Consider the following 48693-nt stretch of genomic DNA (forward strand, 5'->3'; position numbering starts at 1 on the left):
GACCGAGTACGAGGCAGCGCACTACGCTGACACAGACCGATGGGCCGAGTGACTACCGGCCCGTAAAACACCGGCAGGAAAGCCGGGGCGGTTCATTTTCCTTCCGGTCCGCTCGTCCGATGACATCGTTTGATAATGGTCTGTGCCACAGTCCTTTCCATATTTCGATCCGGCGTGTTCCCGCGGCGCACCGACAAGCGATCCGCTTGCACTCCTGGTCCGCTGTCCAGGGCTTTTCGTTAGTCGACGGTATAGGTGCCGACGAGCTGACCGTCTCCGATGCTCGCGTCGACGATCGCGGACCTCGCGTCGTCGGCTGACGTTCGGGCGTCTACCTCTACAGGGCGCGAGAGCGCGTAGACGATGAATCGGTAATGGTGGACGCCGGTGCCCGCGGGTGGGCACGGTCCGAAGTATTCGGCGCGGTTCGCGCTGTTGAGGCTGACCACCCCGCCCGCGGGTGTCTCCCCCTCCGCACTGGACGTGGTCGTCGGCGGGATATTGCTGACCACCCAATGTGTGAACAGGCCGCTCGGGGCGTCCGGGTCGTCCACGATCAGCGCCGAGGTGGCGGCTTTCGGGGGAATCGTCCAGTTCAGCGGCGGCGGCTCGTTCCTGCCTTCGCAGGTGTAGACCGCCGGAATCGGGTCGCCATGGTCGAAAGCGGTACTGTGCACGGAGATCTCGTTCGTCGCGGGCATCGCGGCCTCCGCTCGAGTCGAGGGGATGGTGATCGAGTCTGACGGTTCGCCTGTCTCATGGCGGCTGGCGATCGACAGGCGAACCTCGTTAGTTCGTTGTAAGTCCAGCGTAAGACGCCATTGCGGGGACCATCCAGAGTATGGGCAAATCTGCCGTTATCACTGCATGCCGGCGACCGGCAGCCCCCGCGATCATGGCCCGGTTCACCCGGCCGGATATGCGGGCCGTCGCCCGATGCGTCGGTCATTTCGATCTGGACACGGGTGGGGCGGCCCCGGGCTGAACCGGCGGCCGCCATCCCTCAGTCCGACCCTGTCCCCGCCGACTGCTTGTCCCGGGCCAGCGTCGCGATCATCTCGATCCGCTCCACCGCGTCGGTGACGATGCGATCGATCAGTTCCTTGCACGTGGGCAGGTCGTCGATGATCCCCGTGACCTGTCCCGCCGCGAGTACGCCCGCCTGGGTGTTGCCCTCGACCAATCCGGCGCGCAGGAGCATCGGCGTGTTCGCGGCCATGACGACCTGGGACCAGTTGAGATCCTTGGTCTTTCGCATGGCCAGCCCGTCGCGGATCATGGCGGACCACTTCATGCCGGTCATGCTCTTGAACCGGGCCGCGTTGCCCACCGCGGCGGCGAGGCCGCGCCAGCGGCCCGAATGCTCCAGCCGCTGCACCAGTTCGGTGTTCAGGACGCGGTGCGGCATGCCGTCGACTTTGAGCGACACCACCGTGTCCTGGAGCTGTCGCCGCAGGTACTCCTGCTTGACCGCATCGGGGACGGTGCTCTCCTGGGTGAGCAGGAACCGGGTGCCCATCGCGACGCCCGCCGCGCCGTAGGCCAGGGCGGCGGCCAGGCCGCGCCCGTCGAAGAATCCGCCCGCGGCGACCACGGGGATGTCCACCGCGTCCAGCACCGAGGGCAGCAGCAGGGTGGTGGCCACCGGGCCGGTGTGCCCGCCGCCCTCGCCGCCCTGCACGATCACGGCGTCGGCGCCCCACGATGCGACTTTGACCGCGTGCTTCGCCGCGCCGATCGACGGAACGACCACCACTCCGGCGTCTTTCAGTTTCGCGATCAGGTCCTGTTTGGGCGCGAGCGCGAACGACGCGACCGCCACCTGCTCCCGGATCAGCAGATCGATGCGTTCCGGCGCGTCCGCGGCGTCGGCGCGGATGTTCACGCCGAACGGTTTCGCGGTGTGCGCCTTGGTCTTCGCGATGGCCGCCTCGAGTTCGGCGAAGGTCATGGTGGCGGAGGCGAGGATGCCGAGCCCACCGGCTTCGGCGGTGGCCGACACCAGGCTCGGACCCGCGACCCAGCCCATGCCGGTCTGCACGATCGGGTGTTCGATGCCGACCAGATCGGTCAGCGGGGTACGCAAGCGCGGGCTCATGACGGGACCTCGGTTTCGCGAATCTTTCTGGGGTCGAGCACCTCACGGATCAACCGCAGCTCCTCGGCGGTCGGCTGCCGCGTCTCGCCCGCCTCCCCGAGCCCGGCGATCTCGAACGAGGTGTTCTCCGCTACCTCGTCGGCGGTGACGCCGGGATGCAGGCTGCGGGCGCGCATGGTGTGCTCGGGGCCTTCGAAATCGAAGACGCCCAGATTGGTCACCACGCGGTGCAGGTGGTGGAAGCGGTATGCCGGGTCGGCCGCGTCGACCTTGTCGTAGCCCACCCCGGAGACGATGTCGACCTTCTCGGTGAACACGCGCTTGGTGTGCCGCGCGACCCAGTAGCTGGTGGCGTGATTGATCGTGTTGCCCGGCGCGCCGCGCACACCGAACATCTGCCGGGTCGGCTGCTGCAACGAGCCGAACGCCGAAAGGTTCTGGTTGCCGAACCGGTCGATCTGATTGGCGCCCATCACCACGTGCCTGCGCCCGGACGCCACCACGTCGAAGACTCTCCGGAACGGAATCCAACCTTCGATCGGCGCTTTGCCGCCCAGCGGGGGAGTCTCGGCGAACAGCAGCGCCTCGCCGTCGGACAGCAGCAGATCCGGTTCGGTGGTGAGCTTGGCCAGCCGCGCGCCGATGATGGACATCGGCGACATGGGGCTGGCCATGATCTCACCCGCGCCGCTGAAGATCTCCGCGCAGGCGATGGCGCAGATCTCGGCGCGGGTGACGGTTTCGGTGCTGGTCATCACGCCTCCTCGGCGAATCGGCGGACGGCGGCCTGGTATTGCTCCTCGGAGCCGGTCAGATAGGTGTCGACGAACCGCTGCCACGACTCCGGCGTCTTCGCGGACTCGACGTAGTGCTTCTGGAACTTCTCGTCCCGGCCGTAGTCGTCGGCCGCCAGGGTGAAGTGCGCGCCGCCGGGTGCCTCGACCACGCCGTCCACCATCATGCGGTTGAGCAGCAGAGATTGCAGCGGAACGGTTTTCACCAGTTCGTCGGTCTCCACGACGCGCTCGACCGAGACGTAGCGGCGCTGCGCCGCCAGACAGAACAGATCGTCGAAGTAGGGGTCGACGCCGGTGTAGGCGGCGTTGCCGTGCGCGTCGCCGAGGTTCAGGTGCACCAACGCCGCGTCGAGATTCAGCGCGGGCATGGCGGTCAGGGTCTCCGGCGTGCCATCGACGGGATAGGGCGATTCGACCGTCTTCAGCTCGCCCTCCCAGAAGTTCGGGACGTCCGAGCCGAGCCCGGCGCGGATCGGCAGGAACGGCAGTCGCGCCGCCGCGGCCTCCAGCCCGCACTTGAGCATGCCTTCGTCCATCTCGCGGGCGACCAGCGCACCCGAGGTGCGCGCCTTGGCGAACCACGGGTCATAGAACGGCGCGGAATCCAGCGATACGAAGCCGTAGTACGCCTTACGCACCTTCCCCGCCGAACACAACAGCCCGAGATCGGGGCCGCCGTAACCGACCACGGTCAGGTCCGTGAGGTCCGAACGCAGAATGGCTCGCACCAGGGCCATCGGCTTGCGCCGCGACCCCCAGCCGCCGATGCCGATGGTCATCCCGCTGCGCAGCTCGCCGACGACCTCGTCGAGCGACATCCGCTTGTCTCGCATGGGTAATTCCTCTCTCACTGCCCGCTCTTGCGCGCCGCGAGGTCGTCGTCGAACCGGGCGCGGATCTCGTCGGCGACGCCGGCGAGGTTGAGTTCGAAGGTGAATCCCTGCTCGTACCGGTAGCTGCGGTGCACGTCCTGCACGTCGATGCCGTTCAGCGCCCGCTTGGCCGCCCGGATCACCCGGCCGTCCTTGGCCGCGATGTTCTTGGCCAGCTCCAAGGCGGCGGCGTCGAGTTCGGCGCGCGGCACCACCTGGTACACCGAGCCGTAGTGGTGCAGCTGCTGGGCGGTGATCGTGCTCGCGGTGTAGAACAGCGCGCGCATCAAGTGCTGCGGTACCAGCCGGGCGAGGTGGGTGGCCGCGCCGAGCGCTCCGCGGTCGACCTCGGGCAGCCCGAAGGTCGCATCGTCGGAGGCGATCACGACATCCGCGTTGCCCACCAGGCCGATGCCGCCGCCGAGGCAGAAGCCCTGCACCACCGCGATCACCGGCACCTGGCACTCGTACACCGCCGCGAACGCCTCGAAGCAGCCGTGATTGGCGTCGATGAGCGCCTGATGGCCGGGCTTGCTCTGGATCTCCTTGATGTCCACACCCGCGTTGAAACCGCGGTTCTCCGCGCGCAGCACCACCACCTTGGTGTCCGGGTCGCGGCCCGCCGCGCGCACTTCGTCGGCGATGGCGAACCAACCGTCCGTGGGGATGGCGTTGACCGGCGGATAGTCGACCGTGACCACGCTGATTCCGGTCGATTCGGAGTGGCGGTTGATCCCCATGGCAAGTCCCATCCTGTGTGAACGCATTGGCAAAGCAAGCAGTTGCTTGGTAGGTTAGCACGGTGCCACTCGAAATCGATCTGTCCGGCCGCGTCGTTCTGGTGACGGGCGGCGTGCGCGGTGTGGGCGCGGGCGTGAGCAAGGCGTTTCTCGCCGCAGGCGCTACCGTCGTGGCCTGTGCGCGGCGACCGGCTGACGCGCCCGTCGAAGTCGACGGCCGCGCGACCGACTACGTGCCGTGCGATGTGCGGGACGAGGACGCGGTGCGCGCCCTGATCGACACGATCACCGAGCTCCACGGCCGCCTCGACCATCTGGTGAACAACGCGGGCGGCGCGCCGTTCGCACTCGCCGCCGAGGCGAGCAAGAAGTTCCACACCAAGATCGTCGAGCTGAACCTGCTCGCTCCGCTGCTGCTGGCGCAGGCTGCCAACGCGGTGATGCAGCGGCAGGACGAGGGCGGCTCCATCGTGAACATCTCCAGCGTCAGCGGGCACCGTCCGTCGCCGGGCACCGCCGCCTACGGCGCGGCGAAAGCGGGCGTGGACAGTCTCACCGGCTCTCTCGCCGTCGAGTGGGCGCCGAAGGTTCGGGTGAACTCGCTGGTGGTGGGACCGGTCGACACCGAGCTGAGCCGACTGCACTACGGCGATCAGGACGGCGTCGACGCGGTGGGCCGGACCATTCCTCTGGGCCGCATGGCCCGGCCCGACGACGTCGGCCGCTGCGCCGTCTTCCTGGCCTCGCCGCTGGCCGCATACGTCAGCGGCGCGACCCTGCTGGTGCACGGCGGCGGTGAACGGCCCGCCTTCCTCGCCGCTTCCAATGCCGATCAGCAGTCCTGAACAAGACCGCACACGAAGAAGGACACATATGGACACCGAGCAGATCTGCGCCGGGCGCGTCGTCATCGTCACCGGCGCGGGCCGGGGCATCGGCCGCGCGCACGCCCTCGCTTTCGCCGCGGCGGGCGCCAGCGTGGTGGTCAACGACATCGGTTCGACCCTCGACGGCGCGGCCACCGCGGAAACGCCCGCCGCGCAGGTGGTCGCCGAGATCGAGGCGCTGGGCGGCCGGGCGGTGGCCAACGGCGACGACGTCGCCGACTGGGAAGGCGCTCGCAGGCTCGTCCGCCAGGCCGTCGATACCTTCGGCAAGCTGGACGTGCTGGTCAACAACGCCGGTTTCGTGCGCGACCGGATGTTGGTCAACCTGGGCGAGGACGAGTGGGACGCGGTGGTGCGCGTGCACTTGAAAGGCCACTTCGCGACCATGCGGCACGCGATCGAATATTGGCGTGCGGAGGCCAAGGCGGGCCGTCCGGTCGACGGACGGATCATCAACACCAGCTCCGGCGCCGGTCTGCAGGGCAGCGTCGGACAGAGCAATTACGGTGCGGCCAAGGCCGGTATCGCGGGCCTGACGCTGACCGCCGCCGCCGAATTCGCCCGCTACGGCGTGACGGTGAACGCCATCGCCCCGTCCGCGCGCACCAGGATGACCGAGACGGTGTTCGCGGACATGATGGCGGCGCCGGAGAGCGGCTTCGACGCGATGGCGCCGGAGAACGTGTCTCCGCTGGTCGTATGGCTGGGCAGTGCGCAGTCGGCGGCGGTGACGGGGCGGGTCTTCGAGGTGGAAGGCGGCAAGGTGGCGCTGGCCGACGGCTGGCGGCATGGTGAGCCCGCCGACCGCGGCGCCCGCTGGGATCCGGCCGAGCTCGGACCAGTCGTGGCCGACCTGATCGCCAAAGCGACTCCGTCGGAGCCGGTATACGGCGCCTGAGCGGCGTCGGCCCTTCAACGGGCGCGTTGGCGGACCGGGGTTTAGTATGGGCACCCGTCCGTTCGGAAAGTCCCGTGTGAGAGTGGCGACCGGGCACAGAACTGCGCTTCGACTGATGAGGGGAAGGCTCGGCGCATGAGAGTAGGTCGCGCGTTCCGTGTGCAGGCAGCGTCCGGCGCCGTCGCGGGCCCCGCTCTGCGCGGCGGCACGGTTTCCGCCCACGTGCCACTTTGCCGCCCATCGTGCGCGGCGGATCCCGAGCCGCCGCCCTACGACAGCGGCGATCCTTGGCTTCCGCTGGCCGTGCCGTGGCAGCGGTCGGAGGTCGATGCGGCCCCTGCCCGGCCGACCGCTGAAACAGGTTCGGCCGCAGCGGGTTCGGCGGCCGCCGGGTCGTCCGGTCTGGACGTTGTGCTCGGCTGCGGGTCGGCCGTGCCATCGTGCTCTACATGGCGGGCATCGTGGCGCTCGCGGTGCCGGCCGTGGATCGGATCCGCCGCGCGGCCCGGCTCGCGACCAGCAGTCCGGCCTGGGCTCGGCCCGCGTGGAAGGTCGCGAGCCTGCTCGGCGCGGTGACCGGGTGAGTGCGGTGGATTGCTCCGTCCGAAGGCTTTAGTCCGGGCGGCTGGTGCAGGCGCGTCTTGCGCGCCTATCGGATCACCGCGCCCGGCTGCGCTCGGAATTGATCGACCTCGCGCAAATACGATCAATCGGGCGCAATAGCCGAACGATCGGACTATTCGGACAGACCGGTTGGACCGGGAATCCTCTTCGGCATGAACGACTGCCGGCGAACCGCACCGAAAGTGCATATGTAAGCACATCATAGGGAGGGCGGCACTAACCGGCCTGCGGTCGCGCCCCAATTTCTCTGGGCACGACCGCACGCCGGTTGCGTGCTTCGCCCGCTTACGCGCGCGCAAAACACAGCACAGTGCGACCCGATGGGTCGCACTGTGCTGCCGTGCAGAAGAACCTATTCGGTTCCATCCGGAGGAATTTCGGGCAAGCCCTCGCTTGCCCGCAACTTCTCCGCCATGGATGTGAGGAGGTTCTGTGATTCTTCGGACAAGTCGAACGCTCTACTCGACAGCCGTCGCAGTCCATAGCCTTGCAGCTGGGACAGCAGCTCCAGATCGTGATCGATCTTGGCGGCATAGATGTCGTTGAAGAAGTAGTCCGGCTTGACTTTGAAGAACTTCGCCAGGGCGGCCACCGTCTCATCGGACGGGTTCGTCCGTTGTCCCGACCGCAACTGCGACAGGTACGGTTTCGAAATCGGATGTCCGGAGGCCGTCAGCGCCGCCGCAACCTCCGCGTTGGTGTGCGGCTTACGCCCCGGGGGATGCACGGTTTCGAACAGCTTGTTCAGCCGCGCCGCGAAATCAGCCATTGTGAGCCGCCCAATTCCCTTCGCTGTACTAACAGTCGTTATCTCGGATACGTATCATTGATATTAGCGGCTCAGTAACTGAAAACCTACGCCTGATTCCGGATTTCCTTGAAGCTTCTAGGTCGGAAGGCGGCGAAGGCACTGGGACGGTCGCGTTTGCGGGTCACGCCAAGGCCTCTCGAGAAGCCGCGGTACGAACCGGTTCTGGCCCGTCGCTGCGGTCTCTACGCAAGGGGTCTTGATAGCCGCAAGATAGCTGACATCTCATGGACTCGGCGGTACATGGGTTTGTGTGGCGTACGACACGTTTGCGCCCCTAGGGGATGAATGTTCAACCAACGCGCATGAAATAGTTGAACTTACAAACGTTCGATGATCGTTCCTGTCGCGAGTGCGCCACCGGCGCACATGAGAACCATTGCGGTGCTGCGGTCGGAGCGCTCCAGTTCGTGCAAAGCCGTTGTGATGAGGCGGGATCCGGTGGAGCCGACCGGATGTCCGAGAGCGATGGCGCCGCCGTTGACATTAACCCGATCCATGTCCGGCCGGTGTACGGAAGCCCAGGAAAGCGCGACCGACGCGAACGCTTCGTTGATCTCGAAAAGGTCGATGTCGCCGATATTCATGCCGGACCGCTCCAGCAGCCTGGTGCACGCCTGCACCGGGCCGTCGAGGTGGAACTCCGGCTCCGCGCCGACCACCGCCTGCGTGACGATCCGTGCCCGCGGACGCAAACCCGCTCGCTGCGCGGCCTTCTCGTCCATCAGCAGCACCGCGGCGGCGCCGTCGGAGATCTGTGAGGAGGATCCGGCGGTGTGCACGCCGCCCTCCAGGACCGGCTTCAGCTTCGCCAGGCCTTCGACGGTGGTCTCGCGCAAGCCCTGATCCCTTGACACATCGAGCTTTTCGCCGGTGAGGTTGCCCTCTTTGTCGGCCGCGGGTGCGGTGACGGTGAGCACCTCGCGATCGAACCGGCCCTCTGCCCACGCCTGCGCGGCCAAGCGCTGCGAGCGCGCGCCGAACGCGTCCACGTCCGCGCGGGTGATGCCGCGCCGCTTGGCGATTCGCTCGGCCGCCTCGAACTGGTTGGGCAGGTCGATGTTCCACGACGCGGGCCTGCGCGGCCCCGCGTTCTCGCCGACGTTGGCGCCCAGCGGAACCCGGCTCATCGCCTCCACGCCGCAGGCCATGCCGATGTCGATGGCGCCGGCCGCGATCAGGCCCGCGATCAGATGATTGGCCTGCTGGGCGGAGCCGCACTGGGTGTCGATCGTGGTGGCGCCGACCTGCCACGGCAGGCCCGCGTGCAGCCACGCGACCCGGGTGACGTTGTTGGACTGCTCGCCCGCCTGGGTGACGCAGCCGCCGATGACCTGTTCGACCTGCGCGGGGTCCAGGTGTGCGCGCTCGAGCAGCCCGCGCTGGGCCGCGCCGAGCAGTTCGGCCGCGTGCAGGCCCGACAGCCAGCCGCCGCGCTTGCCGATCGGGGTCCGTGCGGCCTCGACTATCACGGGTGTGCCCATGTCCAACCTTTCATTATGGGACAGAAAACTGAAACGCGTTCATAGCACTTGTCAGGGGCGGATCTGTCCGGTTTCTTTCCTCGTTCTCGCGCCTGTGCTTCAATGATTATAGAACGTGTTTCAGTTTGTCGAAGGAGACATCTGGTGGTAGACACTGGGAATGCCCGGCCGAATCTTCCGGACGGGTTCGACGTCACGGACCCGGCCATCTACGCCGAGCGTGTTCCGGTCGAGGAGTTCGCCGAACTGCGCCGGACGGCGCCGATCTGGTGGAACCCGCAGTCCCCTGACGTCAGCGGCTTCCACGACGACGGCTTCTGGGTGGTGAGCAAGCACGCCGACGTCAAAGAGGTCTCGCGGCGCAGCGACGTGTTCTCCAGTTACGAGAACACCGCTATCCCGCGGTTCAACGACGACATCGCCCGGGAGCAGATCGAGCTGCAGCGGATCGTTCTACTGAACATGGACGCGCCGGAGCACACCAAGCTGCGCAAGATCATCTCGCGCGGCTTCACCCCGCGCGCCATCAACGGCCTGCGCGCGGAGCTGTCGGCCCGTGCTGAGTCCATCGTGAAGGCGGCGGCCGAGTCGGGTTCCGGCGACTTCGTCACTCAGATCGCGTGCGAGCTGCCGCTACAGGCCATCGCCGAGCTGATCGGTGTCCCGCAGGAGGACCGGATGAAGGTCTTCTCCTGGTCCAACGACATGACCGGCTACGACGACCCGGAGAGCACCGCCGACCCGGTCGCGGCTACCGCGGAGATCCTGGGCTACGCCTACCAGATGGCGGCCGCGCGCAAGCAGTGCCCGGCCGGCGACATCGTCACGACGCTGATCGAAGCCGATGTCGACGGTGACAAGCTCACCGAAGAGGAGTTCGGCTTCTTCGTGATCATGCTCGCCGTCGCGGGCAACGAGACCACGCGCAACGCCATCTCGCACGGCATGATCGCGTTCCTGGAGAACCCGGACCAGTGGGAGCTGTTCAAGAAGGAACGTCCCGCCACGGCCGCCGACGAGATCATCCGGTGGGCCACTCCGGTCACCTCGTTTCAGCGGACCGCGCTGGAGGACACCGAGCTCGGCGGCGTGCAGATCAAGAAGGGCCAGCGGGTGGTCATGCTGTACCGCGCGGCCAACTTCGACGAAGAGGTCTTCGACCAGCCGGAGAAGTTCGACATCATGCGCGCGGACAACCCGCACCTGGCCTTCGGCGGCACCGGGGCGCACTTCTGCATCGGGGCGAACCTGGCCCGGCTGGAGATCGACCTCATCTTCAACGCCATCGCCGACCACCTGCCCGACATCACCAAGGTCGCCGACCCCAAGCGGCTGCGTTCGGGCTGGCTCAACGGGATCAAGGAGTTCCCGGTCGACTACAAGACCTGCCCCGTCGCGCACTGAGACACAGAAAGGGGTCCTCGCACTTCGGTGCGGGGACCCCTTTCGTAGGCCGTGGCGTCAGTCGGCCGGCCGCGCGGTCTTCATGGCGCGATCGACCTCCCAGAACGCGCGCAGGGCGGCGATCTTGCCGTCCTGGTTCACCCGGTAGGTGAACACGCCGTCGGCGTCGATCCGGTGCCCGCCGAGGGTGCTGCGGATCGTGCCGGTGAAGGCGACCTCGTTGCCGCAGGCGAACGAGTCGCCGAACAGGAACTCGATCAGATCGGTCTTCGCGATCGCCTTGTCCCAGAACGCGGCGATGGCCTCCGTGCCGCGGTGGCCCTTGCCCTCCGGGTCGAAGCCCGACGGGCCGATGGGGTCCTCCACGATGCCGTCCTCGGCGAACAGCGCGACCCAGGCACGCTTGTCCCGTGCTCGCACGGCGGCCTGCGACGCAAGGCCCGCGGCCCGGGCCGGATGCTCGGTGGTGGTCATACGGCCTCCTTCGACCGTTTGATGGGTCTCACCGCGCGGCGAGCACGGGTTCGGCTATGTACTGTCGCGCGAACTTGCGCAGCGAGTCCTGCTTGGCGGCGAGTTCACCGTCGAATCCGATGCCGTCGGCCAGCCAGGGCACCACGATCGCGTCGGTGACGCCCGCGTCCGCGAGGTCCTGATAGCCCGACCGTCCGAAGCGATCGACGCACACCGCCTGGATCTCGAACGGCTCGTCGGCCCGGCCGTACTCGGCGCGCAGCGTGCCGAGCTTGCCGATGGTGCTCCGGAGTTGGTCGTAGGTCATCATGGCCGAGGTCCAGCCGTCGCCGACCCGCGCGGCGCGGCGCAATGCCGCGTCGGTGTGCCCGCCGATATAGAACGGCACCGGCTCACTCGGGGCCGGGCTGATCTGCAGCGGATCGAAGTCGAAGAACTCGCCGTGGTACTCGACCATGCCACCGGCGAGCACCAGCTTGATCACCTCGATCATCTCGTCCACCCGCGCGCCGCGGCGTGCGAAGGGCACGCCGCACCACTCGAACTCTTCCGGCGCCCAGCCGATTCCGACGCCGAAACCGAACCGGTTGCCCGACAGGTTGGCCACCGAGCCGACCTGCCGGGCCAGCAGCAGCGGATTGCGCGAACCCAGCTTCAGCACGTTCGTGTAGAAGCGGATGCGGCTGGTGACGGCCGCCATGGCGGTCGCGCCGATGAGCGGGTCGACCCACGGGGTGTCCGGCCCCCAGAACCGGCTGCCGTCGGCGGTGTAGGGGTACTTCGCCGCCGCCGACTTCATGTAGAACAACGAATCCGGCAGGGCGATGGACGAGAAACCGCACTCTTCGGCGGTTTTCGCGAGCTCCGGCAGCTGGTCCAGCGGACTCAGCGCGATGCCGACGGTGAACTTCAGCGCAGTCACCGCCGCTCCGCTCCGACCACCCACATCGAGAAGTACTGCGAACCGCCGCCGTACGCGTGGCCCAGCGCCTTGCGCGCGCCCTCGACCTGATAGTCCCCGGCCCGCTGCATGATCTGCTTGGCGGCCTCGGCGAACCGGATGAGCCCGGAGGCGCCGATCGGGTTGGACGACAGCACGCCGCCGGACGGATTGACCGGAAGGGTGCCGCCGATCTCGGTCTCGCCCTTGTCGGTGAGCTTCCACCCGTCGCCCTGCGGCACGAAGCCGAGGTTCTCCAGCCACATCGGTTCGAACCAGGAGAACGGGACGTAGATCTCGGCTACGTCGATCTCCTCGAGCGGGTTGGTGATGCCGGCCGCCTGCCACAGCGCCGCGGCCGCGTCGCGGCCCGCCTGCGGGTTGACCTGGTCGCGCCCGGAGAACGTGGTCGGTTCGGTACGCATCGCGGTGCCGTGCACCCAGGCGACCTTGCGGCCGGTGGCCTCGACCGCCTCGGCGGCGTCCGCGTCGCCCAGCACGATCGCGCACGCGCCGTCGGACGAGGGGCAGGTCTCGTCGAAGCGGATCGGGTCCCACAGCATCTGCGAGGCGAGCACCGATTCCAGCGTGATATCGGGCTGCTTCAGGTGGGCCAGCGGGTTCTTGGCGCCGTTGCGGCGATCCTTCACCGCCACCATGGCGCCGATGTGGCCCGGGGCGTTGGAGCGCCGGATGTAGGAACGTACGTGCGGCGCGAAATATCCGCCCGCGCCCGCGCCGACCGGCATGGTGAAGGGCACCGGAATCGACAACGCCCACATGGCGTTCGACTCCGACTGCTTCTCCCACGCCACCGCGAGCACGCGCTTGTGCACACCCGCCTGCACCAGATTGGTCGCGACGATGCCGGTGGAGCCGCCGACGGAACCGGCGGTGTGTACCCGCAGCAGCGGCTTGCCGGTGGCGCCGAGCGCGTCCGCCATGAACAGCTCGGGCATCATGACGCCCTCGAACCCGTCGGGCGCCTTGCCGACCACGACCGCGTCGATATCGGCGATGGTGAGTCCGGCGTCGGCGAGGGCGCGATCGATGGCCTCGCGGCACATCCCCGACATGGAGACGTCGGTCCGTTTCGTCACGTGATGGGTCTGTCCGGTGCCGAGCACCGCAGCTGGCAAGCTCATCGGTTCTCCGATCCCAAGACGGTCACAAGGTTCTGCTGGAGCGCGGGGCCGCTGGTGGCGTGGGCCAGGGCGCGATTCGCCGAGCCCGCGATGATCGCCTCGGCCGCGAAGCCGATGCGCTCCAGGCCCGCGGCGAACATCGGGTTGGCCGCGAGCGCGCCGCCGGACGGATTCACCTTCGTGCCGTTCTTCAGCCCGATCGCCTCCGCGAGAATCAGCTGCTGATGGCTGAACGGCGCGTGCAGCTCGGCGATGTCGAAGCCGCTGACGTCGCCGCCGGTGGCCGCCTGGGCCGCGGCGGCTGTCGAAGGCGAGACGGTGAGGTCACGCGCACCGAGCACGGGAGTATCGATCCGATGCGCCATGCCGGTGATCCACGCGGGGCGTTCGCACAGTTCGCGGGCGCGGTCGCCCACGGCGAGCACGATGGCGGCCGCGCCGTCGGTGATCGGCGCGATGTCGTGCGCGCGCAGCGGATCCGCGACGTAGGGCTGGTCGAGCAGGCTGTCGGCATCACCGTCGCCTGCCACGACGGCCGCCATGTCGCGCTCGGTCCAGCGACCCGCGTCCAGACCGGCGCGCGCCTGCAGGCCGGCGATGGACCAGGCGTCCGGCCACAGCGGCGCGACCAGGTAGGGGTCCAGCTGCATGGTGAGCACCTGGCGCTGCGTGCCCGCGGAGGACTTGCCGAAGCCGTACACCAGCGCCGTCGTCGCCTGCCCGGAGCGCAGTTTCACCCACGCCTCGTACAGCGCCCATGCGGCGTCCATCTCCACGTGCGATTCGTTGATCGGCGGCACCGCGCCGATGGCGTCGATCGCCGAGATGAACGAGAAGGCGCGTCCGGCAAGGTAATCGGACGAGCCGGAGCACCAGAAGTCGATATCGGACTTGGTGATGCCGAGTCGGTCGTAGAGCTGCTGGAAGCAGGGCACCAGCATCTCGACACCGTTGGTGGTGCCGAAGGTCTCCGGCACGTGCGGCGCGTGGGCGAAGCCCACGACCGCGATGTCGGTGGCGTTGTCAGTCAACGTGCGCCTCTCTCAGAGGTGGTGCTTATAGGTCTCGTAGTCGGCGTCCGGCTCGCCGGAGGGACGGAAGTGGTCCACGTTCTCCAGTCCGTAGCCCCACTCCTCGCGCGGCTTCCACACCGCCTGCACCCGCATGCCCATACGCACCTCGCTCGCGTCGCAGCCGAGCACCAGGTGCAGCACCGGGATGTCCGCGCCGTCCAGCAGCACGTAGGCCGCGACGTAGGGCGGCTTGATCCGCTGGCCCATGAACGGCACATTGACGATGCAGAAGGTGGTCACGGTGCCGTGATCGGACAGTTCGATGAACTCGTCGGTCGGCCTGCCGTCGGTCGGATTCGCGCCGCGCGGCGGGAAGTACACCTTGCCCGCGGCGTCGGTACGCGCGCCGATCAGCTTGCCTTCGGCGAGTCCGCGCAGGTACACGGTCTCCTGCGGCGAGGCGGTGTGCTTGTAGGACAGGTCGACCGGCGTCGTGATCATGGTGACCGGATCGGCCGAGGCGGACTCCACCGGTGCCGAAGCCTTCTCGCCCGGCTCGAAGCAGAGGATGTCGCGAATGCTGCCCTCGGTCTGCTCGGCCCAGCGGGCGGTCACCCGTAAGCCTTTGCGGATGTCCTCGGGTGCGGCGACGTCGACGGCGTGCAGCAGCGTCGTATCCGCGCCGTCCAGCCGGATCAGCGCCCAGGCGAACGGGCGGTCGAACGGCTGGCCCGGCAGCGGCTCGCGCACCCAGGTCCAGGATTCGACGGTGCCGGTGTCGGCGACGTCGACGAACTCGGTCAGTGGTTCGGCGGTGATCGGATCGTATTCCGGCGGCGGCACGATCACCCGGCCGTCCGACCCGCGCGCGCCGACGATCTTGTGGTCGCGCAATCGGGTCAGAAAGGTTCCGATGGTGGTGCCGACGGAGCGGGTGTAATCGAAACGCACCCGCAGGGGCGCGCTGAGTACCTCGGGCACGGCGCCCGTGTTCAATGCCGTGCCGCTACCACCAGCGATTGCCGTGGATGCAGTATTCCCCTGAGTCACGATATCGAGTAGAACAGGTTCTAACTCTGGTGGCAAGCAGTTGATCGGAAAGGGGTCCGGCGTGAAGTTCGGATTGCAACTCGGGTACTGGATGGCCCAGCCGCCCGCGAACGCGGGGGAGCTGGTGGTGGCGGCCGAGGAAGCCGGGTTCGACGCCGTCTTCGCCGCCGAGTCATGGGGGTCGGACGCCTTCGGTCCGCTCACTTGGTGGGGTTCGGCCACACGGCGCGTCCGCCTGGGCACATCGGTGGTGCAGATGTCGGCGCGCACGCCGGCGGCGACCGCCATGCACGCGCTCACCCTCGACCATCTCAGCGGTGGCCGCGCCATTCTCGGCTTGGGCGTCTCGGGTCCGCAGGTAGTGGAGGGCTGGTATGGCCAGCCGTTCGCCAAGCCGTTGCAGCGCACCCGTGAGTACGTCGGGATCGTGCGCCAGGTGCTCGCCAGGCAGGCGCCGGTCACCAGCGACGGCCCGCACTACCCGCTGCCCTACACCGGGCCGGGTTCGATCGGGCTCGGCAAGCCGCTGAAGCCGATCGTCCATCCGCTACGTGCGGATTTGCCGATCTGGCTGGGCGCGGAGGGGCCGAAGAACGTGGCGCTCACCGCCGAGATCGCCGACGGCTGGCTGGCCATCTACTACGCGCCCCGGCTGGCCGGGATGTACGACGAGTGGCTCGACGAGGGCTTCGCGCGGGCGGGCGCGCGGCGCAGTAGGGAGGACTTCGAGATCGCCGCGAGTTGTCAGGTGGTGATCACCGACGACCCGGCGGGCGAGCTGGAGCGGATGCGCTGGATCATGGCGCTCTACATCGGCGGCATGGGCGCGCCGGAGTTGAACTTCCACGCCCAGGTGTACCGGCGCATGGGGTACGACCGCGAGGTCGACGAGATCGGCAAGTTGTTCCAGTCGGGCAAGAAGGCGGAGGCCGCAGCGGCGGTGCCGGACGAGCTGATTCTGGACACCGCGATCATCGGAGACGAGGAGCATGTCCGCAAACAGCTGCGGGTCTGGGAGGCCGCGGGCGTCACGATGATGTTGGTGTCGGTTCCCGATGTCGCGCAATTGCATCGGCTGGCACCCCTTGTCGAATAGTAGAACACGTTCTAAATTCAATGGGGTGACTGCCTCACCCGCCCCGTCGGCTCCGCACAATCCCCCCGTACCGGAGCCAGTGAAAATTCTCGGTCTGTGGAACATCGCCGAAGCCGAACCCGATCGGATCGCGATGGTCGATCCCTCGGGCCGGGAGGTGACGTATCGCGAATTGGCCACGCTCGCCAATCGTTACGCCACCGGCTTGCGCGGGCTCGGCCTGAAAACCGGTGACGTGCTGGTGAGCATGGTGCACAACTGCGTGGAGGCGATCGCGGCGTACTTCGCGGCCTACCAGTCGGGGTTGTACATCGTCGCGGTGAACTGGCATCTCACCGGTCCGGAGGTCGCCTACATCCTGGCCGACAGCGAGGCGAAGGCGTTCATCGCCAGCGATCGTTTCGCCGCCGCGGCCAAGGCCGCCGCCGACGAGGCTGGGTTGCCCGCGACGGCGCGCTTCGCGGTGGGCGAGATCGAGGGCTTCAAGTCGGTGGCCTGGCTCGGCGCCGCCGACACCGGCCGTCCGTCCGACCGCAGCACCGGCGCGCCGATGCTCTACACCTCGGGGACCACGGGACGGCCCAAGGGCGTCCGGCGGCCGCTCACCGGCGCGGACCCCGATGTGGTCCCGGCGCACACCACCGCGTTCTTCGGCCTGTTCGAACTCGCGCCCTACGACGACCACGTGCACATCTGCGGCTCGCCGCTGTACCACACGGCGGTGCTGAACTTCGCCACCATCTCGATCAACCTGGGCCACAAGCTGGTTCTGATGGACCGCTGGGACGCCGAGGAGATGCTGCGGCTGATCGACAAGCACCGGGTGACGCACAGCCACATGGTGCCCACCCAGTTCCACCGGCTGCTGGCCTTGCCGGAGGAGGTGCGCGCCAAATACGACGTGTCCTCCCTGCGCAGCATGGTGCACGGCGCCGCGCCCTGCCCGCAGGAGACCAAGCGGCAGATGCTCGAATGGTGGGGCCCGACGGTCACCGAGTACTACGCGGCCACCGAGGGTGGCGGCACGGTGATCAACGGCGCCGACTGGCTGCGCAAGCCGGGCTCGGTCGGCAAGGCGTGGCCGTGGTCGGTGATCAAGGTGCTCAGCGAGGAGGACGGCTCCGAGGTGCCCGCGGGCGAGACCGGCCTGGTCTACATGCGCATGGGCGCTTCGAGTTTCGAGTACCACCACGACAAGGCCAAGACCGAGGACTCGCGCGTCGGTGACCTGTTCACCGTCGGCGACATCGGGCACCTCGACGAGGACGGCTACCTCTACCTGCACGACCGGCGCTCGGACCTGATCCTGTCCGGCGGGGTGAACATCTACCCGGCGGAGGTCGAGAACGTCCTGATCACGCATCCGAAGGTCGCCGACGTCGCGGTTTTCGGCGTCCCGCATCCGGATTGGGGCCAGGAGGTGAAGGCGGTCGTACAGCCCGTCGACGGAACCGAGGGCGACGACGCGCTCACCGAGGAACTGCTCGCCTTCGCCGCCACGCAGTTAGCGAAATACAAGATGCCGAAGTCGATCGACTATCTGCCCGAACTGCCGCGCGATCCCAACGGCAAGCTCTACAAGCGCAAGCTGCGGGAGCGGTACATTCCCGCGTCCTGAGGCACCCCGCCGGACGGACGGGGTCGGGCAACGCCCGGCCCAGGTCCGACGGAGGGCAGGCGCCGCGCAGCCGGGCCGCTGGGGCTGTGACCCGGCCGCGCGATGACGCCGAAGGCGAATGCGCCCTTCACGATTACCGTGAAGGGCGCATTCGCGTCCCCGCGAAAGGGATCTGCGAGCGTACCGGTGCCCCCAGACCGGACTCTGGGGGCACCGTCCTCGATTCCGCTCCGGCTCACTCGTCCGGCGTGTACTCGGCGTACTGCCCCGACTTGGGGAAGGTGGCTAGGGCCAACTCCCGTGCAGCCTGGATCAGTGCGGCTATGGCCCGGTGCTCCGGACCGAGGTACCGGCCCGCTTCCTCTGTGATCTGTTGAAGCTGGTCTCGTAGCCGCACCGAGGTTTCCTCATCGAGTGCGCCGGGGGGTTCCGTGGTAGACATACCGCTCCTCTGGTCAGAACCGGTTGGGGCACTCGGAGTTCGGGACCTCCACCGCGCCGGATGCGTTGTTGTAGGTGAACTGGTGCCCCTGAATCTTGCCGCGTATACCGACGCTGACACGCCACTTCCCGGCGTAGCACGCGGCGGACACCGCGTAGGAGTGTCCACCGCCCCGGAACGGTGGGGGGATGGTCGAATCGGTTCGGGTAGAGACAACCTCCCACCGACCGCCCTCCTCGTGCTGCAACGCCAAGACGACTATGTGTTCGTCCGGCGGGACATCACACGCGGCAATGCCGTCGCCTGTGATCTGGGGCGGTAGCACTGTCGGCACCGAGTGCGTGAACTCGAAATCGCAACTGCGGGCGGCGTGGGCCGTGCCGGTAGCTGCTGGACTCATGCCGATCAGCACAGCCGCAGCGATCAGCCCAGTAATGGTTTTCAACGGTTATCCCCCGATTTCGATGTCAGACCGGACCTAACTCGCTCCAGAAGATCGGGCGTTGGAGGTTCCCACTCGTCAAAGCTGGAGAGAAGAAACAGACCCGATCTCGTACCGGGATCACGTACCGGAAGACCCTCGCCGGTCATCTAGATACCGCCTTGCTGACGCGTATCTTCGCGTTCGATCCGGTCCCGCCCCTGTTTCGGTATCCGCTGAGGCCAGAACACCACCGCGAAGAACGCGACCAGCGGGACAGCGAAGGCTATGAACAACCCCATCACGCGGGCTCCGTCTTGTCGCCCACCGAACCGAGTCGTTCCGCTTCACCAGGACCGAACACCCGAGCGTCGTTACACGACTGCCGCGGGGGGTGGAACTCGACATACACCCCCGGCTCCGGGCCGTCGGTGTCACCCCACCGTTCGAACACACCACCAGGGAACGGATAAAGCTCTGTGCGCCTGCGTTGTTGGTCTCCGTCTGCGGTCATCTCAACCCCCTGTAGTAGGCAAGTGGTAGGCACCCCGTGACCGGTTCGCGGCACATGTCACGGGGGCCGACTCCGACGGTACGAATCGTCTACCGCGCCGGTCCACGATCGTGCTCAATCGTGCACGAGTCAAAGATTTCCAGTCCTTACCTGGTATCACTGAGCCGCAATCGGTTCTGTACGTGCAATCTCGTGCACGACATGATCCGGAGGTACTACAGATGCCGTTAGGTTTTCTGGGCAAAGGCGGAAGCACTAACAACGGATGCCCTACCTTGCTGACGAACGACCCTGGCAGGTACGTCGTCCAAGCATGGAAAACGGACCGGGCCGATACAGTCGAGTTGCCACACCTGCTACTCGGGTTCTTGGAACCGGATACGTTCATCGGTGCGACGTTGACCGACACCGGCCGGGGAACATTCCGGCTCACCGGTCGGCCGGTCACTGAACCGGAACTACTCGCCCAGCTCGACATCGCTGACGATGAAACTGCTATCGAGGTTCCGAAGCTGGAAAGGACGTTCTACGGTGCTGCTAGTGCCCGATGAAGGGTTCCCGGACCTACTCCGGACCTGCAAGCGGGAAGCGTTTCACCTCGAAGTGCTCGACTCGTACGCCGAACCGAACGAGCATGAACCGTTCCGGCGATTCCTGGCAGACGAGCCGGATGACTACGCATGGTTCCAGCCGTGGACCGAGCTTGTAGAGAAGACGACCAGCCGGGGTGTAGCGGTCACACGGGTACGAATCGTCACCGAACCGCACACCGACTACACCCGGTTCGCGCTTGCCGTGGCAGCGCTCAATGTACGGGCAGGCGAAGACATTCGATATCTTCCCCGGCATCATGCCGGGGAAGTCCCTCCGGACGACTATTGGCTACTTGATGACGAAACAGTGGTCTTCTCAGCGTTCGGGGAGTCCGGAGGTTGGTCCGGTGCGGCAACTACCGACCCGCACATTGCCGCATACTGTCGCGGGCTCCGAGCCCGGTTCTGGCCTCTTGCCACTCCGTTTCCGGAGTACGTCACACAGTGACCGGTTCAGTTGACCAGCAGCGCGAGTATCTCGGGGCGCAACTCCGAGGTATTCGCGTTGCCGCCGGGTTGTCCGGTGCGGAGTTGGCACGCCGTAGCGGATGGGACCCAAGCAAGGTCTCAAAGATCGAATACGGCCGGATACGCCCGTCTCTAGAGGACATCTCGGTGTACTGCCGACACTGCAACGCGGGTGACCAACTAGCAGACCTCCACGCGGCGCGGCAGAGCATCGATACCGCGTACCTCGAGTGGCGGAAGATTCTCGGTACCGGAACCAAGCGCAGACAGCAAGCATCGATCAAGTGGGAATCCGAAGCTCGGATCATCCGATCGTTTGAACCGGTTTTGGTTCCCGGTCTTCTACAGACCGCCGACTACGCGGCGGGCATCCTGCGGAAGGTAATCGAGTTCCAGCAGATTCCGAACGATCTGGACGCGGGTGTATCCAAGCGGTTGCAGCGGCAACAAGTCTTGTATCAGCGGGATCACTTGTTCCACTTCGTCCTTGGTGAACAAGCGTTGTATACCACCGTTGGCGACGCTCAGACGATGGCCGGCCAGCTCGACCGGCTCTTAGCCGTCCAAGGTATGCCACGTGTGACGCTCGGTATCGTGCCGATGCTGGCACCGTTCGAGACGGCTACCACGTCGTTTCTGATGTTCGATTCAAGCCGTGTCCTGGTCGAAAACATAACAGCAGAGCTGTCGATCACTCAGCCGCGAGAGATAGCGGTGTATCACCGGACGTTCGATGTCCTGGCCGGTCAGTCCGCGACCGGCGACGCTGCACGGGAGCTGATCCGCAAGGCGCTGGACGCCCGTACGCCCCGACCGTGACCGTGCGAGTCAGACGCTTTCGCGGAGTTCCGGCGCGAGGCCGAACAGCGGGAACAACTTCTCGGTGTCGAGGAAGAAATTCAGTCCGGCGATGGTGTCGCCGTCGAGTTCCAGCACCGTGATCGACCACGGCACCCACACGCCCGGCTCGTCGCTCGGCTTGTAGTGGCCGAAGGCGGGCAGGCCGTTGGCGCCTTCCAGCCGGACCAATCGCGAATCGCGGCAGGCGCTTCCGGTGCCGAGCATGAACTCGGCCACGTTCTCCGGGCCGGAGACCCACAGCTCGATCGGCGGCATGGACAGCGCCACATCCGCTTTCAGCAGCGAAGTGAGCGTATCCATGTCGTAGTCCTCGAACGCCTTGACGAAATTGTCGACGAGTCTGCGCTGGTCGTCGTCGGTCTCGTCATAGGTGTCGGTGGCCGCGGGCTGGACCTTGGACATGGTGGCGCGCGCCCGTTGCAGTGCGCTGTTGACCGACGCGGGCGACATGGTGAGTGCCTCGGCGGTCTCGTTGGCGGAGAAACGCAGCACCTCGCGCATGATCAGGATCGCGCGCTGGGTGGCGGGCAGGTGCTGGCAGGCGGCGACGAAGGCCAGGCGCAGCGTGTCCTTGGCGCTGGCGTGCTCGGCCGGATCGGCGCCGAAGGCCAGCGCGTTCGGGATCGGCTCGATCCAGACGTAATCCGGTTGGGGCGCGGGCAACGGCGAATCCGGTCGCGACGGACCGGACAGATCCATCGGCCGGGCGCGGCGCTGCGGACCGTCGAGCATGTCCAGGCAGACGTTCGTGGTGATCTTGTACAGCCAGGAGCGCAGGCTGGCGCGGCCCTCGAACGAATCGTAGGACTTCCATGCCCGGGTGAGGGTCTCCTGCACCGCGTCCTCCGCTTCGAAGGACGAGCCGAGCATGCGGTAGGCGTACGCGCACAGCTCCCGACGATGGGTCTCGAACGCGGCGAGCAGATCGGGAGCGAGGCCGTCGGGGGAGCCGGGCGAGTCGTTCATGGCTGCCACCCTGCCACAGGCCACCGACAAGAAACAGGCTGTTCAACTCGAGTGCCGCACTGATCAAGATCATTAAACCTGGCCGGCCTGTGGGGCGTGTCACGGTCGTCGCGGCGATGAATCGACCGCTCGCGGACCGTCATATCCGGTGACACGAAAAGAATTTGCTCGAGAGGAAGAGGCCATGAGCAGCAAGATGATCTTCATCAATCTCCCGGTCGCCGATCTGCACCGATCGATGGCGTTCTACGAAGCGCTGGGCTGGAAGGTCAACCATGACTTCACCGACGACAACGCGGCCTGCATCGTGGTGGACGACAACATCTGCCTGATGCTGCTCATCAGGGATTTCTTCACCACCTTCAGCAAGCGTCCGGTGGCCGACACCAAGGCGGCGATCAACGCGGCGTACGCGCTCGCGCTCGGCAGCGCCGAGGAGGTCGACAGCCTGACCGACGCGGCGCTCGCCGCGGGCGCGACCGAAGAGGTGAACGAGGACAAGCGGGCGCAGGAGGCGCAGGTCGGCATGCACGGCCGCACCTTCATCGACCCGGACGGTCACCAGTGGGAGCCGTTCTGGATGGATTACCCGGGCGCGAACTGAGCCCGGCGAGGGGTCGCCCCCGATGCGCGTGCACTGGTCGTGCATCGGGGGCGTAGGGCTCGATCCGGGAACTCAGTTTCCGGTGAAAGAGGGCTTGCGCTTCTCCGCGAACGCGCGCGGCCCTTCCTTGGCATCGGCCGAGCGGAATACGGACATGCCGAGCTTGGCGTCGATCTGGAAGGCGTCCTCCTCCGGCATGGCCTCGGTCTCGCGGATGGTGCGCAGGATGGCCTGCACGGCCAGCGGGCCGTTGGCGGCGATCTGCTCCGCGATCTCCAGCGCTTTGTCCAGCGCCGTGCCGTCCGGCACCACGTGCCCGATCAGGCCGATCTCCTTGGCCTCGGCGGCGGTCAGGTGTCGTCCGGTGAGCAGAATCTCGGCGGCGACGGTGTAAGGGATCTGGCGGACCAGCCGCACCGCCGAGCCGCCCAGCGGAAACAGGCCCCAACGCGCCTCGGAAACGCCGAATTTCGCGCTCTCCCCGGCCACGCGGATATCGGTGCCTTGCAGGATTTCGGTGCCGCCCGCGATGGCGGGGCCCTCGACCGCCGCGATCAGCGGCTTGGTCAGCCTGCGTCCTTTGAGCAGCGCCTCGAGCTTGGCCGGATTCCAGCCGCCGCCGTCGATGGTGTCGCCGGGGTGCTCGGAGGTCATGCCCTTGAGATCGGCGCCCGCGCAGAACGCGCCGCCCGCGCCGGTCAGGATCGCGACCCGGATGTCCGGATCGTCGTCCACCTGGTTCCAGGCGTCTTTCATGATCGCCATCATCTCGCCGGACAGCGCGTTTCGCGCCTCGGGCCGGTTCATGGTGACGATGAGGACGTGGTCGCGCTTCTCGACAAGGCAGTGCGGCATCGCTGATTCTCCTGACTTCGAGCCTTGTCAGAAACAGTAACACGTTCTATTTTTATGGCTGTGAGCTACAACATAGCGGACCTTGTCGAACATGCCATCGACCTGATGCCCGACCGCGTCGCGCTGGCCGACGACGGCCGCGAGGTCACCTACGCCCAGTTGGAGGAGCGGGCCAACAGTCTCGCTCACTACCTGCAAGAACAGGGAGTACAGCCGGGCGACAAGGTGGGTATCTACTCACGCAACACGATCGAGGCCGTCGAGGCCATGGTCGCGATCTTCAAGGCGCGGGCCGTGATGATCAACGTGAACTTCCGTTACGTCGAGAACGAGTTGCAGTACATCTTCGACAACTCGGACATGGTTGCGCTGATCCACGAGCGGCGCTACAGCGACCGGGTCGCCGCCGTTCGTTCCAAGACCCCGCAGCTGCGCACCGTCATCGTCGTCGACGACGATACGACCGGCACGATCGCCACCGCAGCGGATTCGGTGGAATACGAGGCGGCGATCGCGCAGTCCTCGGGCGAGCGCGACTTCGGCGAGCGTTCCCCGGACGACCTGTACATGGTCTACACGGGCGGCACCACCGGCATGCCCAAGGGCGTGATGTGGCGCCAGGAGGACGTGTGGCGCGTGCTCGGCGCGGGCATCAACTTCATCACCGGCGAATACGTCCAGGACGAGTGGGAGCTGGCCAAGGTCGGTGCGGGCAGCCCGCCGATGGTGCGGTTCCCGATCCCGCCGATGATCCACGGCGGAGCGCAGTGGGCCACCTTCCACAGCCTGTTCGGCGGCGGCAAAGCCGTGATGCTTCCGGAGTTCTCCGGGCACGGCGTGTGGCAGGCCATCGATCAGCACAAGATCAATCTGATCTTCATCACCGGTGACGCCATGGCCCGCCCGATGCTCGACGCGCTGATCGAGGGCAATCCGGAAACCGGTCAGCCCTATGATCTTTCGAGCCTGTACGTGATGGCAAGCAGTGCGGCGCTGTTCTCGCCCGCGCTCAAGGACCAGTTCCTCGAGCTGTTGCCCAACCGGATGATCTCCGATTCGATCGGCTCGTCGGAGACCGGTTTCGGCGGTATCGCCATCGTCGCCAAGGGCGCGACGCACACCGGCGGTCCGCGCGTGAAGATCGACGCGTCCACCGAGGTGCTCGACGAGGACGGCAACCCGGTGCGACCCGGCTCCGGCGCGGTCGGCATCCTGGCCCGGCGCGGGCACATCCCGCTCGGCTACTACAAGGACGAGGTCAAGACCGCGGCGACCTTCAAGGAGTTCAACGGCGTCCGCTACGCCATCCCCGGCGACTTCGCTCGCGTCGAGGAGGACGGCACGGTCACCATGCTCGGCCGCGGTTCGGTCAGCATCAACAGCGGCGGCGAGAAGATCTACCCCGAGGAGGTCGAGGGCGCGCTCAAGACGCATCCGGAGATCTTCGACGCCCTCGTCGTGGGCATCGAGGACGAGCGCTGGGGCCAGCGAGTGGTCGCGGTCGTGCAATGCCGCGGCGAGTCCCGCCCCACCCTGGAAGAGCTCCGCCCCATGCTCACCCAGGAGATCGCGCCGTACAAACTCCCCCGCAGCTTGTGGTTCGTCGACGAGATCAAGCGTTCCCCCGCGGGCAAGCCCGACTACCGCTGGGCCAAGGAACAGGCCCTCTCCCGTCCCGCCGACGACAACGCCGTGGCGAGCGCGAAATAGGGATCTATCAGCACGGTCGGCCACCGCGCCACCCCGTGGTGGCCACCGTGACGGCATCAGCGCCGTCGATCGGTCTGCCGGGGATGCCCCGTGCCGGCGAGTGTCAGATAGATGGTGCGGTTGGCGTCATCGATCGCGTACCAGATCCGGCCGCCTCCGGTGATCTCGTACTGCCATTGCTCCAATTCCGTGCCGCCGAGCTTGACCGATTTGAGCTCGTACTTCAGCCGGTGCTGCCGGGAAGGATTCGCCGTGCTTCGAGGGTCGCTCGTGATGTCGACCATGCGCGATCGAGGTTTCCCGGTGCCTGTGCCAGCAACTCTGCCCATCCGCGCGCGGCATTCGAGCTGTGTACGACAACCCGCCACGGATTGGGGCGCGGTATCTCATCGCCTCGGTGCAGCTTCATTCCGCCGTTCCCGGTCGGGAGACCTCGGTGAATTCCGCCGGGTCGAACGGCCCGGTCAGTCGGCGTGCCAGTTCTGGCTGAGCATAGATCTCGGCGGTGCTGCGCCAAGCGGCCAGATCACGCGCGAACGGAATGAACAATCCGGTGTCGGCACCGGCGATGAGCTGATCCAGCAATTCGCTCACCGCCTCGGTGCGACCGGTTTCGGGCAACCATTTCAACCACGGGAGTTCTTCGGCGAACACCTCTTCCGCCAACGACCGGTTCGACCGGGCGATGATGGCGAGGGTGCGGGCGAGCAGCCGCGTCGCGGCCTCCTTGGCCTCGAACCGCTCCGAGCGGGACAGCACCAGATTCTCCGCGTCGCGGCGTTCCAAGATGACGTCGGCGTCGTCCAAGGCGGGAAATACAGACGTCTGTTTACGAATCAGGTCGCTGAAGGGGAAACTCTTCGCGGTCATAGGGCTATTCTACCCGACTTCTGAAGTAGTTCAGCGGTTGGCGAGTTCGGACAGTTGGTAGGCGAGGCGGTGGCGGAAGGTGGGGATGCGGGCGAGGGTGGTGAGGGTCAGGTTGCGCAGGGTGCGGGCGGGGCGTGCGCGCAGGGTGGCCATCTTGGTCATGCGGTCGGTGAACGAGACCACGCCGAGGGCGACGGGGCGGCGGGTGGTTTCGTAGTCGTCCAGCAAGGTGTCCGGCTCGCCGGCCAGCACGCGGGCCAGCAGCGGGCCGAGGGTGGCGGCGTCTTGGATTCCGGTGTTCATGCCCTGGCCGCCCGCCGGGCTGTGCACGTGGGCGGCGTCACCGGCGAGCAGGACGCGGCCGCTGCGGTAGTGGTCGGCGACGCGGTGGTGCACGCGGAAGCGCGAGCTCCACAGCACCTCGTGAACCCGAACCGTGCCGCCTGGGCCGCGGGCGTCCAAGAGCTTCTGGAGGTCCTCGGTGGTCGAGTGCTCGGGCGCCGTTTCCAGGGTCGCGACCACGCGGAAGCGGTTCGGCTCCTTCTCGTCGGGGAGCGGCGCGACCACCATGACGCCCTCCGGTGAGAGGTGCAGGGCGACTTCGTCGCGCGCGATAGGCCAATCCATCCGCACGTCGGCGAGGACGAAGGATTCCGGGTACGTCGCGCCGGTGAACCCGATCCCCGCTTGCTCCCGCACGATGCTGTGCATGCCGTCGGTCCCGATGACGTAGTCGGCGCGGATGCTGCCGGGCGCGCCCGCCTCGTCGGTGTATTCGACCGTGACGCCGTCGTTCTCCTCCGCGACTCGGGTGACCTGGTACGGCCGCCGCACGTCGCCGCCCGCTTTCCGCAGTCGCTTCAGCAGCACCGCCTCGGTGGTGTCCTGCGGTGTCATCAAGGTGTAGGGGTAGCGGGTCGGCAGCCCGTCGAACCCGATGGTCGCCAAGGTGTGCCCGCCGTCGTGGACGGTGAAGCGCGCGACGATGTCGCCCGTCGCGACCAGTTCGTCCCCGATGCCGAGCTGCTCGAGTACTTCCAGTGTCCTGGCGTGCACGACCGCGGCGCGGGAGGTGTTCGCGCCTTCGCTCAGCCGGTCCAGGAGGACGAAATCCACGCCCGCGTCGGCCAGCGTGACGGCGGCGGTGAGTCCGGCGGGACCCGCGCCGACGATCACGACGGAGGTGGCGGCGGGCAGCGGGTTCGGGGTGGCGTTCATCGGAACTCCTCAGGTCAACGTTTGTAGGCCAACGTTTGTTGACATAACCGTAGCGCGGCTCGCGCTAGGAAGTCAACAGTTGTTGGCCTACACTTGTTGGCATGACCGTAGAGCCTGACCCAGCCCCTGCTCGGCGCTCGGACGCGACGCGTGCGGCGATTCTGGAGGCGGCCCGCGCGCGGTTCGCCGCCGAAGGTTTCCGCAAGGCGACCATTCGCGCCATCGCCGCGGACGCGGACATCGACCCGTCCATGGTCATGCGGTACTTCGGGAGTAAAGACGGCCTCTTCGCGGCGGCGGTCGACGTCCGTCTCGATCTGCCCGACCTCGGCTCCGCGGACCCGGACACCCTGGGCGAGCAGCTGGTGCGCCGCTTCTTGGAAATCTGGGAGGAGCAGCCGAACAAGGAGGTGCTGTTGACGCTGCTGCGTTCGTCGATCACCGACGAGGCGGTCGCCGAACGCGTCCGCGACATCTTCGCCCAGCAGGTATTTCCCGCCGTCCTGCGCTTCGGTGATCCCGCCGATGCCGCGCGCCGGGGCGGCCTGATCGTCACGCAGATGCTCGGCCTCGCCTTGTGCCGCTACGTTCTGTGCCTGCCCCCGGTCGTAGCGCTGACCAGCGACCAGATCATCGCCGAGGTAGGCCCCACTCTCCAGCGCTACCTGACGTCCACCCCGGTTGAGGAACTCCAGGTCGAGCCGCAGCCGAGTCGGAAATCGGGGTGAATCAGCGCGACAGTCGGGAAATGGCCGCGATATCGTGCCACATCGCGGCAATTCGTTGGTGGAGGCGGTGCGTTCGAACAATGACCGCCGATCCCTGCTGCTCCGTGACGGAGCGGCCGCATGTCCGGAGCTTCGGCTCGGATGCGGATCGGCGCCGTGCAGCGTTCGAAGACGCTGCCGACTACGTACTGCGGGTGAGCGCGGAGTTGAACCGGCGACTCACCTGAGGCGCAACGGATTCGGCCCGCACGACGTGCTGTCGTGCGGGCCGGATCGTTCTACTGTGCCGCTCTCAGCCGGCCAGCAACGCGCCGAGGGCGCGCAGGTGGTCGGTGCCCGCGCCGAGGGCGAACTCGTTGTGTTTGGCGGCGGTGAAGTAGTTGTGCGCGATGTGGTCGCGGTCGATGCCGACGCCGCCGTGCACGTGGACGACGGTGTGCGCGACGCGGTGGCCCGCGTCGGCGGCCCAGAACTTGGCGGTGTGCACTGCTTCGGCGGCGGGCAGGTCCTCCGACAGCAGCCATGCCGCTTGGGTGACCGCCAGGCGCAGGCCTTGGACGTCGATGTAGGCGTCGGCGAGCCGCTGCGCCACCGCCTGGAAGCTGCCGACCGCCTTGCCGAACTGCTCACGCTCCCTGGCGTAGTCGGCGACCAGCTCGAGCGCCCGTTCCAGAGTGCCGAGCTGTAGGGCGCTCAGACCGAGCCAGGCGCGAGTGAGGATCCAGTCCAGGATCTCCGCGCCACTGTCCACCGTGCCGACGAGTTCGGCGGGGGTATCGGTGAGTTCGACCGCGAATTCGGGGCTGCGGTCGACCACCTGCTGCGCGGTCACGGTCGCCGCCGCGGGATCGACCAGGAACACGGCTGTGGTCCCCGAGACGCCGGCGGGCACCAGAATTCGCTCGGCCCGGTTCGCGAAGGGCACGGTGGTCTTGGCGCCGGTCAGCCGCCAGCCGTCCTCGGTCTCGACCGCGGTCGTGGTCGGCGCGGCGGGTTCCCAGTTGCGCTCCTCGGCCAGCGCGACCGTCAGGATGACGCTGCCCGCGCCCGCCTGCGTGGCCAGCTCCTGTTGTGCCGCGGAACCGAACCGCGCCAGCGCGCCTGCGCCGAGCGCGATCGACCACAGGTACGGCACGGCCGCGAGGTGCTTGCCCAGCTCGCGCAGGATGGCGGTCTGCTCGAGCGAGCCGAGGTCGCTGCCGCCGACCGCCTCGGGCAGCGCGGCCGCGAGCACGCCGGTCTCGGCCAGCGAGTTCCACAGTTGCTGATCGAATCGCTCGTCGGCGGTGTCGAGTTCGCGCAGCCGGTCGGCGGTGACGAGCTTGCCGCACACCTCGCCGGTCAGCCGGCCGAGATCGAGTTGGGCTTCGGTGGGGGTGAAATCCATGGCGTTCTACCTGCTTTCGATCAGCGCGCCGCGGCAGGCTGCTTGAGGGCGGTCATGGCGATGATGTCGCGCTGCACTTCGTTGGTGCCGCCGCCGAAGGTCAGGATGAGCGCGGCGCGGTGCATGCGCTCCAGACGGCCGCGCAGTTCCGCGCCGGGGGAGTCCTGGCGCAGGTAGGCCTGCGGTCCGAGCACCTCCATGAGCAACCGGTACGCCTCGGTGGCCAGCTCGGTGCCGTACACCTTGCAGGTGGAGGCGTCCCACGGGCGCGGAGCCGCGTCGCCGCCCGCGTCGGCCCGGCTGGCGATCTCCCAGTTCAGCAGCTTGAGGTACTCGACCTTGGCGTGCACCTTGGCCAGGTTGAGCTGCACCCATTCGCGATCGATCACGCGGGAGCCGTCACCGGCCTTGGTGTTGCTCGCCCACTCGACGGTCTGGCGCAGGGCCAGCGCGAGCGGCGCGGCCGAGGTGAGCGCGACGCGCTCGTGGTTGAGCTGATTGGTGATCAGCGCCCAGCCGCCGTTCTCCTGGCCGACCAGCGCGCTCGCGGGCACCCGCACGTCCTGGTAGTAGGTGGCGCTGGTGTCCGGCCCAGCCATGGTGTGCACGGGCGTCCAGGAGAAGCCCTCGGCGGTGGTCGGCACGATGAGCATGCTGATGCCCTTGTGCTTCTTGGCGGTCGGGTCGGTGCGCACCGCCAGCCAGACGTAGTCGGCGTAGGCGATCAGGCTGGTCCACATCTTCTGGCCGTTGATCACGTAGTCGTCGCCGTCGCGCACCGCGGCGGTGCGCAGGCTGGCCAGGTCGGTGCCCGCGCCCGGCTCCGAGTAGCCGATGGAGAAGTGCAGTTCACCGGCCGCGATCTTGGGCAGGAAGAACTTCTTCTGTTCCTCGCTGCCGTAGTGCATGATCGTGGGCGCCACCGAGTTGATGGTCAGGAACGGCACGGGCGCGCCGGCGATCGCGGCCTCGTCGGTGAAGATCAGCTGATCCATGGTGGGGCGATCCTGCCCGCCGTACTCCTTGGGCCAGCCCAGCGCCAGCCAGCCGTCGTGGCCCATCTGCTGGACCACCTCGCGGTAGACGTTGCCCTGCCCGTACTCGCCGGTCTGCGCGCTCAGGGCCTCCCGGCGCTCGGGGGTGATGAGCCGCGCGAAGTAGTCGCGCAGTTCCGAGCGCAGCTGCTCCTGTTGCGGCGTGTACGCAATGCGCATGGCAATACCTCATGGGGGATGGTCGGCCGACGGAGCTTGCGGAGTCGGCGGGGTGGGTAGGACCGAGCCTTCGTTCGGATCGGGTTCCCCCGATCATTGCATATGGACTGAAACATGTTCCAGTATTGATACTGAATCCCCCCGATGACGCCCCGGTGGAGCGGATCGGCTTGTTAGGCTTCGGCCAGAGTGGTGGTAAAGGAGTTGCCATGAAGATCAGTGTCGATCCAGACCAGTGCGAAGCTAATGGAATATGTGTCGGAATCGCCCCCGACGTGTTCGAACTCGATGACGAGGACGTGCTGCACATCGCGAACGCCGATGTGCCAGCCGATCGGCTCGCCGATGTCCAGGATGCCGTCGCGCAGTGCCCCAAGGCGGCGCTGCGGCTGCAGTGAAGGACTCTTGCCGTAAGTTGGAACACGTTCTAGAGTCGGCCGCGTGAGCAATGAGCTGAGCCTGGCGGGCCGAGTAGCGATCGTGACCGGCGGCGGCGCCGGACTTGGGCGGGCCGAAGCGCTCGCGCTGGCCGGGGCCGGCGCGTCCGTGGTGGTCAACGACCTCGCGGAGTCCGACGCGGTCGCCGACACGCTCGGCGCGATCCGGGCGCTCGGCGCCAAGGCGGAGTTCGTCGCGGGCAGCATCGCCGAGCGCGCCACCGCCGACGCGCTGATCCGCGCCGCGGAGGAGTCGTTCGGCTCGGTCGACATCGTGGTCAACAACGCGGGCATCACCCGCGACCGGATGCTGTTCAACATGTCCGACGAGGACTTCGACGCGGTGCTCGCGGTGCATCTGCGCGGCCATTTCCTGCTGTCGCGCAATGCCGCCGCCTACTGGCGCGGCAAGTCGAAGCAGGCGGGCGCGCCGGTGTACGGCAGGTTGGTCAACACCTCCTCGGAGGCCGGCTTGCTGGGCCCGGAGGGACAGGCCAACTATGGCGCCGCGAAGGCGGGCATCACCGCGCTGACCCTTTCGGCAGCGCGGGCGCTGTCGCGCTACGGCGTGCGCGCCAACGCGATCGCCCCGCGGGCGCGCACGGCGATGACCGAGGCGGTGTTCAGTCCCGCCCCGGAGGGGGAGCCCGATCCGCTGTCGCCCGATCACGTGGCCCGGCTCGTGGCCTATCTGGCCTCGCCCGCGGCCGACGCGGTCAACGGCCAACTGTTCGTCGTCTACGGGGGGATGGTGGCGCTCATGGCGGCGCCCGTCGTCGAGCGCCGGTTCGACGCGGCCGCGGGGGAGTGGTCGCCGCGGGATCTGGCCGACACGCTGGGCGGCTACTTCGCCGAGCGCCCCGATGGGCGGACCTTCTCGGCCTCTTCGCTGACCGAGTTGGGGTGAGCCGCGGCGGCTCGCCGCGAGCGCTCAACTGATCAGCTGTCCAACTGTTGATCATGGGATCGGTGCTTGGTAGACATAGGGACGGGTTATGTCTCACTCACAAAGGTGGGATCATCACTCGCTGACACCGGTTCCAAATTTATATGCCGATCTTTCGAAAAATTGCACTTCAAATGTGTGAAAAGTGGTACCGGCAACACGGTGAACATGTTCTAATCGTTGCGGCGGTGCGGCCACGGTGAGATTCGCGCCGTGTGCTGTGTACGCCGGTGAGCAAGGAGGATCGCGGATGAACGAGGTCCTTGCCGTGCCGTTGCGGGCCGTCGGCGGATTCTTCGAACTCACCGCCGATGTCGCACGCGCCAGCGTGCGCAGACCCTTTCAATGGCGCGAGTTCATCGATCAGTCGTGGTTCATCGCGCGGGTGTCGATCGTGCCGACATTGCTGGTGGCCATTCCGTTCACCGTTCTGGTGAGCTTCACGCTGAACATTCTGTTGCGGGAGATCGGCGCGGCCGACCTCAGCGGAGCGGGTGCGGCGTTCGGTGCGGTCACCCAGGTGGGGCCGATCGTCACCGTGCTCATTGTCGCGGGGGCGGGCGCGACCGCGATCTGCGCCGACCTCGGCGCACGCACCATCCGCGAGGAAATCGACGCCATGCGGGTGCTGGGCATCGATCCGGTGCACCGCTTGGTTGTGCCCCGGGTGCTCGCCTCGATGTTCGTCGCACTGATGCTCAACAGCCTGGTGTGCACCATCGGCATCGTCGGCGGATTTCTGTTCTCGGTGTTTCTGCAGGACGTGAACCCCGGCGCGTTCGTCAATGGCATCACGCTGCTCACCCATCTGCCCGAGTTGATCATTTCGGAGGTGAAAGCCGGATTGTTCGGGCTGATCGCCGGACTGGTCGCCTGCTATCTGGGCCTTAATGTCAAAGGCGGACCCAAGAGTGTCGGTGATGCGGTGAATCAGACCGTGGTCTTCGCTTTTATGGCCTTGTTCGTCGTGAACGTGGTGGTCACCGCCGTCGGCATCAAGTTCACGGCGCGGTGATCCGATGGCCTTCGTAATCGAATCACGCTTCCCCCGTACCGTTCGACGGGTGCGCCGGATGTCGGATTCGCTCGATTCGGTGGGCAAGCATGCCGTTTTCTATGCCCAGGCACTCGGTGCCATTCCACGGGCGCTGGTGCACTACCGGACCGAGACCATCCGGCTGATCGCCGAGATCAGCATGGGCACCGGCGCGCTGGCGGTGATCGGCGGCACGGTGGTGATCGTCGGGTTCCTGACCCTCTTCGCGGGCGGCACCATCGCCGTGCAGGGCTACAGTTCGCTGGGCAATATCGGCGTCGAGGCGCTGACCGGCTTCTTCGCGGCGTTCATCAATGTCAGGATCGCGGCGCCGGTGATCTCCGGCATCGGCCTGGCGGCCACCATCGGGGCCGGTTCGACCGCGCAATTGGGCGCGATGCGGGTCGCCGAGGAGATCGACGCGCTGGAGTCGATGGCGATCCGGCCGGTGCCCTACCTGGTGGGCACCCGCGTATTGGCCGGGATGATCGCGATCGTCCCGCTCTACGCGCTTGCGGTGATCGCCTCGTTCCTGGCCAGCCGGTTCGCCACCGTGGTGATCTACGGGCAGTCGGCGGGCGTCTACGACCACTACTTCTCCACGTTCCTCATCCCGAGCGACATCCTCTGGTCCTTCGCCCAGGCGATCTTCATGGCACTGGCGGTCATGCTGATCCACACCTACTACGGCTACAACGCCGCGGGCGGGCCGGTCGGCGTGGGTGTCGCGGTGGGCAACGCGGTGCGCACTTCGCTGGTCGCGGTGGTCACGGTGACCTTGTTGATCTCGCTGGCCATCTACGGCACCTCCGGCAACTTCCATCTCTCCGGATAAGCGACATGGCGGAATCGAAGCAAACGGAAAACCGCCTGGTGCGGGCGCTGCGCGGCGGGCTCGGCCTGAAACTGGCCGGGGCGGCGATGGTACTGGCGCTGGTCGCGATCGTGGCGGTCGCGCTGGTCATGTTCGTGGGCGGGTTCACGCCGACCGCCACCGTGACGGTGGACGCGCCGCGCAGCGGCCTGGTGCTGGACCCGGACGCCAAGGTGAAGGTACGCGGTGTGGAGATCGGCCGGGTGGCCTCGGTCGACCACACCGACGAGGGCGCCAGGTTGAAGCTGGCCCTCGATCCGGAACTGCTGAAGCTGGTGCCGTCCAACGCGGACGTCGACATCAGGTCCACCACGGTGTTCGGTGCGAAGTACGTCAACTTCATCGTCCCGCAGCAGCCGGCGACCACTTCGCTGCAACCTGGCGCGGTCGTCACCGCGCAGCGGGTGACCGTCGAGTTCAACACGCTGTTCCAGCACCTGTCCGACGTGCTCGCCAAGATCGAGCCGGAGAAGCTGAACGCGACGTTGTCCGCGCTGGGCACCGCGCTGCAGGGCCGCGGGGAGAAACTGGGCGAACTGCTCGAGCAGAGTGACGCCTACCTGCGCGACATCAACCCGTATCTGCCGACGCTGCAACAGGATCTGGCGAAGACCGGCCAGGTCACCGACCTGTACGCGGACTCGGTGAACGACCTGCTGCGCACCGTGGACAACTTCACGGTCACCAGCAAGACCCTGACCCAGGAACAGGACAGCCTGGACAACGTGCTGGTGAATCTCACCGGCTTGGCCGACACCACCGGATCGGTCCTGCGCGACAACGAGAATCAGCTCGGCACGGCGCTGGATCTGCTGCGCCCGACCACCGGATTGCTCGATGAGTACGCGCCCGCGCTGTACTGCTTGATCGGCGGCCTGGGCAAGGCGCTGCCGATGGGTGAGGCGGTCTTCGGCGGCCTACAGGAAGGCGTCGCGCTGAACACCGGCTTCATGTACGGCGCGAAGCCGTACACCTACCCGGAGGATCTGCCCAAGGTCAACGCGACCGGCGGCCCGCAGTGCGCGGGCATCCTGGACCGGGTGCCGGGCAGCCACTCGGACTATGTCGTCACCGACACCTCGGAAGGGCATGTGTACACACCGTCGACGACGCTGAGTGTCAACCCGCCGAAGATCTTCCAGATTCTGTTCGCCGGACTACCGGGGGTGCCGCGCCCGTGAAGAACACCGCGACCACCGTCAAACTGGCCATCTTCACCCTGGTGATGACGCTGATCTTCGCAGGCCTGGCGGTCGTGTTCAGTCAGATGCGCTTCGCGCGGGAGAACGGCTACCACGCCGTGTTCACCAGTTCGTCCGGCATGCTGCCCGGGGCGAAGGTGCGCATCGCGGGCGTGGCGGTCGGCTCGGTCAAGTCGGTGAAGGTCGGCAAGGACTATCTCGCGCACGTCGAGTTCGATGTCGACCGCAAGTACCGGCTGCTCACCAGCACTCGTGCGGCGATCAAATACGAGAACCTGGTCGGCGACCGCTATCTCGAGCTGTCGGAGGGCCCCGGCTCCAACCGCGTCTTGCAGCCGGGCGGCACCATCGCCAAGGAACAGACCGCGCCCGCCCTCGATCTGGACATGTTGCTCGGCGGTTTCCGGCCGCTGCTGCGCGGACTGGACCCCGGCCAGGTGAACGACCTGACCAACGCGCTGCTGCAGATCTTCCAGGGCCAAGGCGGCACGCTGGTGTCCCTGCTCAACAGCGGCGGCTCGTTCGCCAAGACGCTCGCCGACCGGGACGCCCTGATCGGCAGCGTGATCAACAACCTCAACGCGGTCCTGCAGACCATCGATGAGCGCGGCGACCAGTTCGCCACCACGATCGCCGAATTACAACGCTTGATCAGCGGATTGGCCGCCGACAAAGACCAGATCGGCGACGCGATCCCGCGCATCGCCGGCGCCACCGGCGACCTGACCGATCTGCTCTCCCAAGCCCGCCCCGATCTGCGGGGGACCATCGAGCAGACCGGACGTCTGGCCACGAATCTCGACGCCGGGTCGGACACGGTCCAGTGGGTGCTGGACCGGCTGCCGTCGACCTATCGCCAGCTGATCCGCATCGGCTCATACGGCTCCTTCCTCCAGCTCTACGTCTGCTCGACGAACTTCCTGGTGGACGGCCCGAACGGCCAGACGATGAAGATCAACATGCCCGGGGCGCAGACTACCGGAAGGTGTGCGGACAACCGATGAAAGAGCAGCGATCACCCGCCATCACCATCGGCATCGTCGGCCTCGTGCTCGCGGTGGCGGTGGCGCTGTCGGCCCTGCAATTCGACCGGCTGCCGTTCATCCGTTCCGGCGCGACGTTCACCGCCTATTTCGCCGACGCGGGCGGCCTGCTGCCCGGCGACCCGGTCCAGGTGGCGGGCGTCCGGTCCGGTCGCGTGGAGGACGTCAGCCTGGACGGCGCGAAAGTGCTCGTCCGGTTCACTCTCGCGGAGTCGATCGTGCTCGGTGAGAAGACTTCGGCGGCGATCAAGACCAACACGGTGCTCGGCCGCAAGTCACTGGAGGTGACGCCGTCGGGCACCGGCGCGCTGCGCGTCGAGGACACCATCCCGCTCGAGCGGACCACATCGCCGTATTCGCTCAACGAGGCGCTGAGCGACTTGGCGGGCACGGTGCACGATCTGGACCTGGACCGGGTCGACCAGACCCTCGACGCGCTCTCGGCGACCTTCGCCGACACGCCCGCGCCGTTGCGCTCGGCGCTGGACGGCGTCACCGCGCTTTCCCGCAGCATCAACGCGCGCGATCAAGCGTTGACGGACTTGCTGAAGCGGGCGCAGAACGTGACGAAGATCCTCGCCGACCGGGGCAACCAGATCAGCGCTTTGCTGCTGGACGGCAACGAGCTGCTCGGCGAGCTGGACCGGCGGCGCACCGCCCTCGGGCAGCTGATCGTCTACGTCAACGGCCTCGCCCAGCAGCTCTCCGGCCTGGTCGCCGACAACGAGGCGCAGCTGAAACCCGCTTTGGACAAACTGAATTCGGTGCTGGCGCTGTTGCAGCGCAACAAGCAGAATCTCGCCGACGCGCTGGACGGGCTCGGACCGTTCGCCGCGGCCCTGGGTGAGCAGGTCGGCAGCGGTCCCTACTTCCAGGCCTACGTGATCAACGCGGCGAGCAAGACGCTGCAACCGCTGGTGGACGCGCTGGTGTGGCCGCAGCACCTGCCGAGTGATCTGCAGAGCTACCTCACGCCGCCCCCATCGATCGAACCCGCGATACAGGAGCCGCCGCGGTGAATATCGTACGGAAACTACCTCGCTGGGCGTTGGTGCTGGCCGGAGTGGTCGTAGCGGCCCTCGTGGTCGCGGTCGCGTGGAACGGCATAACCCGGATCGGGACCACCAAGGTCACCGCCTATTTCACCTCCACATCCGGCCTGTACGCGGGCGACGACGTGCGGGTGCTCGGCGTCAAGGTCGGCCGCATCGACGCGATCGAGCCCGGCGCGGATCGGGTGAAGGTGTCCATGACCCTGAATCGCGGAGTCGACGTACCCGCCGACCCGAAGGCGGTGATCATCTCGCCTTCGCTGGTCTCGGCGCGTTTCATCCAGATCGCGCCCGCCTACACCGGCGGTCCGAAATTGAAGGACAACAGCGTGATCCCGATCGAGCACACCGCGGTGCCGGTCGAGTGGGACGACATCAAGGCCGAGCTGTCCAAGCTGGCCACCGCGCTCGGCCCGGTCGGCGACGACAAACAGGGGTCGTTCGGCCGCTTCGTCGACACCGCCGCGAACAACCTCGACGGCAACGGGCAGCGGTTCCGCGACACCCTGCGGGAGCTGTCGGCCACCTTGAACACGCTGTCGGACGGCCGCACCGACCTGTTCGGCACCGTGCGCAACCTGCAGAAGTTCGTCGACGTGCTGTCGGCGAGCAACGAGCAGATCGTGCAGTTCGAAGGCAGGCTCGCGTCGGTGTCCTCGGTGCTGGCCGGGGTCTCCTCGGATCTCGGCGCAGGCCTGGACAACCTGGACGCGGCGATCGTCGACGTGCGCCGGTTCATCGCGGGCAGCGGCGCGGAACTCACCGAGGGCGTGCAGCGGCTGGCCGACGCCACCCAAGTGCTGGTCGACAAGCGACCGGAATTGGAACGCGTCCTGCACTCCGGCCCGACCGCGCTGGTGAACTTCTACCAGATCTACAAACCGGCCCAAGGCACCCTGACCGGCGCGATCGCGCTGAACAACCCGGCCGACCCGCTCGGTTTCCTGTGCGGTTCGGTCCGCGCGCTGGAGACCAACGACGCCGATCGCAGCGCCGACCTGTGCGCGCAGTACCTGGCGCCGGTGATCAACAGCCTGAGCATGAACTACGTGCCGATCATGACGAACCCGGCCAGCGGCGTGACCGCGTTCCCCGATCAGCTGGTGTACTCCGATCCCAGCCTGGCCGGGCGGGTGGCGAGCCAGAATCCGGCGCAGCCGCAGCCCGCTCCGGTGAGCATCCCGGACGGCCTCGCCGGGCTGGCCATCCCCGGCCTGACAGGAGGAGGGCGATGATGCCGAGGCGGCGGATGCGCCGCACCGCCGCCGTCGCGGCGGGGCTGGCGGTGGCGCTCGGCGTCACCGGCTGTCAGTGGGACGGATTGAATTCGCTGCCCATGCCCGGCACCGAGGGCACCGCGCCCGGCTCCTACGAGGTGCGCGTCGAGATGCCGAACGTCACCACGCTGACCAGGAATTCGCCGGTGCGGGTGCACGACGTCGCGGTCGGCACCGTCTCGAAGATCGAGGTGGAGGACTGGCACGCGTTGGTCACCGTCTCGCTGAACCCGGACGTGCACCTGCCCGCGAACGCCGTCGCCAAGATCGGGCAGACCAGTCTGCTCGGCTCCAACCATCTCGAGCTCTCCGAGCCGACCGATCAGCCCCCCCGAGGCCAGTTGAAGGCGGGCGATGTCATCCCGCTCGCGCGTGCGGGAACCTATCCGACCACCGAGCAGGTGCTGTCCTCCCTGTCGGTGGTGCTCAACGGCGGTGGCGTCGCGCAATTGGAAACCATCACCCACGAGCTGAATTCCGCGTTCACCGGGCGGGAGGACGCCATCAGGGACCTGCTGCCGCAGCTGAACGAGCTGACCACGAATCTGGACCGCCAGACCGGCGACATCATCGCCGCGATGAGCGGACTGGACCGGCTCGGCGGTCAGCTCGCCGAGCAGCGCGACGTGGTGGCGAAGGCGATCGAGCAGATCCATCCGGCGTTGACCGTGCTGGCCGATCGCCGCGCGAACATCACCAGGGCGATCACCGCGCTGGGCGAGCTGAGCGACGTCGTACGGCGCATCGTCGCGGCGAGCGGCGACGACTTGAAGGCCAACCTGCACAGCCTCGTGCCGGCGCTGAAGTCGCTGTCGGACACCGGCAGCGATCTGACCGAGGCGCTGAAGATCCTGGCCACCTTCCCGTTCCCGATGAAGAACCTGGACCACGCGATCAAGGGCGACTACCTCAACCTGTTCATGACCGTGGACATCACCGGTAAGCGGCTGGATTCGAACTTCCTCACCGGAACGCCGCTGGGCGGACGGTTCGGCGGCGTGGAAGGCGCGCTCGGCAGCTTCGCGCCCGGCACGGCAGCGCAGAACGGCGACCCGGCCACGGGTCCGTTGCAGGCGCCGCCGCCCGCGGCGAGCCAGCCCGCCCCGACCATCCCGGGACTCCCGCCGATCCCCGGCATTCCCGCCATTCCCGGGTTGACCGTGCCCATGCCGGGCAACACCGCGCCGCGAGGGGGTCCAGGACAGTGACACTCACCCGGTTCGTCCGTACCCAGCTGATCATCTTCTCCGTGCTGACGGTGATCGGCCTGGTGGTCATGGGCGGCACCTACGTCAAACTGCCCGCGATGTTCGGCATCGGGCGCTACGAGGTCACCGTGCAGCTGGCCGCGACCGGTGGTCTCTACCCGACGGCCAACGTCGCCTATCGTGGCACGAACGTCGGTGTGGTGAAGGAGGTCCGGCTGACGCCGGTCGGCGTGGACGCGAAGCTGTCCATCGCCAGCGACTACAAGATTCCCTCGGATGTCGACGCGTGGGTGCGCAGCGTCTCCGCGGTCGGCGAGCAATACGTGGACCTGGTGCCCGCGCAGAACCGCACGGGCGGAAATCTGCGCGACGGCAGCGTGATCCCGGTGGAGCGCACCAAGCTGCCGCAAGACGTCGGCGCGCTGCTCGACCAGGCCGACCGGCTGCTGTCGAGCGTCGCGGACACCCGGCTGAAACAGGTCATCGACGAGGCGTTCCTCGCGTTCAACGGCGCGGGACCGGACCTGCAACGGTTCATCGATTCCGCGTCGTTGCTGGTGCAGGAAGCGCAGGCCAACGCGGAACCGACGAAACAGCTGCTTGACCGGATCGGGCCGCTGCTGGACACCCAGACCCGCTCGGACGCCGCGATCCGTTCCTGGACGGCCGATCTCGCGACGGTCACCGACCAGTTGCGCGGTCACGACCCCGCGCTGCGTGGAATCCTGCGCGAGGGCCCGTCCTCGATGCAGCGGGTGACCAACCTGTTCGAGGACCTGCGGCCGACGCTGCCGCTGCTGCTGTCGAATCTGGTCAGCGTCGGTCAGGTCGCCGTCACGTATCACGCGGGGCTGGAACAGATCCTGGTGGTCTATCCGCCGCTGGTCGCCGCGCTGCTGACCGCCGTCCGCGGTCCGCTGGAATACGGCGCGCTGGTCGACTTCATGGCGCTGGTCAACGACCCGCCCGCGTGCACGACGGGCTTCCTCCCGCCCGACCAGCGGCGCTCGCCGAGCGAACTCGACACCCCGGACACGCCGCCGGGCCTGTACTGCAAGGTGCCACAGGACGCACCCGAAGCGGTGCGCGGCATCCGCAACACGCCGTGCGCCGAGGTGCCCGGTGTGCGCGCCCCGACACCGGAACTGTGCCGCACGGGGTACGTTCCGATCGGAGACAACCCGCCGTTCGGGCCGCCGCGTCCGGTGGCGCCCGCCGCCGCGCCCGCGAGCGAGCCCCCGGTCGTCGCACCCGCGAGTTACGGTGGCGGCACACCAGCCGCCGCACGGTCGTACGACCCGGCCACCGGCGTGTACATCGGCACCGACGGGCGTACCTACCGACAGGGCGATATCGGACCGGGCGGTTCGGGCGCGGTACCGTCGAGCTGGCAGGCGATGCTCGAGGAGCAGCAACGATGAGTGAGAGCAACGGAGAAGGTCACCGCGCGCGGCGGCGTGCGGTGCGCTCGGCCGGGCCGCCGGTCGAGGAGAACGCGACCGGTGGCGCGCGGACCGTGGTCGCGAAGGACCCTGCCGCCGCGGCGGAAACCGGCGTCGCGGACGGCGCTACGAGTTCGGTTGCGGCCGAGCCGAAGGCGTCGCCCGTCCCGGCGCCGGTCACCGCCGACTCGAGCGTCCCCGCGGCGAAAGTGTCCGTGACGAAAACCGACGCCGAACCGGACTCCGAGGCAACACCGGCCGAGCCCGAAGGAAACAAACGGCGCGGGGTCCCGCGTGTCGTCGCCGCGGCCGCCGCGGCCTTGCTGGTCGTCGCGCTCGTGGCCGGTGCGGTCGTGTCGGTTGTCGCGCTGCACGCGGCGCACGAACGTGACGAGCGCCGAGCCGAATACGTGGAAACCGCCAGGCAGGCGATCGTCAACCTGACCACCATCCGCGCCGATACGGCCAAGCAGGACATCGACCGGATCCTCTCGCTGGCCTCGGGGGAGTTCAAGACCGAGTTCGATGGCCGCGTCGATCCGTTCACCAGCATCGTGCAGCAGGCCAAAGTGGTCTCCAGCGGCGAGATCGTCGAGGCCGCGCTGGAAAGCGACGACGATCGCTCCGGACGGGTGCTGGTCGCCGCCAAGCAGACGCTGACCAACGCGGGGCAGGCCGAGCCGCAGACCAGGTACTACCGGTTCCGGGTCACCGTGTCGCGTGGCGATGCGGGGCTGTCGGTGTCCAACGTGGAGTTCGTGGCATGAACGGTCAGGCCCGGAGGCGGCAGCGGAGCGTGACCACGCAGGGCCCCGTTCATGCCGGAGAGGACACAGCATGAACGGTCAGGCCCGGAGGCGGCAGCGGAGCGTGACCACGCAGGGCCCCGTTCATGCCGGAAAGGACACAGCATGAATATGAACGGCCTTCGCGCCAAGATCCTGCTCGCGGTGCTCGGTGTGGTGGTCGCGGCGGCCGCGGTCGTCGGCGGCGTGAACGGTTACCGCTACTGGGATGACCGGCAGGCCGAGCAATCGCGCAAGGACGCGGTCGCGACGGCGGGCCGCACTCTCGAGGCCATGTTCACCTACAACCCGCAGACCGTGGACACCGAGCTGCGCAAATCCGCCGACAACCTCAGCGGCGACTTCCGCGCCGACTACCTGACGCTGATCGAGAAGCAGATCGCTCCCGGCGCCAAGGAGAAGCAGCTCACCGTCACCGCGACCACCCAGGCGGCCGGCGTCATCTCCGCCGACCGCTCGCACGCGCAGGTCCTGCTGTTCCTCAACCAGGTGATGACGAGCAAGGACACCCCGCAGGGCACCACCACCGGCAGCCGGGTACGCGTCTCCTTGACCAAGTCCGATTCGCACTGGTTGGTATCGGCGGTGACGCCGGTCTGACGCCGGTCCGCTGGATTGCGCTAGGCCGATTCCGATGACACTGTGCGCGGCAGCCGCACCGTGAACGTCGTCCCGGCCTCGGGTGTACTTTGCACGCCCACCTCGCCGCCGTGCGCCGTCACCAGCGCTTGCACGATGGACAAGCCGAGACCCGTGCCGCCGCTGCTGCGGGCGCGGGAGGTGTCGGCGCGGTAGAAGCGCTCGAAGACGCGTTCGGCGTCCTCCGCGGTCAGTCCCGGACCGGTATCGGCCACCTCGAGCAGCACATCATCGGGGCCGGGAGTGAGCAGCACCGTCACCTTCGCGTCGGGCGCGGTGTGGGTGAGGGCGTTGTTCAGCAGATTGCTCAGCACCTGGCGCAGCCTCGCCTCGTCGCCGATCACCTCGAGCGTCCCCTCGCCCGGCTCGATCCTCAGCTCGATGGTGCGGACGGGCCCGTCGGAGTGGCCGGCGGAGACCACGGCGCGCGCGTTGTGCACTCCGTCGCTGGCGACGGCGAGCAGGTCCACCGGGCCGAGTTCCAGCGGGCGCTGGGCGTCCAGCCGCGCGAGCATCAGCAGGTCTTCCACCAGCACGCCCATCCGCTGGGATTCGCGCTCGATGCGGTCCATGAACGCGGCGGGGTCGTCGGTCGCGCCCTGCCGATACAGCTCCGCGAACCCGCGGATCGTCGTCAACGGGGTGCGCAACTCGTGACTGGCGTCGGCGATGAAACGGCGCATGCGGTCCTCGGACCTGCGGGCCGCCTCCTCGGACGCGGCGGTCGCGGTGAACGCGCGCTGGATCTGCGTCAGCATCCCGTTCAGCGATCTGGACAGCCGGTCGACCTCGGTGTTGGTGTCGCGCACCGGCACCCGGCGGTGCAGGTCGCCCTGGGCGATGGCCGCGGCGGTGCTCTCCACTCGGCGTAGCGGCCGCAAGCTGCGCCGCACCATGAAGTACGCGAGCACCGCCAGCACGGCCAGGACGACCGCCCCGACGATCAGCTCCAGCACCACGAGCCGGTGCACCGTGTCGGTGTTCTGCGTGAGCGGCAGCGCCACTGTCGTCGTGCCCTCCGGTGTGCGCAGCGTCAGCACCCGCCACCGGATCGCTCCTCCGTTCGCGGAGTCGACGGTGTACGGGCCCGTCGGCGGCGTGGCAGGCAGCACCGGCTCCGCGTCGACGGCGAACGCCGGGATGAGGAACGCGCGCCCGTCGGTGCGTATCGAACGCACCCAGAACTGGCTGGGGGCGTGGCGTGGGTCGGGCGGCAGCACCGGTGGCGGCGGTCCACGCCGGGACCATTCCATCGCGCCTCCGCGCAACTGCTGGTCGGTGCGGGCGGTCAGCTGCTGTTCCAGGGCCGAGGTGACCACCATGCCGGAGACGAGCAAGCCGAGCCCCGCCGTGAGCACCAACAGAACCATCAGGGTCACGCGCAGCGGAACGGCGGACAGCCAGCCGGAAACCTTCGCGCGCGCGCCGACGATCCGGCCCCGGCTCATGAACCGCTCTTGCGGTGGGGCGCGCGCATCACGTAGCCGACGCCGCGCAGCGTGTGGATCAGCCGGGCATCGCCGGTGTCGACCTTCTTGCGCAGGTAGGAGACGTAGGTTTCCACGACGCCGACCTCGCCGCCGAAGTCGTAGCGCCAGACGTGGTCGAGGATGCGCGGTTTGCTCAGCACGGTGCCCGCGTTGACCATGAAGTAGCGCAACAGTGTGAACTCGGTGGGCGACAGCGCGACCGGCTCGCCCGCCTTCCACACCTCGTGGGTGTCGTCATCGAGTTCGATGTCCTCGAAACGGAGGCGCGAGCTTTCCCGCTGCGGCGCGGCGTGCCCGGCGCGGCGCAGGATCACCCGCAGCCGGGCCACCACTTCCTCCAGGCTGAACGGCTTGGTGACGTAGTCGTCGGCCCCGAGGGTGAGGCCGGTGATCTTGTCCTGCACGTCGTCGCGCGCGGTCAGGAACAGCACGGGCGCATCGATGCCGTCGGCCCGCAACCTGCGCAGCAGGCCGAAGCCGTCCATGCCGGGCATCATCACGTCCACGATCAGCGCCTGCGGACGGAAGCTGCGCGCCTTGTCCAGCGCCTGCGCGCCGTCGGCCGCGGTGTCGACTTCGAAGCCCTGATAGCGCAGACTCACCGCGAGCAGTTCGACGATCATCGGCTCGTCGTCGACCACCAGCACCCTGGCCTCGGGTGTCTGCTGCACGGGGGCGCCACTCATGGCTTCATCGTCCGCTGTTCGCCTGCGAACTTCCTGGACCGAAGCTGGGTGATTCCTGTGAACGGCCTACTCAGCGCGGCTCGCGGTCCTCGGGATAGACGTCGTCGTCGGTCAGCAGCGCGCTGCCCGCGACCTGGTCCTGCGCCAGCGCGTCGAGGAAGGCCCGGGCCCAGCGATCCACATCGTGCGCCAGCACCTGCCTGCGCAGCGAGCGCATCCGCCTGCGTTTGACGTCGCGCTCGTCCTCCAACGCCGCGACGATGGCGTCCTTCACGTCGTCCAGGTCGTGCGGATTGCACAGGTACGCCTGCCGCAGTTCCGCCGCGGCGCCGGTGAACTCGCTCAGCACCAAGGCGCCGTTGAGCCCGCTGTGGCAAGCGACGTACTCCTTGGCGACGAGGTTCATGCCGTCGCGCAGCGGCGTCACCAGCATCACGTCTGCGGCGACGAAGAACGCGACCAGCTCGTCGCGCGGGATCGGACGGTGCAGGTAGTGCACCACCGGGTAGCCGACCCGGGCGAACTCGCCGTTGATCCGGCCGACCTGGCGTTCGATGTCGCCGCGCATCTGGATGTAGCTCTCCACCCGCTCGCGACTGGGCGTGGCCAGCTGGATCATGACCGTGTCGGCGGGATCGATCCGGCCCTCGACGAGCAGCTCCTCGAGCGCGTTGAGGCGGATATCGATGCCCTTGGTGTAGTCCAGCCGGTCGACGCCGAGCAGGATGTTCTTCGGATTGCCCAGCTCGGCCCGGATCTTGGCGGCGCGCTCGCGCACCGATCTGCGCCTGGAGTGCTCGTCCAGCTCGGCGGAGGCGATGGAGATCGGGAACGCGCCGACTCGCACCGTGCGGAAACCGACCTGGACGACGCCGAGCTTGGAGCGCACGCCGACCGACCCGCGCGAGGTCGGCTGACCGGCCAGCCTGCGCGCCAGATAGAGAAAGTTCTGCGCGCCGCCGGGCAGGTGGAAGCCGATGAGATCGGCGCCGAGCAGGCCCTCCACGATCTCCGTGCGCCACGGCATCTGCATGAACAGCTCGACCGGCGGGAACGGGATGTGCAGGAAGAACCCGATGGTGAGGTCGGGACGCAGCATGCGCAGCATCTTGGGCACCAGCTGGAGCTGGTAGTCCTGTACCCACACCGTCGCGCCCTCGGCGGCCACCTTGGCGGTGGCCTCGGCGAAGCGCCGGTTCACGGTGACGTAGGCGCTCCACCACCTGCGGTCGTAGACCGGCCGCACGATGACGTCGTGGTACAGCGGCCACAGTGTGCCGTTGGAGAAGCCCTCGTAGTAGTCGGCCACCTCGTCGGCCGACAACGGGACCGGATGCAGTTCGAGGCCGTCCTCGATGATCGGATCCACGTCGACGTTGGGGACGCCCGCCCAGCCGACCCACGCCCCCTTGTTGTTGCGCAAGACCGATTCCAGCGCGGTCACCAGACCGCCCGGGCTGCGTTTCCACCTGGTGCTGCCGTCGGGCAGTCGTTCGAGGTCGACCGGGAGCCGGTTGGCGACGACGACGAAACCGGAGCCAGTACCGGAGCCGGTGGTTTCCGCCGCGGCGTCAGCAGTCGAGGTGTCTCTGGCGTGCTCGGAGTCGTCGGACGGATTCATCTGGTCCACTCACGCATCCTTTGCGCGTTGCTGTATCCCGCTGGAGTTGTGTAGTCGACGTCGCCGTTGGCGTCGAGAACGAGATTATTCGCCTCGAGCGTTCGGTCCAATACCCAACATAGACAACAACATTCGGCATTCGTCCGCGTCCTCGGCGTAGGCCGCGACCACTCGCTGCGCCTGACGCGCCGTTTCGTCGGCGAGTGGTTCCAGATCGTCGTCCGCAATGTCGTTGGCGCTGCCCTTCGCGGCCATCGTCAAGTCCTCCCGGCTCGTGCGCTCTTACCCTGCGAAAAGTCAATGGTATGCGACGCTGGGAGGCGCGCCCGCCGGGGCGTTGGCGCAATGGCGGCACGCGCCGCCAGGACACCCCGGTCGACGTGCCTTCCGCGCTGGTCCCTATACCGTGGGGAGCGCAGCACCAACTCCACGAAAGGGTCGACGACATGCCGCTGGCCACGGTGAACGGGATTTCCCTCAACTATCAGGTGAAGGGTGACCGCGCCAAGGGCTCCGCGCCGCTGGTGGTCATGATCATGGGCACCGGCAGTCCCGGCCGGGTGTGGGAGCTGCACCAGGTTCCGGCCCTGGTCGCGGCCGGTTACCGGGTGTGCACCTTCGACAACCGCGGGATCGCGCCGTCCTTCGAGGCCGCCTCCGGCATGACCATCGACGAGCTGGTCGCCGACACCGCCGCCCTGATCGAATTCCTGGACGAGGGCCCTGCGCTGGTGGTGGGCACCTCGATGGGGGCGCGCGTGGCGCAGGAGCTGGCACTGGCCCGCCCCGAGCTGGTCCGCAAGGCCGTGTTCATGGCCGGGCACGGGCGGCTGGACCAGTTCCAGAAGACGCTCTCGCTCGGTGAACACGAACTCGACGCGGGCGGGGTGACACTGCCGCCGAAATACGAGGCGGCGATCACCGCGGTCATGAATCTCTCGCCCGCGACCATGGCCGAGCCGAACGCCGCGCGCGACTGGCTCGACCTGTTCGAGTTCACCGGCGGGCCGGTCTCGCCGGGCATTCGCGCCCAGCGCAGGATGGATCACGATTTCGACCGGGTGCAGGCCTACCGGGCGATCCGGGTGCCCTGTCTTTCGGTCGGATTCGCCGACGACCGGATGATTCCGCCGTATCTGTCCAGGGAGATCGCCGAGGTCATTCCGGGTGCGCGGTACCAGGAGGTACCGGACGCCGGGCATTTCGGATATTTGGAGCGGCCGGAGGCGGTGAACAAGATTCTCCTGGACTTCTTTGCGTCCTGATTGCGAGTCGGGCCGAGGTGCGGGCATAGGTAACCGCCCAGGCGTAACGTCTTGCTTGCTAGTGTCGAAACAACGCTCGGGTCTCTCGGCGCCAGGGATTGGAAGCAACCCGGCACCGTGCGAACCAGGAGCGATCCCGTACATAGCGCCAGTATCCAGTGAGGTGAAATTGAGCACCAACCCCTTCGATGATGAAGACGGCCGCTTCTTCGTCCTGGTCAACGACGAGGAACAGCATTCCCTGTGGCCGGCCTTCGCAGAGGTTCCAGCCGGATGGCGAGTCGTGTTCGGTGAGGACAGCCGCGCCGCCTGCGTCGAGTACGTGGAGAAGAACTGGACCGACATGCGTCCGAAGAGCCTGCGCGACGCCATGGCCGCGGACGACGCGGCTCGTCAGGGCTCTGTCTGATCTGCCGCGCCTCCGGCGCGGCGTGTTCGTGGCTCCCTGACGGCTCCCGTCCGAGTGACCGCCGCTCGCGACTTCGTCGCGGACACGGCGGCCACTCGGCTATGAGCCGGGCCGCGAACGGCACATGCTCGATCGCTTCGTTCGAAAGCGGTTGCCGGGCCGGTACGGTCGCGTTCGGTGCCGAACGCGGATTCCGTTGTGATGCGGACGGCGTACCGGGCTATGATGACAACCGCTTTCCCGCCTCCTTAGCTCAGTGGTAGAGCACTCGCCTTGTAAGCGAGCGGTCGTCAGTTCAATCCTGACAGGGGGCTCCGTTCAGCTGCTGCGCGTCTGTAGCTCAGTGGTAGAGGCCGTGCTCGATGTTGTAAGCGAGCGGTCGTCAGTTCAATCCTGACAGGGGGCTCCGTTCAGCCGCTGCGCGTCTGTAGCTCAGTGGTAGAGGCCGTGCTCGATGTTGA

51 protein-coding genes and 1 tRNA gene are annotated in these 48693 nt (G+C 67.4%); 26 read left to right on the plus strand and 26 right to left on the minus strand.

Translation table 11 applies throughout. From position 1 onward, the window contains the following. Positions 1-239 precede the first annotated feature (239 nt). The 5 genes from ACWEH3_RS28855 to ACWEH3_RS28875 all read right to left on the minus strand — a co-directional run bounded on the left by ACWEH3_RS28855 (position 240) and on the right by ACWEH3_RS28875 (position 4507). Positions 240-701, minus strand: a complete 462-nt coding sequence (locus ACWEH3_RS28855) for a YbhB/YbcL family Raf kinase inhibitor-like protein (RefSeq protein ID WP_450022428.1) — start codon at positions 699-701, stop codon at positions 240-242. A 302-nt stretch (positions 702-1003) separates the two neighbouring features. After that, positions 1004-2098 (minus strand): NAD(P)H-dependent flavin oxidoreductase, encoded by a 1095-nt coding sequence (locus tag ACWEH3_RS28860; RefSeq protein ID WP_450022430.1) that lies wholly within the window; start codon positions 2096-2098, stop codon positions 1004-1006. Next, positions 2095-2853 carry a CoA-transferase subunit beta gene (locus ACWEH3_RS28865; RefSeq protein ID WP_450022432.1) on the minus strand — a complete coding sequence of 253 codons (759 nt, stop codon included), beginning with the start codon at positions 2851-2853 and terminating at the stop codon, positions 2095-2097. The genes ACWEH3_RS28860 and ACWEH3_RS28865 overlap by 4 nt, the downstream gene beginning before the upstream one ends. Continuing rightward, on the minus strand, positions 2853-3728 hold the full coding sequence (locus ACWEH3_RS28870) for a CoA transferase subunit A (protein ID WP_450022434.1): 876 nt from the start codon (positions 3726-3728) through the stop codon (positions 2853-2855). Before ACWEH3_RS28870 ends, ACWEH3_RS28865 begins: the two co-directional genes overlap by 1 nt. Positions 3729-3742: 14 nt before the next feature. After that, a complete protein-coding gene (locus tag ACWEH3_RS28875; RefSeq protein ID WP_039794869.1) occupies positions 3743-4507 on the minus strand; it encodes an enoyl-CoA hydratase family protein in 765 nt (254 codons plus the stop codon). A 62-nt stretch (positions 4508-4569) separates the two neighbouring features. On the opposite strand from ACWEH3_RS28875, the gene ACWEH3_RS28880 reads away from it, so the two are divergent. From ACWEH3_RS28880 to ACWEH3_RS28890, 3 genes are all read left to right on the plus strand, one after another. Continuing rightward, positions 4570-5352, plus strand: coding sequence for an SDR family oxidoreductase (locus ACWEH3_RS28880; RefSeq protein ID WP_450022436.1), 783 nt, complete (start codon positions 4570-4572; stop codon positions 5350-5352). Positions 5353-5380: 28 nt separating this feature from the next. After that, positions 5381-6292 (plus strand): SDR family oxidoreductase, encoded by a 912-nt coding sequence (locus ACWEH3_RS28885; protein WP_450022438.1) that lies wholly within the window; start codon positions 5381-5383, stop codon positions 6290-6292. Between the two features lie 449 nt (positions 6293-6741). After that, the gene (locus tag ACWEH3_RS28890; RefSeq protein WP_450022440.1) at positions 6742-6876 is read left to right on the plus strand and encodes a hypothetical protein; all 135 of its coding nucleotides are present in this window, start codon (positions 6742-6744) and stop codon (positions 6874-6876) included. A 392-nt stretch (positions 6877-7268) separates the two neighbouring features. Here ACWEH3_RS28890 and ACWEH3_RS28895 read toward each other — a convergent pair whose 3' ends face one another. Together ACWEH3_RS28895 and ACWEH3_RS28900 are read right to left on the minus strand one after the other, a co-directional pair. After that, the gene (locus ACWEH3_RS28895) at positions 7269-7685 is read right to left on the minus strand and encodes a helix-turn-helix domain-containing protein (protein WP_011207048.1); all 417 of its coding nucleotides are present in this window, start codon (positions 7683-7685) and stop codon (positions 7269-7271) included. A gap of 359 nt (positions 7686-8044) precedes the next feature. Then, a complete protein-coding gene (locus tag ACWEH3_RS28900) occupies positions 8045-9208 on the minus strand; it encodes a steroid 3-ketoacyl-CoA thiolase (protein ID WP_450022442.1) in 1164 nt (387 codons plus the stop codon). A 102-nt stretch (positions 9209-9310) separates the two neighbouring features. Between ACWEH3_RS28900 and ACWEH3_RS28905 the strand changes: the two genes are divergently transcribed. Continuing rightward, complete coding sequence (locus ACWEH3_RS28905; RefSeq protein WP_450022444.1) at positions 9311-10612, plus strand: cytochrome P450; 1302 nt, start codon at positions 9311-9313, stop codon at positions 10610-10612. 57 nt (positions 10613-10669) lie between these two features. Here ACWEH3_RS28905 and ACWEH3_RS28910 read toward each other — a convergent pair whose 3' ends face one another. The 5 genes from ACWEH3_RS28910 to ACWEH3_RS28930 are packed head-to-tail and all read right to left on the minus strand — an operon-like array spanning position 10670 to position 15165. Continuing rightward, the gene (locus ACWEH3_RS28910) at positions 10670-11086 is read right to left on the minus strand and encodes a nuclear transport factor 2 family protein (protein ID WP_450022446.1); all 417 of its coding nucleotides are present in this window, start codon (positions 11084-11086) and stop codon (positions 10670-10672) included. Positions 11087-11114: 28 nt separating this feature from the next. Further along, a complete protein-coding gene (locus tag ACWEH3_RS28915) occupies positions 11115-11999 on the minus strand; it encodes a TIGR03619 family F420-dependent LLM class oxidoreductase (protein WP_450022510.1) in 885 nt (294 codons plus the stop codon). Between the two features lie 5 nt (positions 12000-12004). Further along, positions 12005-13171 carry a thiolase domain-containing protein gene (locus ACWEH3_RS28920; RefSeq protein WP_450022448.1) on the minus strand — a complete coding sequence of 389 codons (1167 nt, stop codon included), beginning with the start codon at positions 13169-13171 and terminating at the stop codon, positions 12005-12007. Next, positions 13168-14202: a thiolase domain-containing protein gene (locus ACWEH3_RS28925; protein WP_450022450.1), complete on the minus strand. Its 1035-nt coding sequence runs from the start codon at positions 14200-14202 to the stop codon at positions 13168-13170. Before ACWEH3_RS28925 ends, ACWEH3_RS28920 begins: the two co-directional genes overlap by 4 nt. A 12-nt stretch (positions 14203-14214) precedes the next feature. Then, entirely contained in the window at positions 14215-15165 is a 951-nt protein-coding gene (locus ACWEH3_RS28930) for a Zn-ribbon domain-containing OB-fold protein (protein WP_450022452.1), read from the minus strand. A gap of 130 nt (positions 15166-15295) precedes the next feature. On the opposite strand from ACWEH3_RS28930, the gene ACWEH3_RS28935 reads away from it, so the two are divergent. Next, positions 15296-16330, plus strand: a complete 1035-nt coding sequence (locus tag ACWEH3_RS28935; RefSeq protein WP_450022454.1) for an LLM class F420-dependent oxidoreductase — start codon at positions 15296-15298, stop codon at positions 16328-16330. Between the two features lie 25 nt (positions 16331-16355). Further along, a complete protein-coding gene (locus ACWEH3_RS28940; protein WP_452358419.1) occupies positions 16356-17948 on the plus strand; it encodes an acyl-CoA synthetase in 1593 nt (530 codons plus the stop codon). A 235-nt stretch (positions 17949-18183) separates the two neighbouring features. Here ACWEH3_RS28940 and ACWEH3_RS28945 read toward each other — a convergent pair whose 3' ends face one another. The 3 genes from ACWEH3_RS28945 to ACWEH3_RS28955 form a co-directional block, all read right to left on the minus strand. Next, a complete protein-coding gene (locus ACWEH3_RS28945; RefSeq protein WP_449917672.1) occupies positions 18184-18390 on the minus strand; it encodes a hypothetical protein in 207 nt (68 codons plus the stop codon). Positions 18391-18403: 13 nt separating this feature from the next. Beyond that, the gene (locus ACWEH3_RS28950) at positions 18404-18835 is read right to left on the minus strand and encodes a hypothetical protein (RefSeq protein ID WP_450022458.1); all 432 of its coding nucleotides are present in this window, start codon (positions 18833-18835) and stop codon (positions 18404-18406) included. A gap of 146 nt (positions 18836-18981) precedes the next feature. Beyond that, positions 18982-19113 carry a hypothetical protein gene (locus ACWEH3_RS28955; RefSeq protein WP_356963626.1) on the minus strand — a complete coding sequence of 44 codons (132 nt, stop codon included), beginning with the start codon at positions 19111-19113 and terminating at the stop codon, positions 18982-18984. A 752-nt stretch (positions 19114-19865) separates the two neighbouring features. On the opposite strand from ACWEH3_RS28955, the gene ACWEH3_RS28960 reads away from it, so the two are divergent. Then, positions 19866-20366: a DUF6879 family protein gene (locus tag ACWEH3_RS28960; protein ID WP_450022463.1), complete on the plus strand. Its 501-nt coding sequence runs from the start codon at positions 19866-19868 to the stop codon at positions 20364-20366. After that, complete coding sequence (locus ACWEH3_RS28965) at positions 20363-21205, plus strand: helix-turn-helix domain-containing protein (RefSeq protein WP_450022465.1); 843 nt, start codon at positions 20363-20365, stop codon at positions 21203-21205. The genes ACWEH3_RS28960 and ACWEH3_RS28965 overlap by 4 nt, the downstream gene beginning before the upstream one ends. Positions 21206-21214: 9 nt before the next feature. On the opposite strand, the gene ACWEH3_RS28970 is transcribed toward ACWEH3_RS28965, so the two are convergent. Next, a complete protein-coding gene (locus ACWEH3_RS28970; RefSeq protein WP_450022467.1) occupies positions 21215-22213 on the minus strand; it encodes a sigma-70 family RNA polymerase sigma factor in 999 nt (332 codons plus the stop codon). A 184-nt stretch (positions 22214-22397) separates the two neighbouring features. Here ACWEH3_RS28970 and ACWEH3_RS28975 point away from each other — a divergent pair, with 184 nt between their 5' ends. Continuing rightward, positions 22398-22817 carry a VOC family protein gene (locus ACWEH3_RS28975; protein WP_450022469.1) on the plus strand — a complete coding sequence of 140 codons (420 nt, stop codon included), beginning with the start codon at positions 22398-22400 and terminating at the stop codon, positions 22815-22817. A 72-nt stretch (positions 22818-22889) separates the two neighbouring features. Here the strand turns inward: ACWEH3_RS28975 and ACWEH3_RS28980 are convergent, their stop codons facing one another. After that, positions 22890-23672: a crotonase/enoyl-CoA hydratase family protein gene (locus tag ACWEH3_RS28980; protein ID WP_450022471.1), complete on the minus strand. Its 783-nt coding sequence runs from the start codon at positions 23670-23672 to the stop codon at positions 22890-22892. 60 nt (positions 23673-23732) lie between these two features. Between ACWEH3_RS28980 and ACWEH3_RS28985 the strand changes: the two genes are divergently transcribed. After that, the gene (locus ACWEH3_RS28985; RefSeq protein WP_450022473.1) at positions 23733-25382 is read left to right on the plus strand and encodes an acyl-CoA synthetase; all 1650 of its coding nucleotides are present in this window, start codon (positions 23733-23735) and stop codon (positions 25380-25382) included. 56 nt (positions 25383-25438) lie between these two features. On the opposite strand, the gene ACWEH3_RS28990 is transcribed toward ACWEH3_RS28985, so the two are convergent. The 3 genes from ACWEH3_RS28990 to ACWEH3_RS29000 all read right to left on the minus strand — a co-directional run bounded on the left by ACWEH3_RS28990 (position 25439) and on the right by ACWEH3_RS29000 (position 27470). Next, the gene (locus ACWEH3_RS28990) at positions 25439-25666 is read right to left on the minus strand and encodes a hypothetical protein (protein ID WP_450022475.1); all 228 of its coding nucleotides are present in this window, start codon (positions 25664-25666) and stop codon (positions 25439-25441) included. Positions 25667-25787: 121 nt separating this feature from the next. Further along, positions 25788-26252 carry a hypothetical protein gene (locus tag ACWEH3_RS28995; protein ID WP_450022477.1) on the minus strand — a complete coding sequence of 155 codons (465 nt, stop codon included), beginning with the start codon at positions 26250-26252 and terminating at the stop codon, positions 25788-25790. A 30-nt stretch (positions 26253-26282) separates the two neighbouring features. Further along, positions 26283-27470 carry an FAD-dependent monooxygenase gene (locus ACWEH3_RS29000; RefSeq protein WP_450022479.1) on the minus strand — a complete coding sequence of 396 codons (1188 nt, stop codon included), beginning with the start codon at positions 27468-27470 and terminating at the stop codon, positions 26283-26285. Between the two features lie 101 nt (positions 27471-27571). Between ACWEH3_RS29000 and ACWEH3_RS29005 the strand changes: the two genes are divergently transcribed. After that, positions 27572-28198 (plus strand): TetR/AcrR family transcriptional regulator, encoded by a 627-nt coding sequence (locus ACWEH3_RS29005; protein ID WP_450022481.1) that lies wholly within the window; start codon positions 27572-27574, stop codon positions 28196-28198. Positions 28199-28490: 292 nt separating this feature from the next. Here the strand turns inward: ACWEH3_RS29005 and ACWEH3_RS29010 are convergent, their stop codons facing one another. Then, positions 28491-29585, minus strand: coding sequence for an acyl-CoA dehydrogenase family protein (locus ACWEH3_RS29010; protein ID WP_450022483.1), 1095 nt, complete (start codon positions 29583-29585; stop codon positions 28491-28493). A gap of 20 nt (positions 29586-29605) precedes the next feature. Continuing rightward, positions 29606-30799, minus strand: coding sequence for an acyl-CoA dehydrogenase family protein (locus ACWEH3_RS29015; RefSeq protein ID WP_450022485.1), 1194 nt, complete (start codon positions 30797-30799; stop codon positions 29606-29608). Positions 30800-31008: 209 nt separating this feature from the next. Between ACWEH3_RS29015 and ACWEH3_RS29020 the strand changes: the two genes are divergently transcribed. The 12 genes from ACWEH3_RS29020 to ACWEH3_RS29075 all read left to right on the plus strand — a co-directional run bounded on the left by ACWEH3_RS29020 (position 31009) and on the right by ACWEH3_RS29075 (position 42722). Then, a complete protein-coding gene (locus tag ACWEH3_RS29020) occupies positions 31009-31197 on the plus strand; it encodes a ferredoxin (protein WP_355076896.1) in 189 nt (62 codons plus the stop codon). A 43-nt stretch (positions 31198-31240) separates the two neighbouring features. Beyond that, complete coding sequence (locus ACWEH3_RS29025) at positions 31241-32143, plus strand: 3-oxoacyl-ACP reductase (protein ID WP_450022487.1); 903 nt, start codon at positions 31241-31243, stop codon at positions 32141-32143. Positions 32144-32432: 289 nt separating this feature from the next. Further along, on the plus strand, positions 32433-33197 hold the full coding sequence (locus ACWEH3_RS29030) for an MlaE family ABC transporter permease (protein WP_355076899.1): 765 nt from the start codon (positions 32433-32435) through the stop codon (positions 33195-33197). Between the two features lie 4 nt (positions 33198-33201). Beyond that, complete coding sequence (locus ACWEH3_RS29035; RefSeq protein WP_355076901.1) at positions 33202-34053, plus strand: MlaE family ABC transporter permease; 852 nt, start codon at positions 33202-33204, stop codon at positions 34051-34053. 5 nt (positions 34054-34058) lie between these two features. Continuing rightward, positions 34059-35273 carry an MCE family protein gene (locus ACWEH3_RS29040; RefSeq protein WP_450022490.1) on the plus strand — a complete coding sequence of 405 codons (1215 nt, stop codon included), beginning with the start codon at positions 34059-34061 and terminating at the stop codon, positions 35271-35273. Beyond that, positions 35270-36298, plus strand: a complete 1029-nt coding sequence (locus ACWEH3_RS29045; RefSeq protein WP_450022492.1) for an MCE family protein — start codon at positions 35270-35272, stop codon at positions 36296-36298. The genes ACWEH3_RS29040 and ACWEH3_RS29045 overlap by 4 nt, the downstream gene beginning before the upstream one ends. Continuing rightward, positions 36295-37356 (plus strand): MCE family protein, encoded by a 1062-nt coding sequence (locus ACWEH3_RS29050; RefSeq protein WP_450022494.1) that lies wholly within the window; start codon positions 36295-36297, stop codon positions 37354-37356. The genes ACWEH3_RS29045 and ACWEH3_RS29050 overlap by 4 nt, the downstream gene beginning before the upstream one ends. Further along, the gene (locus ACWEH3_RS29055; protein ID WP_450022496.1) at positions 37353-38624 is read left to right on the plus strand and encodes an MCE family protein; all 1272 of its coding nucleotides are present in this window, start codon (positions 37353-37355) and stop codon (positions 38622-38624) included. Before ACWEH3_RS29050 ends, ACWEH3_RS29055 begins: the two co-directional genes overlap by 4 nt. After that, complete coding sequence (locus ACWEH3_RS29060) at positions 38621-39874, plus strand: MCE family protein (protein ID WP_450022498.1); 1254 nt, start codon at positions 38621-38623, stop codon at positions 39872-39874. Before ACWEH3_RS29055 ends, ACWEH3_RS29060 begins: the two co-directional genes overlap by 4 nt. Then, the gene (locus tag ACWEH3_RS29065) at positions 39871-41295 is read left to right on the plus strand and encodes an MCE family protein (protein WP_397275138.1); all 1425 of its coding nucleotides are present in this window, start codon (positions 39871-39873) and stop codon (positions 41293-41295) included. The genes ACWEH3_RS29060 and ACWEH3_RS29065 overlap by 4 nt, the downstream gene beginning before the upstream one ends. Then, on the plus strand, positions 41292-42083 hold the full coding sequence (locus tag ACWEH3_RS29070; protein WP_450022501.1) for a hypothetical protein: 792 nt from the start codon (positions 41292-41294) through the stop codon (positions 42081-42083). The genes ACWEH3_RS29065 and ACWEH3_RS29070 overlap by 4 nt, the downstream gene beginning before the upstream one ends. A 144-nt stretch (positions 42084-42227) precedes the next feature. Next, positions 42228-42722, plus strand: coding sequence for a h domain protein (locus ACWEH3_RS29075; protein ID WP_450022503.1), 495 nt, complete (start codon positions 42228-42230; stop codon positions 42720-42722). 20 nt (positions 42723-42742) lie between these two features. Here ACWEH3_RS29075 and ACWEH3_RS29080 read toward each other — a convergent pair whose 3' ends face one another. The 4 genes from ACWEH3_RS29080 to ACWEH3_RS29095 form a co-directional block, all read right to left on the minus strand. Then, positions 42743-44209, minus strand: a complete 1467-nt coding sequence (locus ACWEH3_RS29080) for a sensor histidine kinase (protein WP_450022505.1) — start codon at positions 44207-44209, stop codon at positions 42743-42745. Beyond that, a complete protein-coding gene (locus ACWEH3_RS29085; protein ID WP_450022507.1) occupies positions 44206-44937 on the minus strand; it encodes a response regulator transcription factor in 732 nt (243 codons plus the stop codon). The genes ACWEH3_RS29080 and ACWEH3_RS29085 overlap by 4 nt, the downstream gene beginning before the upstream one ends. Before the next feature lie 70 nt (positions 44938-45007). Continuing rightward, positions 45008-46558: an alpha,alpha-trehalose-phosphate synthase (UDP-forming) gene (locus ACWEH3_RS29090; protein WP_450022512.1), complete on the minus strand. Its 1551-nt coding sequence runs from the start codon at positions 46556-46558 to the stop codon at positions 45008-45010. An 84-nt stretch (positions 46559-46642) separates the two neighbouring features. After that, complete coding sequence (locus tag ACWEH3_RS29095) at positions 46643-46813, minus strand: hypothetical protein (RefSeq protein WP_169334155.1); 171 nt, start codon at positions 46811-46813, stop codon at positions 46643-46645. A 191-nt stretch (positions 46814-47004) separates the two neighbouring features. Between ACWEH3_RS29095 and ACWEH3_RS29100 the strand changes: the two genes are divergently transcribed. The 3 genes from ACWEH3_RS29100 to ACWEH3_RS29110 all read left to right on the plus strand — a co-directional run bounded on the left by ACWEH3_RS29100 (position 47005) and on the right by ACWEH3_RS29110 (position 48546). Then, positions 47005-47823, plus strand: coding sequence for an alpha/beta fold hydrolase (locus ACWEH3_RS29100; RefSeq protein WP_450022514.1), 819 nt, complete (start codon positions 47005-47007; stop codon positions 47821-47823). Positions 47824-47992: 169 nt separating this feature from the next. Further along, positions 47993-48232 carry an MbtH family protein gene (locus ACWEH3_RS29105; protein ID WP_067795192.1) on the plus strand — a complete coding sequence of 80 codons (240 nt, stop codon included), beginning with the start codon at positions 47993-47995 and terminating at the stop codon, positions 48230-48232. Between the two features lie 242 nt (positions 48233-48474). Continuing rightward, positions 48475-48546, plus strand: a tRNA-Thr gene (locus ACWEH3_RS29110). Positions 48547-48693: the final 147 nt, after the last annotated feature.

Source organism: Nocardia sp. NPDC004718, assembly GCF_053601535.1.

Bases quoted from the DNA above. Each gene is read 5' to 3' on its own strand.
- ACWEH3_RS28855 (WP_450022428.1), bottom strand. From the start codon at position 701: ATGCCCGCGACGAACGAGATCTCCGTGCACAGTACCGCTTTCGACCAT.
- ACWEH3_RS28860 (WP_450022430.1), bottom strand. From the start codon at position 2,098: ATGAGCCCGCGCTTGCGTACCCCGCTGACCGATCTGGTCGGCATCGAA.
- ACWEH3_RS28865 (WP_450022432.1), bottom strand. From the start codon at position 2,853: ATGACCAGCACCGAAACCGTCACCCGCGCCGAGATCTGCGCCATCGCC.
- ACWEH3_RS28870 (WP_450022434.1), bottom strand. From the start codon at position 3,728: ATGCGAGACAAGCGGATGTCGCTCGACGAGGTCGTCGGCGAGCTGCGC.
- ACWEH3_RS28875 (WP_039794869.1), bottom strand. From the start codon at position 4,507: ATGGGGATCAACCGCCACTCCGAATCGACCGGAATCAGCGTGGTCACG.
- ACWEH3_RS28885 (WP_450022438.1), top strand. From the start codon at position 5,381: ATGGACACCGAGCAGATCTGCGCCGGGCGCGTCGTCATCGTCACCGGC.
- ACWEH3_RS28890 (WP_450022440.1), top strand. From the start codon at position 6,742: ATGGCGGGCATCGTGGCGCTCGCGGTGCCGGCCGTGGATCGGATCCGC.
- ACWEH3_RS28895 (WP_011207048.1), bottom strand. From the start codon at position 7,685: ATGGCTGATTTCGCGGCGCGGCTGAACAAGCTGTTCGAAACCGTGCAT.
- ACWEH3_RS28900 (WP_450022442.1), bottom strand. From the start codon at position 9,208: ATGGGCACACCCGTGATAGTCGAGGCCGCACGGACCCCGATCGGCAAG.
- ACWEH3_RS28905 (WP_450022444.1), top strand. From the start codon at position 9,311: ATGATTATAGAACGTGTTTCAGTTTGTCGAAGGAGACATCTGGTGGTA.
- ACWEH3_RS28910 (WP_450022446.1), bottom strand. From the start codon at position 11,086: ATGACCACCACCGAGCATCCGGCCCGGGCCGCGGGCCTTGCGTCGCAG.
- ACWEH3_RS28920 (WP_450022448.1), bottom strand. From the start codon at position 13,171: ATGAGCTTGCCAGCTGCGGTGCTCGGCACCGGACAGACCCATCACGTG.
- ACWEH3_RS28945 (WP_449917672.1), bottom strand. From the start codon at position 18,390: ATGTCTACCACGGAACCCCCCGGCGCACTCGATGAGGAAACCTCGGTG.
- ACWEH3_RS28955 (WP_356963626.1), bottom strand. From the start codon at position 19,113: ATGGGGTTGTTCATAGCCTTCGCTGTCCCGCTGGTCGCGTTCTTCGCG.
- ACWEH3_RS28970 (WP_450022467.1), bottom strand. From the start codon at position 22,213: ATGAACGACTCGCCCGGCTCCCCCGACGGCCTCGCTCCCGATCTGCTC.
- ACWEH3_RS28975 (WP_450022469.1), top strand. From the start codon at position 22,398: ATGAGCAGCAAGATGATCTTCATCAATCTCCCGGTCGCCGATCTGCAC.
- ACWEH3_RS28980 (WP_450022471.1), bottom strand. From the start codon at position 23,672: ATGCCGCACTGCCTTGTCGAGAAGCGCGACCACGTCCTCATCGTCACC.
- ACWEH3_RS28990 (WP_450022475.1), bottom strand. From the start codon at position 25,666: ATGGTCGACATCACGAGCGACCCTCGAAGCACGGCGAATCCTTCCCGG.
- ACWEH3_RS28995 (WP_450022477.1), bottom strand. From the start codon at position 26,252: ATGACCGCGAAGAGTTTCCCCTTCAGCGACCTGATTCGTAAACAGACG.
- ACWEH3_RS29000 (WP_450022479.1), bottom strand. From the start codon at position 27,470: ATGAACGCCACCCCGAACCCGCTGCCCGCCGCCACCTCCGTCGTGATC.
- ACWEH3_RS29005 (WP_450022481.1), top strand. From the start codon at position 27,572: ATGACCGTAGAGCCTGACCCAGCCCCTGCTCGGCGCTCGGACGCGACG.
- ACWEH3_RS29010 (WP_450022483.1), bottom strand. From the start codon at position 29,585: ATGGATTTCACCCCCACCGAAGCCCAACTCGATCTCGGCCGGCTGACC.
- ACWEH3_RS29015 (WP_450022485.1), bottom strand. From the start codon at position 30,799: ATGCGCATTGCGTACACGCCGCAACAGGAGCAGCTGCGCTCGGAACTG.
- ACWEH3_RS29020 (WP_355076896.1), top strand. From the start codon at position 31,009: ATGAAGATCAGTGTCGATCCAGACCAGTGCGAAGCTAATGGAATATGT.
- ACWEH3_RS29030 (WP_355076899.1), top strand. From the start codon at position 32,433: ATGAACGAGGTCCTTGCCGTGCCGTTGCGGGCCGTCGGCGGATTCTTC.
- ACWEH3_RS29035 (WP_355076901.1), top strand. From the start codon at position 33,202: ATGGCCTTCGTAATCGAATCACGCTTCCCCCGTACCGTTCGACGGGTG.
- ACWEH3_RS29040 (WP_450022490.1), top strand. From the start codon at position 34,059: ATGGCGGAATCGAAGCAAACGGAAAACCGCCTGGTGCGGGCGCTGCGC.
- ACWEH3_RS29050 (WP_450022494.1), top strand. From the start codon at position 36,295: ATGAAAGAGCAGCGATCACCCGCCATCACCATCGGCATCGTCGGCCTC.
- ACWEH3_RS29060 (WP_450022498.1), top strand. From the start codon at position 38,621: ATGATGCCGAGGCGGCGGATGCGCCGCACCGCCGCCGTCGCGGCGGGG.
- ACWEH3_RS29070 (WP_450022501.1), top strand. From the start codon at position 41,292: ATGAGTGAGAGCAACGGAGAAGGTCACCGCGCGCGGCGGCGTGCGGTG.
- ACWEH3_RS29075 (WP_450022503.1), top strand. From the start codon at position 42,228: ATGAATATGAACGGCCTTCGCGCCAAGATCCTGCTCGCGGTGCTCGGT.
- ACWEH3_RS29080 (WP_450022505.1), bottom strand. From the start codon at position 44,209: ATGAGCCGGGGCCGGATCGTCGGCGCGCGCGCGAAGGTTTCCGGCTGG.
- ACWEH3_RS29085 (WP_450022507.1), bottom strand. From the start codon at position 44,937: ATGAGTGGCGCCCCCGTGCAGCAGACACCCGAGGCCAGGGTGCTGGTG.
- ACWEH3_RS29090 (WP_450022512.1), bottom strand. From the start codon at position 46,558: ATGAATCCGTCCGACGACTCCGAGCACGCCAGAGACACCTCGACTGCT.
- ACWEH3_RS29095 (WP_169334155.1), bottom strand. From the start codon at position 46,813: ATGGCCGCGAAGGGCAGCGCCAACGACATTGCGGACGACGATCTGGAA.
- ACWEH3_RS29100 (WP_450022514.1), top strand. From the start codon at position 47,005: ATGCCGCTGGCCACGGTGAACGGGATTTCCCTCAACTATCAGGTGAAG.